The 57,671-nt window shown below is 47.8% G+C and carries 47 protein-coding genes and 1 pseudogene (1 of these 48 running past the window's edge); 15 read left to right on the forward strand and 33 right to left on the reverse strand.

The features are described from left to right. The 13 genes and pseudogenes from Q5076_RS00005 to Q5076_RS00065 all read right to left on the reverse strand — a co-directional run. Positions 1-283: pseudogene (locus Q5076_RS00005) on the reverse strand (hypothetical protein); the annotation flags it as partial. A 7-nt stretch (positions 284-290) separates the two neighbouring features. Next, positions 291-1,082 (reverse strand): cytochrome c biogenesis protein, encoded by a 792-nt coding sequence (ccsA, locus tag Q5076_RS00010; protein WP_303010126.1) that lies wholly within the window; start codon positions 1,080-1,082, stop codon positions 291-293. Then, on the reverse strand, positions 1,079-2,314 hold the full coding sequence (locus Q5076_RS00015; RefSeq protein WP_303010127.1) for a cytochrome c biogenesis protein ResB: 1,236 nt from the start codon (positions 2,312-2,314) through the stop codon (positions 1,079-1,081). Before Q5076_RS00015 ends, ccsA begins: the two co-directional genes overlap by 4 nt. 13 nt (positions 2,315-2,327) lie before the next feature. Further along, positions 2,328-3,809: an ammonia-forming cytochrome c nitrite reductase gene (gene nrfA / locus Q5076_RS00020; protein ID WP_303010128.1), complete on the reverse strand. Its 1,482-nt coding sequence runs from the start codon at positions 3,807-3,809 to the stop codon at positions 2,328-2,330. A 32-nt stretch (positions 3,810-3,841) separates the two neighbouring features. After that, a complete protein-coding gene (gene nrfH, locus Q5076_RS00025; RefSeq protein ID WP_303010129.1) occupies positions 3,842-4,450 on the reverse strand; it encodes a cytochrome c nitrite reductase small subunit in 609 nt (202 codons plus the stop codon). A gap of 269 nt (positions 4,451-4,719) precedes the next feature. Further along, positions 4,720-5,499 (reverse strand): class I SAM-dependent methyltransferase, encoded by a 780-nt coding sequence (locus Q5076_RS00030; protein ID WP_303010130.1) that lies wholly within the window; start codon positions 5,497-5,499, stop codon positions 4,720-4,722. 269 nt (positions 5,500-5,768) lie between these two features. Continuing rightward, a complete protein-coding gene (locus Q5076_RS00035) occupies positions 5,769-6,830 on the reverse strand; it encodes a M42 family metallopeptidase (RefSeq protein ID WP_303010131.1) in 1,062 nt (353 codons plus the stop codon). A 10-nt stretch (positions 6,831-6,840) separates the two neighbouring features. Then, positions 6,841-8,229: a radical SAM protein gene (locus Q5076_RS00040; RefSeq protein ID WP_303010132.1), complete on the reverse strand. Its 1,389-nt coding sequence runs from the start codon at positions 8,227-8,229 to the stop codon at positions 6,841-6,843. Continuing rightward, a complete protein-coding gene (locus tag Q5076_RS00045) occupies positions 8,226-9,935 on the reverse strand; it encodes a YcaO-like family protein (protein ID WP_303010133.1) in 1,710 nt (569 codons plus the stop codon). The genes Q5076_RS00040 and Q5076_RS00045 overlap by 4 nt, the downstream gene beginning before the upstream one ends. Further along, positions 9,916-11,277, reverse strand: a complete 1,362-nt coding sequence (locus Q5076_RS00050) for a radical SAM protein (protein ID WP_303010134.1) — start codon at positions 11,275-11,277, stop codon at positions 9,916-9,918. The genes Q5076_RS00045 and Q5076_RS00050 overlap by 20 nt, the downstream gene beginning before the upstream one ends. After that, a complete protein-coding gene (locus tag Q5076_RS00055; RefSeq protein ID WP_303010135.1) occupies positions 11,255-12,625 on the reverse strand; it encodes a radical SAM protein in 1,371 nt (456 codons plus the stop codon). The genes Q5076_RS00050 and Q5076_RS00055 overlap by 23 nt, the downstream gene beginning before the upstream one ends. Beyond that, positions 12,626-13,768, reverse strand: coding sequence for a radical SAM protein (locus Q5076_RS00060; protein ID WP_303010137.1), 1,143 nt, complete (start codon positions 13,766-13,768; stop codon positions 12,626-12,628). Positions 13,769-14,307: 539 nt separating this feature from the next. Further along, complete coding sequence (locus Q5076_RS00065) at positions 14,308-15,510, reverse strand: site-specific integrase (protein ID WP_303010139.1); 1,203 nt, start codon at positions 15,508-15,510, stop codon at positions 14,308-14,310. A 272-nt stretch (positions 15,511-15,782) separates the two neighbouring features. Between Q5076_RS00065 and Q5076_RS00070 the strand changes: the two genes are divergently transcribed. Beyond that, complete coding sequence (locus Q5076_RS00070) at positions 15,783-16,058, forward strand: putative quinol monooxygenase (protein ID WP_303010141.1); 276 nt, start codon at positions 15,783-15,785, stop codon at positions 16,056-16,058. A 139-nt stretch (positions 16,059-16,197) separates the two neighbouring features. Here Q5076_RS00070 and Q5076_RS00075 read toward each other — a convergent pair whose 3' ends face one another. Further along, complete coding sequence (locus Q5076_RS00075) at positions 16,198-16,614, reverse strand: pyridoxamine 5'-phosphate oxidase family protein (protein WP_303010142.1); 417 nt, start codon at positions 16,612-16,614, stop codon at positions 16,198-16,200. A 79-nt stretch (positions 16,615-16,693) separates the two neighbouring features. Here Q5076_RS00075 and Q5076_RS00080 point away from each other — a divergent pair, with 79 nt between their 5' ends. Beyond that, a complete protein-coding gene (locus Q5076_RS00080) occupies positions 16,694-17,281 on the forward strand; it encodes a 3'-5' exonuclease (protein WP_303010143.1) in 588 nt (195 codons plus the stop codon). Between the two features lie 65 nt (positions 17,282-17,346). Here Q5076_RS00080 and uxuA read toward each other — a convergent pair whose 3' ends face one another. From uxuA to Q5076_RS00105, 5 genes are all read right to left on the reverse strand, one after another. Next, entirely contained in the window at positions 17,347-18,516 is a 1,170-nt protein-coding gene (uxuA, locus tag Q5076_RS00085) for a mannonate dehydratase (RefSeq protein WP_303010145.1), read from the reverse strand. Positions 18,517-18,578: 62 nt separating this feature from the next. Continuing rightward, a complete protein-coding gene (locus tag Q5076_RS00090; RefSeq protein ID WP_303010147.1) occupies positions 18,579-19,391 on the reverse strand; it encodes an SDR family oxidoreductase in 813 nt (270 codons plus the stop codon). Between the two features lie 21 nt (positions 19,392-19,412). Further along, positions 19,413-20,483 (reverse strand): substrate-binding domain-containing protein, encoded by a 1,071-nt coding sequence (locus Q5076_RS00095; RefSeq protein WP_303010148.1) that lies wholly within the window; start codon positions 20,481-20,483, stop codon positions 19,413-19,415. Positions 20,484-20,859: 376 nt separating this feature from the next. Continuing rightward, the gene (locus Q5076_RS00100; protein ID WP_303010149.1) at positions 20,860-21,147 is read right to left on the reverse strand and encodes a YtxH domain-containing protein; all 288 of its coding nucleotides are present in this window, start codon (positions 21,145-21,147) and stop codon (positions 20,860-20,862) included. Positions 21,148-21,188: 41 nt separating this feature from the next. After that, on the reverse strand, positions 21,189-21,434 hold the full coding sequence (locus Q5076_RS00105; protein WP_303010151.1) for a GlsB/YeaQ/YmgE family stress response membrane protein: 246 nt from the start codon (positions 21,432-21,434) through the stop codon (positions 21,189-21,191). Positions 21,435-21,635: 201 nt separating this feature from the next. Between Q5076_RS00105 and Q5076_RS00110 the strand changes: the two genes are divergently transcribed. After that, a complete protein-coding gene (locus Q5076_RS00110; protein WP_303010152.1) occupies positions 21,636-22,841 on the forward strand; it encodes an MFS transporter in 1,206 nt (401 codons plus the stop codon). 80 nt (positions 22,842-22,921) lie between these two features. On the opposite strand, the gene Q5076_RS00115 is transcribed toward Q5076_RS00110, so the two are convergent. Then, positions 22,922-24,403 (reverse strand): RagB/SusD family nutrient uptake outer membrane protein, encoded by a 1,482-nt coding sequence (locus tag Q5076_RS00115; protein WP_303010352.1) that lies wholly within the window; start codon positions 24,401-24,403, stop codon positions 22,922-22,924. 14 nt (positions 24,404-24,417) lie between these two features. Beyond that, the gene (locus Q5076_RS00120) at positions 24,418-27,546 is read right to left on the reverse strand and encodes a TonB-dependent receptor (protein ID WP_303010154.1); all 3,129 of its coding nucleotides are present in this window, start codon (positions 27,544-27,546) and stop codon (positions 24,418-24,420) included. A 160-nt stretch (positions 27,547-27,706) separates the two neighbouring features. On the opposite strand from Q5076_RS00120, the gene Q5076_RS00125 reads away from it, so the two are divergent. The 9 genes from Q5076_RS00125 (at position 27,707) to Q5076_RS00165 (ending at position 37,643) form a co-directional block, all read left to right on the forward strand. Then, on the forward strand, positions 27,707-28,816 hold the full coding sequence (locus Q5076_RS00125) for a DUF4421 domain-containing protein (protein WP_303010156.1): 1,110 nt from the start codon (positions 27,707-27,709) through the stop codon (positions 28,814-28,816). 94 nt (positions 28,817-28,910) lie between these two features. After that, entirely contained in the window at positions 28,911-31,325 is a 2,415-nt protein-coding gene (gene bioA / locus Q5076_RS00130; protein ID WP_303010157.1) for an adenosylmethionine--8-amino-7-oxononanoate transaminase, read from the forward strand. 220 nt (positions 31,326-31,545) lie between these two features. Then, positions 31,546-32,697 (forward strand): 8-amino-7-oxononanoate synthase, encoded by a 1,152-nt coding sequence (locus tag Q5076_RS00135; RefSeq protein ID WP_303010158.1) that lies wholly within the window; start codon positions 31,546-31,548, stop codon positions 32,695-32,697. A 1-nt stretch (position 32,698) separates the two neighbouring features. Next, on the forward strand, positions 32,699-33,358 hold the full coding sequence (locus Q5076_RS00140) for a DUF452 family protein (RefSeq protein WP_303010159.1): 660 nt from the start codon (positions 32,699-32,701) through the stop codon (positions 33,356-33,358). Between the two features lie 10 nt (positions 33,359-33,368). Further along, entirely contained in the window at positions 33,369-34,121 is a 753-nt protein-coding gene (bioC, locus tag Q5076_RS00145; RefSeq protein ID WP_303010160.1) for a malonyl-ACP O-methyltransferase BioC, read from the forward strand. Continuing rightward, a complete protein-coding gene (gene bioD, locus Q5076_RS00150) occupies positions 34,118-34,765 on the forward strand; it encodes a dethiobiotin synthase (RefSeq protein WP_303010162.1) in 648 nt (215 codons plus the stop codon). Before bioC ends, bioD begins: the two co-directional genes overlap by 4 nt. A 300-nt stretch (positions 34,766-35,065) precedes the next feature. Continuing rightward, positions 35,066-35,656 carry a DUF3575 domain-containing protein gene (locus Q5076_RS00155; protein ID WP_303010163.1) on the forward strand — a complete coding sequence of 197 codons (591 nt, stop codon included), beginning with the start codon at positions 35,066-35,068 and terminating at the stop codon, positions 35,654-35,656. A 23-nt stretch (positions 35,657-35,679) separates the two neighbouring features. After that, positions 35,680-37,134, forward strand: a complete 1,455-nt coding sequence (locus Q5076_RS00160) for a DUF3868 domain-containing protein (RefSeq protein WP_303010164.1) — start codon at positions 35,680-35,682, stop codon at positions 37,132-37,134. 137 nt (positions 37,135-37,271) lie between these two features. Beyond that, a complete protein-coding gene (locus tag Q5076_RS00165) occupies positions 37,272-37,643 on the forward strand; it encodes an MmcQ/YjbR family DNA-binding protein (RefSeq protein ID WP_303010166.1) in 372 nt (123 codons plus the stop codon). Between the two features lie 46 nt (positions 37,644-37,689). On the opposite strand, the gene Q5076_RS00170 is transcribed toward Q5076_RS00165, so the two are convergent. The 4 genes from Q5076_RS00170 to Q5076_RS00185 all read right to left on the reverse strand — a co-directional run bounded on the left by Q5076_RS00170 (position 37,690) and on the right by Q5076_RS00185 (position 43,115). Next, positions 37,690-38,406, reverse strand: a complete 717-nt coding sequence (locus tag Q5076_RS00170; protein ID WP_303010167.1) for a LytTR family DNA-binding domain-containing protein — start codon at positions 38,404-38,406, stop codon at positions 37,690-37,692. Beyond that, the gene (locus Q5076_RS00175; protein ID WP_303010354.1) at positions 38,403-39,473 is read right to left on the reverse strand and encodes a sensor histidine kinase; all 1,071 of its coding nucleotides are present in this window, start codon (positions 39,471-39,473) and stop codon (positions 38,403-38,405) included. Before Q5076_RS00175 ends, Q5076_RS00170 begins: the two co-directional genes overlap by 4 nt. A 35-nt stretch (positions 39,474-39,508) precedes the next feature. Continuing rightward, positions 39,509-40,588, reverse strand: a complete 1,080-nt coding sequence (locus tag Q5076_RS00180; RefSeq protein ID WP_303010169.1) for a sensor histidine kinase — start codon at positions 40,586-40,588, stop codon at positions 39,509-39,511. A gap of 130 nt (positions 40,589-40,718) precedes the next feature. Continuing rightward, positions 40,719-43,115 (reverse strand): carboxypeptidase-like regulatory domain-containing protein, encoded by a 2,397-nt coding sequence (locus tag Q5076_RS00185; RefSeq protein ID WP_303010170.1) that lies wholly within the window; start codon positions 43,113-43,115, stop codon positions 40,719-40,721. A 454-nt stretch (positions 43,116-43,569) separates the two neighbouring features. On the opposite strand from Q5076_RS00185, the gene Q5076_RS00190 reads away from it, so the two are divergent. Beyond that, entirely contained in the window at positions 43,570-44,595 is a 1,026-nt protein-coding gene (locus Q5076_RS00190; RefSeq protein ID WP_303010171.1) for an AI-2E family transporter, read from the forward strand. Between the two features lie 56 nt (positions 44,596-44,651). Beyond that, positions 44,652-45,824, forward strand: a complete 1,173-nt coding sequence (locus Q5076_RS00195) for a glycosyltransferase (protein ID WP_303010172.1) — start codon at positions 44,652-44,654, stop codon at positions 45,822-45,824. Between the two features lie 36 nt (positions 45,825-45,860). Here the strand turns inward: Q5076_RS00195 and Q5076_RS00200 are convergent, their stop codons facing one another. After that, positions 45,861-47,105 (reverse strand): ABC transporter permease, encoded by a 1,245-nt coding sequence (locus Q5076_RS00200; protein WP_303010174.1) that lies wholly within the window; start codon positions 47,103-47,105, stop codon positions 45,861-45,863. Positions 47,106-47,123: 18 nt separating this feature from the next. Further along, a complete protein-coding gene (locus Q5076_RS00205; RefSeq protein ID WP_303010175.1) occupies positions 47,124-48,323 on the reverse strand; it encodes a pyridoxal phosphate-dependent aminotransferase in 1,200 nt (399 codons plus the stop codon). Positions 48,324-48,504: 181 nt separating this feature from the next. On the opposite strand from Q5076_RS00205, the gene Q5076_RS00210 reads away from it, so the two are divergent. Then, positions 48,505-49,740, forward strand: a complete 1,236-nt coding sequence (locus Q5076_RS00210) for a fucose isomerase (RefSeq protein WP_303010176.1) — start codon at positions 48,505-48,507, stop codon at positions 49,738-49,740. A gap of 136 nt (positions 49,741-49,876) precedes the next feature. Here the strand turns inward: Q5076_RS00210 and Q5076_RS00215 are convergent, their stop codons facing one another. The 6 genes in view from Q5076_RS00215 to Q5076_RS00240 are tightly spaced (at most 28 nt apart) and all read right to left on the reverse strand, a layout consistent with a single transcriptional unit that may run on beyond the window. Next, complete coding sequence (locus tag Q5076_RS00215) at positions 49,877-50,698, reverse strand: fimbrillin family protein (protein WP_303010177.1); 822 nt, start codon at positions 50,696-50,698, stop codon at positions 49,877-49,879. Positions 50,699-50,726: 28 nt separating this feature from the next. After that, positions 50,727-52,241 (reverse strand): fimbrillin family protein, encoded by a 1,515-nt coding sequence (locus Q5076_RS00220; protein ID WP_303010178.1) that lies wholly within the window; start codon positions 52,239-52,241, stop codon positions 50,727-50,729. 27 nt (positions 52,242-52,268) lie between these two features. After that, positions 52,269-54,713, reverse strand: a complete 2,445-nt coding sequence (locus Q5076_RS00225; RefSeq protein WP_303010179.1) for a polysaccharide lyase family 8 super-sandwich domain-containing protein — start codon at positions 54,711-54,713, stop codon at positions 52,269-52,271. After that, complete coding sequence (locus tag Q5076_RS00230; protein WP_303010180.1) at positions 54,710-55,660, reverse strand: DUF5017 domain-containing protein; 951 nt, start codon at positions 55,658-55,660, stop codon at positions 54,710-54,712. Before Q5076_RS00230 ends, Q5076_RS00225 begins: the two co-directional genes overlap by 4 nt. Before the next feature lie 26 nt (positions 55,661-55,686). After that, positions 55,687-57,312 carry a RagB/SusD family nutrient uptake outer membrane protein gene (locus Q5076_RS00235; RefSeq protein WP_303010181.1) on the reverse strand — a complete coding sequence of 542 codons (1,626 nt, stop codon included), beginning with the start codon at positions 57,310-57,312 and terminating at the stop codon, positions 55,687-55,689. Between the two features lie 26 nt (positions 57,313-57,338). Further along, a protein-coding gene (locus Q5076_RS00240) for a TonB-dependent receptor (protein ID WP_303010182.1) crosses the window boundary here: on the reverse strand, positions 57,339-57,671 show its 3' portion. The gene runs 2,832 nt beyond the window's last position; 333 of the gene's 3,165 nt are visible here — the last part of the coding sequence; its start codon lies off the right edge, out of view — the gene reads right to left on this strand; its stop codon occupies positions 57,339-57,341.

The following is a 57,671-nucleotide window of genomic DNA, read 5'->3' on the forward strand; positions in this document are numbered from 1 at the left end:
TCTTCTCAATCTGCGGGTCTTGTCCCCAAACACCGACATGCTGTGCCGACATCTTCAGTTCCAAATCCGAACGTTTATAATCCATCGAAAGGCGTGCACGGTTATTGATGAAAGATGTAGGAACAACTCCTTCATCCCTGGGAGTCAGCGCGCCGTTCCGATACTCCGCACGAGGTCTGATTTGCATCGACATCGTAAATTCATTCTCTTTCTCCGTGTTTTGTGTATATGCCATGCCAGGCAACAGCATCATTACCACTAACGACCCATAAATTTTTCTCATTTATATTTCAATTTAAGTTATAAGTATGTACACTGATTCCTTGGGCGGAGGGAAGATAATTGATTCCGTACCAGCACATTTGCAACAAGACAAACGATACCAATAGGATAACCAATGCCGGCCGCGCTTTCAACGGTTTTCCCAACCTGAAATGAACATAGGCCAGATAAGCGAACCAAGTGGCCGCCGCCCACGTTTCTTTCGGGTCCCAAGCCCAATAATGCCCCCAGGCTTCCTTTGCCCAGACAGCTCCCGTAAGCATTCCCAATGTCATGAATGCCAAACCGACATAAGTAAGATTGTCGCACAAATCCATCTCTTTCCGTTCAATTTCTTTCTTCTTGAACCAAAGCAGATAGACAGCCGTCACTGCCGCCGCGCCCAACATGGCATAAGCAAACATATACACAATGACATGAGGAGCAAACCACGGGCTTTGCAGAGCCGGCATCAAGGTTTTATTGTGAATCTCCGGCTTGAAAACATTGATGCAGACAAACACCAGCGAAAGGATACAACTGAAACTAAGAATCCATTTGTACTTCCACCGCACATAGGTTATCAGCCCAGCCAACGGAAGAAAGAAAGAATACCACAGGCGGGTCTCTCCCATCGTCCGCATCGGAGGCCGTTCCAACGAAACCCACATACCTGCAATGAAACTGAAAAAGACAGCCAGCCCCAGAACGGTAAATCCGCAAGCCCATCCCGGTTTTGCACCTTTCCAGGCGGCAAAAGCCCCTAAAGCCCAGCATACCAGCGCAACTATAGCAAATAGTATAAAAGATTCCCAACTCATACCCCGTTTTCTCCTTTCCTCTTCTGTGCACTTATGAACAGGCAGAGCGCACCTGCCATCATCATGGCAATTCCCGTATAGACAACCGGCAGCCACGGATCACGTACCAATTCAAAGACACTGATATCGCTCCATCGTCCTTTCGCCTCGTCATAACTGAGCTGATAGATTTTCCATCCCTCCACTTCCAGCGGACGGTTCACTTCAACCGTACCTTCCTCAATCATTCCTCCTTGCGTGTAAACCTTCACTTCCGATGCAAACCGTTGCGGTTCCCGCTCCGGCATCACAAGACTAGTCAGAGAATCCAGACGGATTGCCTTGTAAGGAAAGAGAAAACTACCGCAGCTTACCCATCCCTCTCTTGTTTTCCGGTTTTTCCGATTGACCGCTTTCAGGTAAACGGCATAGGTCGCTCCTATCGAATGAAATTCGGTAAACCTCAAGGTATCTTCGGAAGCTACGGAAGCAGCCATCGGAATGGATTGCCCGATAGTTAGCTGCCAGTCTTGCAAGTTGCCGCCCGACACGCCTTCCTCAAGCAATAAATGTGCCGGAGATTTTTCGGGAAGCGTCCTGCCGGTCTCATTGTCAACCAGCATCAGCTTCGGAGGATACTCGTCGATAGTGAAATCCTCCAATTCGATAGCCAACGGAAGTTCCACCAACTGCCCTTTATCGTCGACAGCCCGCCATTCTGCATTTCCCATCCGGACAGTCATCTTCACCCTTTGCATATCGGCATTTCCTAAAGTGGCCGCTACCAATGCGACAAACAAGCCGGTATGATTAAGAAGAAAAGAAAGCCTGCCCGTTTTCAAGGAAAAACCGGTACGAAAGATTGTCAGCCCCAATACGGTAACCATCCAAAAGTAAAGTAAGACGAAAGGCCAGGAAGAGACCATCTGCGAAAATCCCAACCAGTCAGCCGGAACATGGCCGGAAGGAACCTGCCGGACAAGTCCCATCACCACAGTCACGCCGACTACCCATAAAAGAGAAGAGACGGCAGCGGAACAATGGCTCAACCATCCGAACAAATAGATGCGCTTGCGAAAGAAGTGCATGACCGCCAATGCAATCACATACACCGCCAGCGCAATCACATTGACCGGCCGGGCAACCAGGCTCCAATTGACAGCCCCTACCGTTATTTGCAGCAACAGCCCTATTGCCAATAATCCCGCACCAATCGCCAGTCCTTCTTTATACCCCCACGGTTTGCTCCACATATACGCCAATCCCTTATTTTTGTGCAAGACGGCCGTTTGCTTTCGCTTTCTCCAACCATGCCGGAACAGTGGTTTTCAGGAATTTATCCTTCGCCGCTCTTTCAGCATCCATATCCAGACCGATATATTCCTGCGCTTTGGCTTTCGTTGAAATGTCCGGCATCGGAACTTCTCCCGTGTACCCGTTTTTCGCCAATACTTTGGACACAGCCAAACGCGCCTGCATAGCGCGGTCGAGTCCATGGGAGAGAATCCTCTGGATTTCCTGCGGCGCATGGAAAGAGCCTCCGTGAGAAGCTACTCCGAAATCCCAACGCCACTGTGCCTGACGAATCAGTGCGAGCACCTCCTTCATCTGCACTTCCGTAGCTCCTTTGTCCCAGGCAAATTTAGCTTCAATATGCGCTTTTGCCAGTTCCTGTTCCAGACGGTTACGGATTTCATTCGCTTTGTGCTGGCGCTCATACACGTTATTACGCAACGTTTCTTCACTCTCGCGATGGCAAACCTGACAGGTACGGTCAATCATGGCTAACGGGCTCTGGACATGGTGGTCGCTGAACTTCACCCCGCCCTCGCTCTTATACGGCATGTGGCAATCGGCACAAGAGACGCCTCTTTGTCCGTGGATACCCATCCGGCAAATCTCATAATAGGGATGCTGCGCTTTCAGAATCGGCGCGCGGCTCAGTTTATGAATATAATCGTAGAAACCAGCCTCATCATAATAAGCTTCCATGTCTTCCACCGTGAAACCTTTGTCCCAAGGAAAAGTCAGGTATTTGCCGTCTCCTTTGAAATAATACTCGACATGGCATTGCGCGCACACCAAAGAACGCATTTCCTGCGGAGTAGCTTTGGTGATGTCCTTGCCTTGGCGTTGGAAAGCCTCTATCAAAGCGGGACGGCTGATATGAAGATTCATCGTCTCCGAATCATGACAATCGGAACATCCGATAGGATTCACGATTTCGGCCCCCATGGCGCCCCATTTATTGTTATAGAAAGAATCTACCCCCAACGCTTCCATCATACGGGGAACATCCGGGCTCTTGCAAGTCCAGCAAGTAGATGGTTGAGGGCCGTCAGACGGGTTTGCAGGCGCTCCGGTACGCAGAGACGCCGTAATGTCCTCAATGGCATGCATGTGTCCGCGCGGAGTGGAATAATCTTTAGCGAATGCATATCCCGCCCATAAAATCACCATTTCAGGACGTTTCTCCAAGGCATCGACCGCTATATTTCCATTAAGTTCACTTTCGAAGTCGGTCTTCGCTGTCTCCGTCCAAGTCTGGTATTCACGGGGAAAGTCATCCTTGAACAATTCATTTCGCGCTTCGATTCCTTTGATGGCGTTTTTACGGTTATTGAAAATGCTGGCAACTTCCGCTCTCCGTTCCATCAACGCAGAAACGCATAGTCCCAAAACAAACACAACGACCATTGAGCCTCCGAACAACAGCCATCCTTGCCACGATTTTAATTTCTTTTCCATTGTATATCGGTTTTATTATTTTATTACGTACTTCATTGCCTGTCTTTATCTTTCCGATTCACCATCTTCCGCAACCATTCGGGAACAGGAGATTCCGGAAGAGGAACGGCAGCCCCCGGAGTACCGGAGAGAGAATTCTTTCCGCCGTGGGGAATATCCCGATGGCAATCCCAACATGCCTTCCCCTCTCCTACCTGTGACATCATATAACCAATCTTCCCCGTCTTCACAAACTCCGTATTGAGTTGCGTATGACAGCGAATGCAATTATTCATAATCACTTCGGAACTGGTTTCGTGAGCTTGAATCACCTGAGGTTCGCTCCCGGCAAGGAATGCACCCACATGTTTCATACCGTCCACACCTTTAAAAGTCCATTTCTTCACGGCATTTTCATGCGGCACATGACAATCGTTGCAGGTGGCATTCCGAGCATGCGAACTATGAAACCAAGTTGCATAATAAGGAGTCATAATGTGGCAATTCACGCATGCTGCCGGGTCATCCCCCAAATAAGTATGCGCCCGGAGCATGTACATAAACAATGCTCCCCCGCCCATAATAACGCCGCCAATGACGACAGCCGCTACCTTCCGTTTATAAGAAGGAAAGAGTCGATTTATTATCGGAAACTTCATCATACGAAAAAGTATTTTTTACAAAAGTAAAGGGTTGGAAACAAAAAAGGTGTAATAGATATTACACCTTCGGAAAGAAAAAACACTCATTGCGTAAAAAAACACATCTACCGTTCCGCGAATGAATGAAAACGGCAGGTTACGTGTCCGGCGGATAACCCTCGACGGGCATATTCAAATCATCCGCCGCTTTCAGCCGGAAATCACACTTACGAATCTTCCCGGCTCGGATATTCAAGAACCAATATTTTCACTGCAAATATATAAATCCATCATTTTCCTGTCTTTTTAGCTATGAAGAATACATAGCCGTAGAACTCTTTATACTTATTGTACAGTTCTTCTTCGTAATGCTGGAACTTTATCAGTTCCTCAACGTTTTTATCCCCTGCATGCCGACGGATAAAAATCTCTCTGGCTTTAGCCAAAGGAATGTAATAATTTTCCGTCCAGCAAGTCTCCGGCAGGACAAAAGTAGCCACAGGAATATAGCCGGCTTTCTGCACCTGGGCGACTTTATTCGGAATCGTATCCATCTCCGGATAAACCTCCATCCAGAAATCCGAAATCTCCGCCGGGCGTTCCCCGGTCAACCACGCATTTTCAGAAACAGCGAGATATCCCCCTTTTTTCAAATAGCGGCGCCATTCGTTCAGCCCTCGTTCAAAACCGATATTATAAATGGCTCCCTCGCACCAAATCAAATCCAGTTCTTCTTCCTGAAAATGCAGGTCATCCATCGAACCGACAACCCCTTTCACCCTGTCCTGAAGATTCAGCTTCCCGGCATTCTCATTGAACCGGTCGATAAACCCCGGAAAGAAATCAACGCCTGTGATATGTCCCGGTGCATGTTGCGCCAACACCATCGTCTGACCACCCGTTCCGCAACCCAGGTCGGCAATCTGGGAGCGGTCGGTGAGATTATCGACAAAACTTAACGCTTTAAGGGTTGTTTCGGGACTTCCCGGCCCCTGGCGTTCCGTATTCAAAAAGAGATTACAGATTAAATTTACATCAATTTCGCGAATCGTATTATTATCGTTATTCATTATCGTAATGCGTATGTCAGCTCACACATCGGAAACTGCATTTCCCGACATTGTGCGCCGGTTAAAATTAAAATTATAAAGACACGAAGAATACTCCCGGAAAGAATCATCCGAGAGCGAAAGAAAGGACGGCCCGCATCACAGATACAGGCTGTTTACTCCACCGAATCCGATTTACCATTTCTTGTCATGCGGCAAAGATAGGTCTTTTTTATTTAACGGCAAAAAGGACGGTCAGAATCCGAAGATGAAACACGTATTTTCCGATATCAGTTTTCCTGCAAGCAAAAATGAGCGAGAAGCCGTACAGCCGCATTTACATCCCTCATATCGCACATCTCCACAGGAGTATGCATATACCGGCAAGGAATACCTAACGAAACCGTCCGCACCCCTTCCCTCACAAGCTGCAAGCGCGAGATATTGGTCCCTCCCGTAGCATACTGTTTCGCCGACATCTGATAGGCAATTCCTTCGCTTTGTGCAATCTTCTCCATTTGCAGACTCAGTTCAACATCACAATCCACATGAAGCGGAATGACAACGCCACCTCCCAATTCAACTTTTCCATATTTGTTCGGAGGGCAATCAGGCACATCCGTAGCAAAATCAAGGTCAATGGTAACGGCGATATCCGGCCTGACGTTGTAGCCTGCCACGACCGCCCCCCGGCTCCCCACTTCTTCCTGCACCGTAGCCACACCTGTGACAGAATTGTAAACGGGTCTTTTTCCAGCCAGTAACCTCATCACTTTTACAAGGACAAACACCCCCAATTTATTATCAAGAGATTTGCCGGAAATCCGGTTCCCGCCCAGCCATTGCCAGTCAGGCTTCACTGCGGCAACGTCACCTACGGAAATTCTTGACTTCACTTCGTCAGCTTCAAGCCCCGTATCTACCCACAATTGGCTGAGTTCCAACGTACGTTTCCGGTCATCCGCCGTCATTAAATGAACGGGCTTCTTGCCGATTACCCCCGGAATGTGTTCTCCATTACGTGTAACGACTACAACCTGCGAACCGGGGATACACTGCTCGTCAATCCCGCCGTTACGCCTTAGATACAAATAGCCATTCTCTCCGATGTGCAATATCTGGAATCCTATTTCATCCGCATGCGCTTCAATCATTATGTTATGCCCTTTCTCCGCACCGGAAATAACTCCGTAGGCATTTCCCATGACATCAAAGAAATGCCTGTCCACATATCCCGTTACCTTTTCAAGATAATATGCGCACACCTCTTTTTCAAAACCCGAAACTCCCAATGCCTGAGACAGGGAGTCCAGCAATGCCATATCATCTGCCGATTCTTTATCTAAACCCATATTCAAATAATTAATGCAGTTCATTGTATTTTTCAATCACACACTCTTTCAGCATTCCCGCCATTTCACAGAAACGGGGACAAATGTTATATAAATCTCCGTTTTCATTATAATTATAGACAGCGCACATATCGCAGAAATTGTGCAGGTCGCATCCTCTACATTTTGCAAAGCCATCCATACTTACTCCACGCAAATTGTCCGCAGCCTCACTTTGCCATATCCCGGACAACGTGTCCGATTCCATATTTCCCAATTTAAGGTCATTCCATCCCGGACACGGATAAACAGTCCCGTCAGAATCGATACAGAGCGATGCGGAAAGAATGCTGCACATCGTTCGTCTTCGCGCATACTTTTTCGATAAAGCTTCCTCTAAAGACCGGGATGCAGAAATAGCTTCCACAAACATGGGATTCACGTCTATATGGAATTTCAGCATCTCCCTTGTCTGCTCCGCACTAAGCCGGGCATCGAGATTTTCACTACAGCCATTGCATTCCGCCATCATCATGAAGTCGAAATAGATATCCACCCCCAGCTCCTTGGCATAACGGTGCAGGCCGCGTACTGTGGAGAAATTCAAATCCATGACCGGACATGAAATCATAACGGGAATATCGTGTTTTACCAGAAGTTCAAGATTACGCTTCGTTTTGGCGAACGAACCTTTACGCTGCGTTATCCTTTCATGGATATGCCCGTCTGTGGAATACAATGACACTTGCACGTTAAACACATCCAGCTCCTTTATCCTTTGAAGGTCCGTTTCTGTCAACGACAATAAGTTACTTTGAAGCAATATCATTAGATTTAACCGTTTACATTCTTCAAGGATACGGAACAAATGAGGATGCAACAGTATTTCTCCTCCCGAAAAGACAACTTTCAATCCCTCCATTTCCCGGTATTGATGAAGAATATCAATGACCTGCTCCGTTGAAAGCGCCTTGCATCTATCTTTTTTAGCATCGGGCAAATAACAATGTATGCAACGTTCATTACAGGCATCCGTCAATTCAAACTGCAAATTGCGCAGATAAGATTTACTGTCCGGATTTGCAACTCCTATCACAGGAAAGTCTGCAAAACGACGTTCTATCTCATTTTTATGGACATAAGAGAATTTCCGTTCCAGCCATACAGGCTCCTCTTCGATATCTATGAGCCATGCCTCGTGCAATTGCCGCAACAACCTTGTCTTCTCTTGCCAGTCCGAAACACCGCCGCATAATTGCTCCAGTCTGTAAACCGGACCATGACCGATGTGGGAAAGCCATTTAAATTCATCTGCCGGCAATATTGCCCGCACATGGCTCACTTGATTTTCCAGATAAAAATATCCGGAATATTCCCGTACAAACGTGTACGGATTCAGTCGAAAGCTGAAATCACTCATAGTCCAAGGAATATTTCATTTAACGAATCCTGCACGGGCATATTCTCTTTCATCGCTTTCTGGCTGATGCGTTCGATTTCTTTCAACAGCGGATATCGGCATCCGACAGACAGAGGACATTGCCGGCAATTGAAACATACAGGCGTGTCGATAGCTTTCAAAGCCTTTTCCGGATGATCAAGGAATGAACGCGCAATCATATAATCACGCGCATCCGTATCCGTAACGGTCCTACCCTGCAAAATCTCAAGTATCTGCCCATAATAGGAATGCATGGCCCGTTGTTGAGAACGGCAATATTCCGCATACCCCTCCAGACACCTGGCAGCCTCCTCCTTCTGTCCCAGCCTGACATGGAGCAGCATTAACAGAAGATGGCGGTTTACCGTATTCTTCGGATTGGAGTTGCGGGTAAACAGCTCGATTGCCTCTTTATCCAACTGATTGAGATACTCTATCGTTTCAAGACATTCCGCCTCGTCAAGAGCAGCAAACCGGAACAACGGATTTATCCGGTTTTCTGTCAACTGCATGTGATACACCCGCCTGTTGAGATTGCAGAAAGCATGGTCGATTTCGGAAAGTCCCGGAACAACGATATGGAGAGCGGGAAATCCGAGAAAAGAATTATCGCGGATATAGATGTCATACCCTTTTGCCATTATCCACCGGCAGATATGATGCAAATCTTCCCGGAAATTTCCGCCAATCGGAATCGTAGTATGCCCCGAATAAGAATAGGAAGGCGAAGCAGTAAAGAAATTCCCGTGTTGCCTCCCTCGCCCGTACATTAAACTCCGTTTGAACTCATTGAACATATCGAGCCGTTCGCAAGCGTTCACATCATTCTCAAAAACCAATGTCTCGGCAGTATAGCCTTGGAATATTTCCGTATAGCAACGTTCCAACGCAATTTCCGGATTGAGGTCAGCTCCCAAATGCAGAATATATTTCGTCCTGTCTCCATTGAACAAAAGAAGTCCGATAACAGGGAATCCTTCTCCCAACGAATAGTCCTTAACATAATAATCCATATTGTACTTGTCGCGAAGCTCATTCAAACGTTCCAATACTTCCGTACCTTCAAATACGGAAAGCGGCACATCGGGCGGCACGATTTCCCTGCGGTACATCTCTTGTATGCAATATCGCTCGAATATCTCACAAAAACCCTGTACTAGCGCTTCTTCACGGATATTTCCCGCACACATCCCGTTGGAGCCATTAATCCAACGAATGAGCGAATACGGAATGTCCTTCACCTTTCCGCTATTGACATGATAAAAAGGAAGGGAAACGCCCTCTACCGTACCGGCTTTCAGCCCGTCGGGCGGTAACACACGCGGCACAAACCGTTTTATCTCCTCCAACGCCTCCTCATGATTCCACCTGTAAGGCGTCTCGTCAGGATAAAAACGACAGGGCTCGTCGATGCATGCCGGATTGGGATATACAATCACCCGATTCTGAAAACGTTCCATAAATTCGGCATAACCGCTGGCAAGCGCGTATTCCCTGTTCATACCCTTACCGTTTGTCCCTATGGACGTATCCTCGTCACGGGACAGGTAGATTCGGCAGGAACAAAACATGTAACCGTCGCCAAGCGGCATTTCCATGACAGGAAGCTTATGCGCTGCTATAATATTCTTAATACGGCAGACGGTTCCTGCCGGCGTATCGGCCTTATATGATTTCGCTATCATAATTTTCTGCTATCAATGATTTGATTTGTCTTTGATAATTGGCTTTCCAATCAGGACAGCCGGATTGAGTACCATGCTTTTTATCGGCAAACAAGGCATTATGAGGACACCCGCCATTGCAAAGAGGAACAAGCACGCACTCTTTACAAACGGCATCTTTCAGCGGGCTCCATTTGTTCCATAAGCCGTACCATTCAGGAATAGGCTCTGCTGCATCATCCTGCACGCCGATATGTCCCGTTATCCACCGCATATTACCTACAGTGTCCAAACATTTATAAATTTCCCCACCGACACCGATTACGATATCCCCCTTACGCAAGCATCCGCCAGACGGTGCAGCAGACGGGAACCGATATTTCCATAACCCCAACCGGTGGGCATACCGGATAAGCCGCCATTCCACATCGGCAAATTCCGTTTCGGAATAAAGGGATTCGGATATTCCGTCGGGAGCATAGTTATAATCAACGGTTCTGCAAAACGCCAACCCGATGCGCCTGTTCAACTTGCTTTCGGCTATCCGGTCAAGTAATGCCGGGATATGCGATACGTTATTTTTATCGATTGTCATACGCATCGTCACCCACGCCCCCATTTCCGTCAACATTTCGATATTGCGCCAAATAACAGGGAAAGAGGGTTTCCGTGAAACCAACGGGCGCCGTTGTTCATGAATATCTTCCGGACCGTCGACCGTGATGATGTATCTTCTCACATTCAGGCAGGATATCAACTCGTCACACCGCCGCCTATTCAATGCAAAGCCGTTGGTCGTGATATCTGCCGAATATTCTATACAGTGGTCTTCACAGAAATTCATCATGACAACCGACAGTTCTTTAAGTCTGTCATAGGCAAGTAACGGTTCTCCGCCAAACCACGTCACACGGAGTCTTTTGCATGTAACGGCCCGGCTTTCCAAAAAAAGCAAAATGTCATTCATTGTCGAACGGCTGATTCTGCTTTTACCCTTCGCTCCTTCAAAACAATAAACACATTGCATTTGGCAATTCTGAGTCAGAAGAATAGTCAAGTCAATGTACGACAAGTCCTCTTTGCCTTTCAGGAACTGCGTTTCCCATTCCTTTTTTTCATCCTTGTCGGAAGCGACCAAAATACCCAATTGGAACAGGGTATTCAAACGGGACTCATCAAGTTTGCCCGGTTCTTTGATTTCCGAGACATCCATCAATACGGCATTGCGCAAAAAGGTATTAAAGACGACTGTCTTCTTCTCATCTACGTCAATCCGGTCATTCCAGACCGACCATTTCAATTCATTTGCATTTATCCCCGACGAACCGATTCGGTTTTTATCATTTTGCAGTAACAGTTTCATGCGTATTGATGTATTTTTTTAAAGATTGCAAACGGCTGTGCCAATATTCAAAACGCTCATGAGGCATATCTCCGAACAACATCGGGAAATTCAGCATGCCCAACATCGTCCAGTCACGAGTGTCCTTAATATACGGCTCTATGACCGGTTTATTATTGTCATAATCTACAGAACCCGGAACAGGAGAAAATTTATTGACGGCAAGCGAAGTCGGCCGTGTCTCGACAATAAGTCGTTCTGTCAGTTCCAAATCGTCTTCCCTTTCTCCAAAATAATTAATTATGTAACTTGTATAGAACGGAATTCCTATCTTATGGCATAACCGGGCAGCCCTACGGCACTGTTCTACAGTGATACGTTTGTTCATCCTGTCAAGAATACGCTGGCTGCCGGATTCAAAACCGAAAAACAGCTTGATACATCCCGCCTTTTTCAATAATATCAAGAAGTCTTCATCTACTTGATTGACCCGTAAATTCGCCCACCACCGATAAGGCGTTCCCTGACTAATCAACCGGCGGCATACATCTTCCCATATACGCCGGAAATTCCCGATAGAGCTGTCTTGTATAATAAAGGTATCGACAGCACACTGTTGCGAAACCCACTTCATTTTTTCAACAAAATATCCGGCTGAATGACAACGCGCATGCAAAAAACAATTATGAGCGCAGAAATTACACCTGTACATACATCCTCGTCCAAAAGTTATGGGGATTACCCTGTGAACAACCGCGTTGGAAATCTGATGAGAGGGTTGTGTATAAAAATCTTTATCGATAAGATTCCAATCCGGAAAAGGAATCTCATCAAGGTCAGATATGACATCGGCTTTTTCCATATTTTTATTTCCGGGTAAAAAAAAGCCTTTAATAAGTTCCATCCGTTCACCCCGTAATAAACGGAGAAGAGGAAGTTCTCCCTCTCCGATTACCACGGCATCGAAAGGAATGTACGAAAGGGTGTTTTGAGGCAATAAGGTCGGGTGTACGCCTCCTGCAATCAAAAGAGGCCGTCTTTGATTTCCCTCACGAAACCTTTCCGCCAAATCGTTAAATATGTGCAGCGCATACTGAAAACGTGCCGTAAAAAAGGAAAAACCTATCACGTCAGGCTCGAAAGACCGGCACATAGCCCACAATTCATCCAATGTTTTATTATCGTCCCCTTTGTTACACCGCAACATCTGTTGCATATCGGCTATTTTTACCGATGCGCCATGTACTTTCAGATAAGTAGCCAATCCAACGACTCCTTCGGGAGCTCTTTCCGGCTCATCCGTAAAGTTACAATCCGTATTTCCGATATAAAATCCAGACCAAGGAATTATGAATAGGATTCGTCTCATTCATTTCGTATTTAATATTTTATCAATAACCGACCTTTTCTCTCCGATGGTCTTTCCTTTTAGAATATAAAGTCCGCCTCCTTTCGATTCTATCCAGTCTACCACACGATTCCAATACATCATATTGCTTTTACACCTGTATGGATATCCAAGCATAAAACGCTCTCTGAAACATCCTCCGTGACAAGTAGGTTCAAATCTGCATTGACGGCATTTTTCCGGGACCGGAGCCATCGCTGCAATTTTTTCCCTCGCATTAGATTTTATAAACTCCTCAGGGGCCTGTTCCAGAAAATTTCCTATAACAGATTCCGGCACATCAAATTCCGCACATGAAAAAATATCGCCTCCCGGACTAAATGCCATATAACGTTTGTGGCAATCAGCTTCCCGAAGGCAGAGGGAAGGCACGCCTAAAAGCAGGTCTGCAATCAATTTCACGATGTCGGTATTAGGCGCAGGTTCAGGGTCGCCGGCCCACCTGTCAAAGAAACGTATCATGGCTTCGGCATATTCCTCATCGCTTATATACATAGGTGACGATAACACATCCGAATTACTGATAGGAAAGACACGGGACAGGCGCACATTCATTTTTCTTTTTTTATAAAAATCGTAAATATCGTCAATCCTGTCTAAATTATCCCTTGTTATGAGGTTAATCGCCCCACATCTGATGCCGGAAGATAAAGCGTTGTCAATGTTCCTTACGGCAATTTCCGTTGAGTCTTTTCCAGACGGGAATGTACGGTAACTGCTGAACAGGTCAATGCTGACACCGACGAAACCGGCAAAGCAAGTATTAATCAAATCGTATGTATCCGGCCCAAGCAAGGTTGCGTTAGTCTGTGTGCCGTGAGAAACCCTTATTCCGTTTTCTGCAAATAAATCATTGGCATACTTTATGATGGCCGGCAATTTTCTAGCGAGCAAAAAAGGTTCACCGCCATGCCAACAAATCGTGATGCTTTCGGCTCCCACAATAGAAGCATATTTGCATACGAACCGAAGCCCCCTTTGAATTTCATCATCCGACATTTCTGTTCCTTGGGCATAATTATCACGCCCATAACAATACCGACACGCCAGATTACATTTCAATGTGACCTTAAACGTTACATATATGTTCTTAAATGTTGACATAGCGATAAACTTGTTGATTTTTTAATCAAGCGGAGCGGGATGACCTTGATTGCAATGGTCACACCATTCGGCTTGAACTTCACTTGCATCGAGACGTACTTCGAGTTCAGCGAAAAGAATTTCATTCTGTGCCATAGTGGTATAAATTTTTCATGATTCCTACTCTATTAAGGCTTTTCGGATTCCGCCTTTCGATATCTAATTATCAGCTAATAATATCCAAGAATATATTACGTTACACTCCTTATTAAGACCAACAATCCGACAATTCCCTTGTTTCCCCTTTTAAATGACATTTCAGTCTTTCCTGTAGATGTTCCATTTCCTTGTAAGAAACGGATTATTTAGTTAATTCGCTGATAAACAGAAGAGATAAGTATCTTATGAGATTTATTGGGTTAACAAAAAATATGTTATTGAACATGAACTATAAATATTATAACATTCCAATGCCTTATGATTCAAAATTATTGTTACTTTCGCACCGGACATCCGTTTCTTACAAGGAAACGGACATATTTACGTCACAGGAAGCTTTCTTATAATCCGTTAACAATCAATTCATTTACCCTATCGATAGTAGCCATATCAATTGAAGCGAGATATATCTGCGTAGTTGAAATAGACTCATGACCGAGCGCATCGGAAATGACGCTGACCGGTACATTTTTTGACTTAGCAATAGTAGCCCAGGCATGACGGCTCACATACGTCGTAAGCGGAACCGGCAACTTTATCATATCAGCTATGATTTTCAGTGAATTGTTTATGCGGCGCAATGCCGTTTCATACTGTTTACGCTCATCATTACCGGGACGGGTGATAACAGGGAGCAAATACGGTGAATATCCGGTCGGATAACGGCGGAGCAGTTCGTTGATTTGATTTATAATTTTGATGTGAAGCAACTGGCCGGTCTTGTGACGGCGGTAAGTCAGCACTCCGTTCCGAATATCCGTCTTTTTCAGGAAAGCAGCATCTATGAATGACATTCCCCTGCAGAAGAAAAGAAAAAGAAATACGTCACGGGCAAATTCAAGATTCGGTCTGAATGAAAGGTCGAGGTTCCGGATGCGTCTGACATCGTGAAGGGAAATCGCCCGCTTGGGCGTCTTTTCCATGCCCGTAAATACCGTACGGAAAGGTTTCCGGTCTTCGGTCAGTTCCTGTTCTACGGCACGGTTGTAGACCGCCCGGAGGATACGCATATAAAAGGAAACGGAATTGGGCATAAGTCCGGAGGCAAGCAGGTAGGCCTGATAATCTTCTATTACGATAGGGTCGATTGCCTCAACCGCAATATCCTCACCGGTCCGAAACCGTTTGAAGCTCCTCAATGCCGCACGGTAATTTCCGGCAGTACCAACGTGCTTTAACCGCAAGAGCCGGGCGATGACATTCTCCATGAAATTGAAAAAGCTGTTTTCTTCCCGGATACGCCGGAATTCCGTAACTATCTCCTCCGACGAATAGTCACGGTACAGATGGTCGAACTTACCGATGATTCCTCCCAGCCTTTCCATATCCCGGCGCAACCTTTGGATTATCGACCGGACGACTGCCGTCCGCCCGCCTACGGAAACGGGTACAGGTTCCGAACGCTTTTCATCCCACTCATAAGGGAACACTTTATAATCGGTCGTAATCTGCCGGACAATCCGGTGGCAAGTTACGAGATAAACGATACTGCCCGGACGGTCTGGGACCGTTGACGGGCGAAATTTCACTTTTACTGTAGTCATACTTTCATCGTTATAATTGGTTACTGTCTCAACTCATTACAAAAATGGACAATGTAATACAAATCTACAGTCTGTGGAACGGAAAAGCAGTTTGAGAAACTCATTCATCGTCCTCCCGTTGTGGGCGATGCCATGATTTACGATTGCATGAAGATGATATGAAATTTTAAAAATATCCCGTCGGGAAATACGGAAAAATAGTATCTTTGCCTTCGGCTTTCCACCGGTTACCGTGGGAAAGCGATTCTTTTAATCATATAAATAAAAAGACTATGCTCAGATTAAATGTATTTGTCCGTGTAAACGAAACAAACCGCGAAGAAGCGATTAAAGCAGCTAAAGAACTGACAGCTTGTTCTTTGAAAGAAGAAGGATGCATTGCTTACGACACTTTTGAAAGCAGCACCCGTCCCGATGTTTTCATGATTTGCGAAACCTGGCAGAATGCCGAAGTATTGGCAGCCCATGAAAAATCCCCTCATTTCGCCCAATACGTAGGTATCATTCAGAAATTGGCTGAAATGAAACTGGAAAAATTCGAATTTTAAATGAACTTCAAAGCTTCCCGGAAACCTTGAAGTTCATCAGGTTCCCCTAGTTACAACAACCTGTAACAAGGGGAATTTTCATTTCAGAGGTTTCTTAAACCGCCTCTTCAAACCCGATTTCCTATCTTTTCGATGAAAATCAGTCCAGTTTCTTATGGATAAATTTACCTTCAATCCAATAAGTCGCACAACTCGATTTAAATTTCAGCAGTACATAACCCGGGTCGGCAGGACCTCCCGGAAAATGTCTGATAAACCAGTCCTGCCAAAGCTCCTGCTTCATCTTCCCGTCGGTTATCACTTCCACTTGTCCCGTCAACGCTACACTGTCTTCCTTATCCTGAAAACACAACCCTGCTTTCGGGTTTGATAAAAAATCAATTGTTTTCAGTGAATTCGCCCCGGTAGCCATCCAGATGGTGGAAATGCCTTCTGCCGAAATTTTACTCATCGGCACAGGACGGGGATAACCTTCTTCATTTACGGAAGCAAGGGTAACGATTTCACATCTCTGCAACAACTCTGCCGCCTTCTCTTTCATTGTTTTCGTAGTCATAATCTGATTTTTATTTACGGGCAAATATAGAGAGAATAAATTCTAATTCATACATTTGCATCCAAAAAAGACGGGACGGATGAAAAACTTTGCAGCGATTGATTTTGAAACAGCCAACGGCAAACGTACCAGCGTGTGCAGCGTGGGCGTCGTCATTGTGAGAGGAGGAAAGATTGTCAATAAAATATATCGCCTGATTCGTCCTGCTCCCAACTATTATACCCGGTGGACGACAGCCATTCACGGGCTGGCTTATGAAGACACGGCGGAAGCGGATGATTTTCCCGAAGTATGGGCGGAAATCAAACCGTTGATAGACGGCCTTCCGCTCGTCGCCCACAACAGCCCTTTTGACGAAGGTTGCCTTCGTGCGGTTCACGAACTGTACGGAATGGCTTACCCCTCCTACAAATTCTACTGTACCTGCCGCACTTCAAGGAAAGTATTCGGAAAAGAACTGCCCAATCATCAACTGCACACGGTAGCCGCCCGGTGCGGATACGAGTTGGCCCGCCACCACCACGCACTCGCTGATGCGGAAGCCTGCGCCAGCATAGCCTTACGGATTATTCCCGAACCAAAGAAAGCGAAAAAGAGCGATGCCGACACTCACGCCGGAGACTTATTCGACCCGCCCGCTTCCCGGCAACTTGCCCCGAACCAATAAAAAACACTGCGGCCACCCTTGTAACCGCAGTGTTTCCAATAGAACGATACCGCTATGTATTCCGGTTAGAGAATGGACTTGGCAATACCCATTTCCAGCCCGCGGAGTTCCGCCAACCCGCGGAGACGTCCCAGACAGGAGTAACCCGGATTCGTTTTCTTCTTCAAATCGTCAATCATCTGATGGCCGTGGTCCGGACGCATCGCGATGGAACATTTACGACGTTGTTGCAGAAGAACCAGGCTCTTCATTACATTATACATGTCCACATCCCCTTCCAGATGGTTAGCCTCATAAAAATTCCCTTCCGCATCACGTTTCGTACTGCGCAGATGCACAAAATTGACACGGTCGCCGAAACGTTCCATCATGCCTGCAAGGTCATTGTCGGCACGTACGCCGAAAGAACCGGTACACAGGCAAAGACCGTTGGATTCATTAGGCACGGCTTCAATCAGTTTTCTGAAATCCTCTTCCGTACTCAAAATACGGGGCAAGCCCAAAATGGTATAAGGAGGGTCATCCGGATGAATCACCAACTTCACCCCCACTTCATCTGCCACAGGAGCTATCTCCTTCAAGAAGAAAATCAAGTTGGAACGAAGTTTCTCGGCATCGATATCCTTGTAACGGTCCAACGCCTCCTGGAATTGCTCCACGGTGAAGCTCTCTTCCGAACCGGGAAGCCCGGCAATCATGTTACGTACCAGGAGCTTCTTGTCATCTTCATTCATCTGTTCGAAACGTGCCTTCGCCTTAGCTATCTCTTCCGGAGCATATTCTTTTTCCGCTCCCGGACGTTTCAGGATGAAAAGATCGAAAGCCACGAAAGCCGCTTTCTCGAAACGGAGCGCCTTGGAACCGTCGGGCATGGTATAAGCAAGGTCGGTGCGCGTCCAGTCCAATACAGGCATGAAGTTGTAAGTAACCACCATAATGCCGCACTTAGCCAGATTGCGGATACTTTCCTTATAATTCTCGATATACTTCATGAAATCGCCTGTCTGCGTCTTGATATGTTCGTGTACAGGCACACTCTCCACTACAGACCACTTCAAACCTACCTCTTCAATCATTTGCTTGCGCTTCATGATTTCCTCCACGGTCCACACTTCACCGTTCGGAATATGATGGAGCGCATTCACTATACCGGTAGCACCCGCCTGTTTAATATCCCACAAGCTGACAGGGTCATCAGGCCCATACCAGCGCCAAGTCTGTTCACATAAATACATAGTTATAATTACAGTTTACAAATTACTAATTACGATTGAAATAATACGGGCTCATCCCGGAATCAGATGGAGAAAGCATCGAAACCGCCGTCAATGACCGCAACCGTACCCGTCACGAAGTTGGAAGCGTCACTAATCAGGTAATGGATGGTTCCATAAAGGTCTTCCGGCTCACCGAAACGGTTGAACGGAGTATGAGCGAGGATTGTCTTCGAACGGTCGGTCAGGGAACCGTCCGGATTCGTCAGCAACGTACGGTTCTGTTCGGTCAGGAAGAATCCCGGAGCAATGGCGTTTACACGCAGGCCGTTACCGAATTTCAATGCCAGTTCACCTGCCATATACTTGGTAAAGTTCGCAATCGCCGCTTTCGCCGCACCGTAACCCACCACGCGAGTCAACGGACGGAGCGCGGATTCGGAACAGAAGTTAACAATAGCCCCTTTTTTCTGTCCCACCATCACCTCTGCAAATACCATTGTAGGCAATACCGTACCGAACAGGTTAAGGTCTACCACCTTTTTGAAAGCATCAACCTGCAAATCGAAGAAAGTCTTATCCGGCGCGATTGTAGCACCCGCCATATTACCGCCGGCAGCATTCAGCAAGACATCAATACGGCCGTACGCTTTCAGGATTTCCGCTTTATTGCCTTCCAGGATTTCCTTGTCCATGACATCCGTGTACAGGAACATCGCCTCATTGCCTGCCGCCTTGATACTCTCAGCCAACGCTTTTCCCGTTTCCTCGCTTCTGTCGAGTATAACGACTTTCGCGCCTTCTTTTGCCAGATAGGCAGCAATACCCTTACCCAAGATTCCGGCTCCACCGGTGATAACAACTACTTTGTCCTTTACATTAAATAATTCATTCATCGTTTCCAAAAATTTATGTGTTTACAATTTATTATTCAGATAATATTTCAAGTTCTCTTTAAGAAGGATATCTATCGGCATCAGGTTCGCCTGTTCCGGATTCTGCCTGAAAAGCAAATAGTTGCATAAAGACCGGACACCTTCATATCCTTGCCGTTCAGGACGCTGGGCAATCAAAGCCGTTATTATGCCTTCCGAAAGCAACCGGGTGTTTCTCCCGATAAGGTCATACCCCACGAGCTTTACCGGACGCATTGTCCTTGCTTTCAGATAATTCCCCAGAATGTAACAAGCGGAATTGAAAATGACAGCCCCTTCGATACCCGGATTTGCTTCAAAGATTTCATCCAGCCTGGCGAAATTATATACCGAATCATTGATTTTCAATTCCACTTCATGCAGGTTGCCGGCAAATCCCGTCTCCCTCAAATAATGGCAAAACCCTTCCCTGCGATTCTTCCCTTGATTGGAATCATTTTTCCCGTTGTGGATAATCCGCGCCGTCAGGATATCGGAAACCGGAGAAATCCTGTCCGTCAGCAACCTTGCGGCAATGACTCCGGCATCATAGGATTCCGTTCCGAAATACGCCAACTGGCGTTGTCCCTCAATATTGGAATCGACATAAACATAAGGTATTCCATGCCGGTCGAGCTCCTGCGAAAGCCGGATAACGGAATCCGTGAACAAGGTAGCTATCAACACCCCATCCGCCTTTTCATCCGGCAAATTGCGGACTATATCGTCAAACGTTTTATTGTTATACTGGTCAAAGAAAAGTTTCGTAATCGTTATATTGTAAGATTCCATCTCGGCAGCCGCCTTATCGATACCTTCCGAAATAGCTTCCCAATATTCCCCTTGCACGAAAGACGGAGTGACGGCAAAAAGATGATACTGTTTTTTAGACGCCAATGAACGCGCCATGAGATTCGGTTGGTAATGAACCATATCCAGAATTGCCCGCACCTTTTTCCTGTTCTCCTCAGATACCCGCCCGCGGTCATGAATCACCCGGTCCACCGTGCCGACAGAGACACCCGCCATCTTAGCGATATCTACAATACGGATATTTGAAGATTCCTTGTCCATTCTCAAGAAGCACTTTGTTTTTCGCGGACAAAAGTAAAATGAATTATTGAATTAAACAATAGTGTGTGCGCACACACCTCTAAATAATACAAAGGTTATCCGATTAATTATCAACGAATTATCACATATTAAAGATTCCGGCACATGTTGTTAAACATAAGAAAAACAGGAAAAAACAACAAGAAAGGTTTCGGAAAACCGGCATGAATGAGAGAAAAAGACTGTTTATCATACAGAAAAAGGGAACGGAAGAAGGGAAAAACAGAAAAATGTGCGCGGACACACACCGGTATGTCCATTCAGGGAAAACGGGTGTAAACCTAAAAAAATAATTGGTAATCAATCATATACAAATCGATTACCAATTACAAGTCCATTATTTTTCCCACTTATCTTTTGCTTTTCCCGCTACCTTATCGGCTTCCTCCGCCACTTTATCCGCAATATCCGCTCCGGCCTCCACAGCTTTAAGCCCCAGATTCATTGCTTTTTGTTCAGCATGAGCCGCCGTAACCTTAGCGTCGTGGCCGATACGATGGATAGCGTCATAAATATTGCTTTCCAACTGCCTGGCTTTCGCAGTGCGTGAAAGACGATAAGCGACCGCGCCAAAGATTGAACCGATTCCAAGTCCAATCCAGAAACTACCATGTCTACATTCCATAATTAAGTTCAGTTTTTTAGATTAAAAATTATATAAACTACCTATTCGGATTTCGAAAATAAAGAAGCAATCCACAGCACCAGAATAGCTCCTATCGTAGAAGTGATTAAACTTCCTATCAATCCTGAAGCCGCCAGTCCGAAAAGGGCGAACACCCATCCGCCCAACACTCCTCCGAGAATACCCAACAACAAATTTATGATAAGCCCGAAACCTCCGCCGCGCATAATCTTGCCTGCGAGGAATCCGGCTATGATACCAATGATGATATACCAAATAAAACCCATATTCTACTCCTTTTTTATTTAAACAACAGCAGTTGCGAAGAATGGTTCAGTCTGCCGAAACCGAATTAACGACAATTGACAATCGCCGGCACAACTTTCATATCCATCCCTAATTAATTGCGGCAAACCTATCGAGAAACAAGAAGTTTACGTACCTTTGCAGCCGATTTTTCAGGAACATTTCAAAAAGATACAGGCATCATGGTACAAAATCAGGAACAACCCGCAGGAAAAATTACATTTTCCATCTTAATCGCATTAAGCCTCTCACACTGTCTCAACGACCTTTTACAATCCGTCCTTTCAGCCGCCTATCCGCTGTTCAAGGACGATTTAGGGTTGACTTTCGCCCAAATCGGCCTTATCACGTTAGTTTACCAGCTTTCGGCTTCCGTTTTCCAACCGATTACCGGAATCATCTTCGACAAGTATCCCGTCGCATGGTCACTGCCTATCGGGATGAGTTTCACAATGACCGGTCTAATCAATCTGGCATTCTCTGAAAACCTCTGTTGGATATTGCTGTCCGTATTCCTAATCGGAATCGGCTCTTCCGTATTGCATCCGGAAGCTTCCCGCATCACCTTCCTGGCATCGGGCGGAAAACGCGGACTGGCACAGTCGCTTTTCCAAGTAGGCGGCAACTTCGGAGGCTCGTTAGGCCCCCTGCTGGTCGCCCTGTTAGTAGCGCCGTACGGGAGACGCCACCTTCTCATTTTCGCATTTGTGGCCTTAGCCGCTATCGGAGTGATGTACCCGATTTGCAAATGGTATAAATCCTACCTCAACCGGATGAAGGTGCAGGCCGCCAGCGACAGGAAACCGGCCCGTCTTCCCCTGCCGATGGACAAGACAGCCTTCTCCATCGCAATACTACTGATATTGATTTTCTCCAAATACATCTACATGGCGAGCCTCACCAGTTATTATACTTTCTACCTGATTCATAAATTCAACGTCAGCGTACAAGAATCGCAATTATACCTGTTCATCTTCCTGGTAGCCACTGCCATCGGAACGCTGATTGGCGGTCCCGTCGGCGACCGTATCGGCCGGAAATACGTCATCTGGGCTTCCATCCTGGGAACCGCCCCATTCAGCTTGCTGATGCCGCACGCCACCCTGGTATGGACCGTAATCCTCAGCTTCTGCGTAGGATTGATGCTGTCTTCCGCTTTTCCCGCCATCCTGCTCTATGCCCAGGAACTGCTCCCTACCAAACTCGGCCTGATATCGGGACTGTTCTTCGGATTCGCTTTCGGAGTCGCAGGCGTCGCATCGGCCGTACTCGGCAACCTGGCGGACAAAACGAGTATCGAATACGTATATAACATGTGTGCCTATATGCCGTTATTGGGATTAGTCACGTTCTTTTTGCCTAATCTGAAAAAACAAAAGGTAAGCTGAAACCCAAAAGCCGGCGCGCGTCGTCACGACGCACGCCGGCCTGCCAATTAAGGTCAAAGTCAAAAAATTAAGAGAGCTATTTATAAATTAGGGTTAGCGTTTATTTCTTTCTGCGGAACAGCGTACAGGTAATAAGTGCTGTTCGCCGTAAACGGTTTGCCGTTCGGGAACCTCAGGAACCAATGCCCCAAAGGATTCCGTCTGGCGAAACTTCCATCCTCCTGCCAACAGTCTACCTCTGTCTTCTGCATCTCTTCAGACAAAGCGGTGCGCTCCACAGCCTTCTGGGTACGAAGCAGGTCGGTAATGCCGAACCCTTCTCCCCAAAGCTCGCGACGGCGTTCCATCAGAATCTCGTCGATAACCTCCTCCCGCGACTTCCCCGTCACGTCATAATCCGCCACTCCGCGGGCATTGCGCAAACCGTTCAACGGAACGACAGCCTGCTCCAGCGCCACCCCGTCGCGAACTTTCGCCTCCGCCTCTATCAGGTACATTTCCGCCGCGCGCATCAAAACCAAATCAGCCGTATCGTCCGCACGCATGTGGAATTTCTTATATCCCAGATACCCTTCACGCATCCACTGAAACAGAGGCAGACGGATATCGCCTTCCACAAAGGTGTCTTTCAAATGAGGGTCGGCCATAAAACTACTGTAAGCTCCTACATATGTCGCATCCAGATAATAGAAATTATAACTGGCATCCGACTGGGAAGGAATCTGTGGAAATCCCCATATCCATTCTTTATTGGAAACAGTATTGAATCCCTCGTATTCGGCAGTAGTCGTCATCAGGGAATAGCCTTCGCGCGCATCTTCGGCAGCTTTCGCCGCCTTTCCCCACTCGCCGGTCAACAGGTAAGCACGCGCCAAAAGCCCGTTGACGACTGCCGTATTCGGTTTAAACTTCTGGTTATCGCCGCTCCGGACATAATCTTTCAAATAGGCTTTCGCCGAATTCAAATCGTCAAAGATACGCTGGTAAACCTGCGCTACCGTCGATTTGCCCTTCGGAACCGTCGAACCGGTATTCGGCTCGGTATATACGGGAACGCACGGCGCATCCTTATCTTTCAAATAAGTAAACTGGTAATGCTGTACCAGATGCAGGTAACAAAAAGCGCGCAAAGCCAATGCTTGTCCCCAGGCCTGCCGGAGTTCTTTCGAATCCCCTTGAATGGAAACGGCGGCGTTGCAATTATCTATCGTCTTGTACATCAGATACCAGGCAAACTCCGTCCTGTTGTTCGAAGGTATGGCTACATCGTTAAACTGATACGAAGAATTAAAACCGTATTTCGGACGGGAAACCACATCGTCCGCCATCATATCGTCCTGGCATTGGAGTGCACGGTAGCCGATATTGGCATACGTACTTGAATAACCGAAGAGATTATACCAGGCGCCGTTCACAAGCGCTTCCGCATTTTCGGGTACAGGCACTTTCCCAGAACTTACCGCATCCGTCGGGTCCGTATCCAAAAAGCCGCTGCCGCAACCGGTTGCCAGAAAGAGAGCGGCAACCGCCGCCAGAATAGATTGTATTTTTATTTTTCCCATCATTTAGCCTGAATTTAGAAAGTGACGTTAATGCCTCCGGAAATGGTGCGCATGGCCGGATAGCGGTAATAAGTAATTCCCGTAATCCCCTGTTCCGGGTCTAACCCCTGGTTCCGGTGAATGGTAAACAGGTTATCCCCCTGCACATATACCTGCACGCTGTTCAACGCCAATTTGCCAATCCATTGTCCGGGCAAGTTGTAAGAGAGAGTCAGGTTTTTCAACCGCATATAAGAATTATTCTGCAAGAAGCGCGTGGAAGCCGAGTTCCAGTTATTGGAAGTTGTGCTTAAAGCAGGCACATCGGTGTACCGGTTTTCCGGCGTCCAGCGTCTCAGGATTTCCGTAGACCAGTCACGGCCTTCCAAACTGCCGTTGTGCAAAATCATAGTTATATCGCGGTTGTAGATATATCCGCCGGCGCTGTAAGCAAAAACGGCGGAAAGGTCGAACCCTTTCCAGGAAAGGGAGGTATTGAATCCGCCGTACACCTTCGGAAGCGACGACTTGTTGACGTAATAATAATCCGCCGAAGCATAATCATTCGTCGTGATACGTTTTCCCGTCGGGTTATGGTCGGCATCCTCCTCGTCCATATACCATAACGGGTCTCCGTTCTCCGGGTCTACCCCCGCCCACTCCTTCATATAGAAATCATAGACCGAACGGCCGACCTGAAGCTTGTTCACACCGCTCTGCGGCATGTCTTTCAACGGAAGGTCCGTCACCTTGTTCTTATAGTGAGTGAGATTCATACCCAGTTTCCACACCCAACCGTTCCGGTTGATTACCGTTCCCTCAAGCACCAGTTCGATACCCGTATTTTTCAAAGCCCCCACATTCTCGTCGATAGAGCTGTAACCCAGCGAAGGAGCTATCGGACGCGAATAGAGCAAATCTTTCGAACGGCGCGTAAAGAAGTCGAACGAGCCGGAAAAACGGTTGTTAAACAAGGAAAAATCCACGCCGGCGTTAAAATTCAGGTTTGTTTCCCATTTCAAATCTGGAGTCGCCATGCGCTCGGACACCAATGCGTTTTCTCCCAGATTGGAGACAATGGCATACAAGCCCTTGCTTGCATAATAAGTCCCCAGATTGTCGTTCCCCTGCGCACCATAGCTCATTTTCAGAGTCAAAGCCGACAGCCAGCCGGAAGCAGGCGCCATAAACTCCTCACGGTCGATACGCCATGAAGTCCCCAACGACCAGAAATTGCCCCAGCGGGTTCCCGGCGCAAAACGCGAAGAACCGTCACGGCGATAAGAAGCCGAAAAGAAATACTTGTTCCGGTAATCATACAACGCCTGAGTCAGATAGCCGACCAGCGCATAGTCGATGCGATATCCCGACCCTCCGGTCAATTGCGAGCCGACCACCAATTCCGGCATATCGGGTTGCGCCATCTTGGAACGCGACGCTGTGAGTTCGTCATAACGGTAAGAATACGCCTCCATACCGGCAAGCACATTGAAATGATGTTCGCCCACCGTTTTATCATACGTAGCGATGTTATTCCATGTCCAAGAGAAAGTACGGGTATTCATACGGCTTGTTCCACCCCCGTTCTCTTTGGCAGGACCCAATTTCGGATTCGTATAATCCAGCGTATTGTAGTTTATCAAATCAAAATTAAAACTCGTCTTAAACTTCAATCCCTCGATAATCCCGGCTTCCAGAAACGTACGTCCGGAAACTTCATCTTTCATCCGTTCCGATTTGTCCGAAGGCAGAGTCGCGGGCAAATTCCAGTTCGCCATCGAGCCGGAAGGACGGTAAGAGCCGAAGTCATAAATACGGTCGCCGTTCTCGTCCAGTTTATAGCTGCCGTCGGCATTCATTTCATAAATCGGGTAAAACCCCGGCATGGTACGTCCCGCAGTAATCACGTTGCTGGTCTTCGAATCGGAAGAAACGGGATAATTCTGCATGGAATGGGCAAAACTCAGATTGATGCCGCCTTTCAGCCAGGAAGTCATTTCACTGGTGATATTGGAACGGAGATTGAAACGCCGGTAACCGGATTCGAGCGCAATGCCCTTATCATTCAGGTAGCCGGCTGAAAAAAAGTACTGATTGGCCTTTCCTCCTCCGGAGACACTCAGGTTCAGTTCCGTGCGAAGCGCCTGTTGCTCCATCGCGCCGCTCCAGTCCGAATCCCATAACGGACGGGCGCCCGCTACCAGTTTCCCGTCCGTACCGACCGGTTGCGGATACTGCGCCCCGTAAGGATTAGGGCCGCCTCCCATCAGCTTCGTTACCAAATCCCTGGAAGCCTGCGCGGCGGCAGAGGCCGGAGTATAATCCGCACTTTTGGCATACTGGTTACGGAGCGCTTCCCAGTACAGTTCAAAATACTGGCCGGTACTGACCCGGTCATAATCACGGACTGCCCTGCCGGAACCTCCGAACGAAACCTTCACCTTCACTGCCGCCTTGGTATTCCGCTCTCCCTGTTTAGTCGTGATGATGATTACGCCATTCGCGCCGCGGGAACCGTACAAGGCGGCAGAAGCCGCATCTTTCAATACGGTCATCGAAGAAATGTCGTCAGGATTGATGGAATTTACGCTGCCGTCAAAAGGAACACCGTCCACCACATAAAGCGGAGCGCTGGAAGCATTGATAGACCCGATGCCGCGGATACGGATTTCAGCATCCGTGCCCGGCTGGCCGCTTGCCGCGCTTGCCTGCACTCCGGACACCGTCCCCTCCAATACGCGCGATATGCTGGAAGTCTGCAACTTCTCGATTTCACCGGCCTTCATTGTCGAAGCCGCTCCGGTAAAACTGTATTTTTTCGCGGTGGCATACGCCACCACCATCACCTCCTCCAGTTCCTTGCTCTCCGGTTCCAGAGTAACATCAATCACGCTCCGGCCGTTTACCGGCTGCTCTACCGTCCGCATCCCGACAAAACGGAATATCATGATGCCGTCTGCAGGCGCTTCCAAAGAATATTTGCCGTCAATATCGGTGATAGTCCCTGAAGAAGCCCCTTTCAATTGTACCGATACGCCGGGCAAAGGTTCCCCTTCGGAAACCACCGTACCCGTAACGCGCTTTTCCTGTTGCGCCTCCGCATACCGTATGTTCCCCGTGGAAAACAAAAGAGACACGAACAATACATGCAGATAGATTCTCATAATTTTGTGGCTTAAGATTTATTTGCTTGGCATAACCAACATATACAAAAAGTCATTTGTTCAAGAAGAGCCATATTTTTTAGAGAATCGTTAGTATAAATCAACGAAAGGCAGTACTTTCGTACAATAAACAATGTTTATCGGAATAACAAAAAACCACATGAGGAAACAGGCTGTCCTATATTTTTTCCTATTCTTGTCATTCTCTTTACAAGCCCGGATTGAAAAGAGCGGCAACTTTACGGACAACCATCCGGAAACGGATTCCGTTACAGCCGTTCCGGCAGGCGGCTTCAAGAAAGCAATCAGGAAATTTCTGAATTTCAGTGATTTCGACACACTTTACATCAGCCCCAACCGGTATAATTACGCACTGATGGTTACCCATTTCAGTAATTTCGAATATTATTCCGTCACCAGCGATTTGCCCCAACCGCAGAAGCTGAGCTTTTCTCCCAATCCCCACCACAAAATAGGAGTATATTTCGGCTGGAGATGGATTTTTCTGGGATGGTCCGTAGACATCGACGATATCTGCCGGAAAACCAGCCGCAAGAACAAAGGAACCGAATTCGATTTAAGCCTCTACAGCTCCAAACTGGGAGTAGACATTTTCTACCGCCGCACGGGTGACAATTACAAGATACACAAAATCAGGGGATTTTATGACGGGATGCCTTCCGGCTACTCGGAAAATTTCAACGGGCTGAAAGTAGACATCAAAGGGCTGAACCTGTACTACATATTCAACAACCGGAAATTTTCCTACCCCGCCGCTTTCAGCCAGTCTACCAACCAACGCCGCAACGCCGGCACATTCATCGGCGGTTTCTCCGTCTCCAGGCACAAGCTGGATTTCGATTATACGGAACTGCCCGCATACATCTTGGAAAAAATGAATCCCGGCATGAAAGTCAACAGAATAAAATACACAAACGCCAATATCAGTTTCGGTTACGCCTACAACTGGGTGTTCGCGCGCAATTGCCTGGCGTGCCTGTCACTCACTCCCGCCATCGCCTATAAAGCCTCCGATGTAGATGCGGAAACTCAGGAAGGCAAACAATGGTACAGCAAATTCAACCTGGACTTCCTGATTCGTGCAGGCATTGTCTACAACAACGGTAAATACTTCATCGGCACTTCATTCGTAGGAAAAAACTATAACTACCGCCGGAACAATTTTTCCCTGGACAACGGATTCGGCACTCTCCAGGTATATGCGGGATTCAACTTTCATTTACGTAAGGAATACAGAAAAAAGAAATAGGGACATAAAACGACGGAAAACGGAAACCCGCTTGCTTATCCGAAGAATCTTCGTACATTTGCCCCGCATTTTTATCGGATAAAAACGAAAAACAATGAAGAGACAACGCCGCATACATATCACGCACAGCCTTCCTTCCCGCTTCCGGTACTGGGGCAGGAAGAGTTACGCCGCTTTCGCAAGTATGGGACGCGAATCTCAAATCGGTCATCTGCACACCAATGTAATAGACATTGCCCTTCGCAAGCAGAATGCAAGAATTACTATCCCTTATCATACATTTATGACACTTCAAGAAATCAAAGACCAGGTACTGGCCGGCGTCGGCATATCGCCCGACCAGGCAGCTTGGCTGGCCGATACGGCCGACAACGAGGCACTTTACGCTGCCGCCCATGAAATTACCGTCGCATGCGCTTCCCGCGAATTCGACATGTGTTCCATCATCAACGCCAAGTCCGGCAAATGTCCGGAAAACTGCAAATGGTGTGCACAATCCGCCCACTACAAGACCCAGGCCGAAACCTATGATTTGCTCCCTCCCGAAGAATGCCTGAGGCAAGCCCGATACAATGAAAGCCAGGACATCAACCGCTTCTCTCTCGTCACCAGCGGACGAAAACCCTCTCCCCGGCAAATTGCCCGGATTTGCGATACCGTCCGCCACATCCGGCGACACTCCTCCATCCAACTTTGCGCGTCATTAGGACTGCTTGACGAAGACGAACTACGTGCGTTACACGATGCCGGAATTACCCGCTACCACTGTAACCTCGAAACAGCCCCCTCTTATTTTCCCGCACTCTGTTCCACCCATACGCAAGAACAGAAACTGGCAACCCTCAATGCCGTACGCCGTGCAGGAATGGACATTTGTTGCGGAGGCATCATCGGCATGGGAGAAACGATGGAACAACGCATCGAATTTGCATTCACCCTGAAAAAACTGAATGTCCAATCCATCCCTGTCAACCTGTTAAGCCCGATTCCCGGAACTCCCCTGGAAAATGAGAAACCGCTAAGCGAGGAAGAAATACTGAGAACCGTCGCCCTGTTCCGTTTCATCAACCCGACCGCCTTCCTGCGTTTTGCCGGAGGACGCTCGCAACTGTCTTCCGCAGCCATGCACAAATCCTTGTTTATCGGAATCAATTCCGCCATCGTAGGCGACCTGCTTACCACACTCGGTTCCAAAGTCTCGGAAGACAAACAAATGATTCTGCAAGAAGGCTACTGTTTCGCCAGCTCGCAGTTCGACCGGGAACATCTTTGGCATCCGTACACTTCCACCACCGACCCGTTGCCCGTGTACAAGGTAAAACGGGCGGACGGAGCCACGATTACGCTTGAAGACGGGCGTATCCTGCTCGAAGGCATGTCTTCATGGTGGTGTGCGGTACACGGATACAATCACCCGGTACTGAACCGGGCGGCCCAAGAACAACTGGAAAAAATGTCCCATGTGATGTTCGGCGGGCTCACCCACGACCCCGCCATCGAACTGGGAAAATTGCTGTTGCCTTTAGTTCCGCCGTCCATGCAGAAAATATTCTATGCCGACTCCGGTTCGGTGGCCGTAGAAGTAGCATTGAAAATGGCGGTCCAATACTGGTATGCCGCCGGAAAACCGGAAAAAAACAACTTCGTGACTATCCGTTCGGGATATCACGGAGACACATGGAACGCAATGTCCGTATGCGACCCGGTGACGGGAATGCACAGCCTTTTCGGACCGTCGCTTCCCATACGTTACTTTGTCCCGTCTCCCTCGTCACGCTTCAACGGCGAATGGAATCCTCAAGACATCGAACCGTTGCGGGAAATACTGGAAAAACACTCGGAAGAACTGGCGGCCCTTATTCTCGAACCAATCGTCCAGGGTGCGGGAGGAATGCGTTTTTATCATCCCCAGTATTTACGTGAAGCGGAAAAACTGTGCCGGCAACACCATGTTCTTCTGATTTTCGACGAAATAGCGACCGGTTTCGGACGGACAGGCAAACTATTCGCCTGGGAACATGCCGGAACAGAACCGGATATCATGTGCATCGGCAAAGCATTGACCGGAGGTTACATGACACTGTCCGCCGTACTGACCGGCAACCGGATAGCAGATACCATCTCCAACCATGCTCCCGGCACATTCATGCACGGCCCCACCTTTATGGGCAACCCGCTTGCCTGCGCGGTAGCCTGCGCTTCCGTCCGCCTGTTGCTCGAATCGGGCTGGCAAGAGAAAGTAAAACGAATCGAAGCCCAATTGCAGGAAGAACTGGCTCCCGCACGGGAATTTCCGGAAGTAGCCGACGTGCGTGTATTGGGGGCAATCGGAGTAATCGAGATGAAGCACCCGGTCGATATGGCACGCATGCAACAACAGTTCGTGGAGGAAGGAATCTGGATACGTCCGTTCGGCAAGCTGGTATATCTGATGCCGCCTTTCATCATCACCCCGCAACAACTGAACAAGCTGACTTCCGGAATACTCCACGTTATCCAAAAAAGATGACACCTGACAGAGGCATCGGCCCGTTTTCACCCATGAATCTCTTTCCCGGTGAGAAAAGAGTCGTTCCTCGGTGAGGAAACCAGTGTTTCTCACCGAGAAACACTAGTTTCGTCGGTGAGAAACTCCGGGCTGTTTTATCATTATGATAAACATTTAATAAACAAACAGTTACGTTTTCAACGGACATACACTGAACATTTATCGCTTAAATTCATAATTCATGACATTAAACCCTATAAACCAAGAACTCCTGGTTCTGAAAGAAAAAGAGAATTACCGTTCGCTCCCTCCGCTCGTCCATCAGGGACGGGAGGTAGTCCTTCACGGACAGCGGATGCTGAACCTCTCTTCCAACGATTATCTCGGTCTGGCGGGCTCCCTGTATCTAAGAGAGGAATTCCTAAAAACAATCACCCCCGAAACATTTTTGCCCTCCTCCTCTTCCTCCCGGCTGCTGACCGGCAATTTTTCCGTCTACCGGAAAACGGAACGACAACTGGCTGACATGTTCGGAACGGAAAGCGCCCTTATTTTCAACAGCGGCTATCACGCCAATACAGGCATCCTCCCGGCAGTCTGCAACGACCGGACGCTGATTCTCGCAGACAAACTGGTACATGCAAGCCTGATAGACGGAATCAGGCTGTCGTCTGCCAAATACATCCGATACCGCCACAACGACCTGTCGCAACTCGGACGGTTAGTGGACGAAAACCACGGCAAGTACGAGAAAACAATCATCGTCACCGAAAGTATTTTCAGCATGGACGGAGACCAAGCCGACCTTCGGGCGCTTGTCCGGTTGAAACGGGATTATCCCGACGTTCTCCTTTACGTAGACGAAGCCCACGCTTTCGGAGTACGGGGAGACAAAGGGCTGGGATGTGCCGAAGAACAAGGCTGCATCCACGACATCGACTTCCTGGTGGGAACTTTCGGAAAAGCATGCGCGTCGACAGGCGCATATATCGTATGCCCGCAAACCGTCAGAGAATATCTGGTCAATAAAATGCGCACATTCATCTTCACGACAGCCCTTCCCCCGATAAATATCCAATGGACTTCATGGATATTGGAAAACCTGCCCGCCTTCCGGGACAAACGGAATCATCTGGCAAAAATCAGCCTGAAACTGAAAGAAGCCCTCATAGCCAAAGGATATGCCTGTCCGTCTGCCAGCCATATCGTTCCCATGATTGCCGGGACAAGCAGGAATGCGGTACGGAAAGCGGAAGAACTGCAGCGCAAAGGATTCTATGCGTTGCCCGTACGCCCGCCTACCGTGCCGGAAGGCACTTCCCGCATCCGCTTCTCGTTAACGGCGGATATTACAGAAAATGAAATCGACGAACTTATAAAAGCAATCGACTGAGATGAAACAACATTTTATCATTAAAGACAACCGAAAGCACCTGCTGTTGTTTTTTGCAGGTTGGGGAATGGACGAAAAACCTTTCCTGCAACTGCAACCCGCCGCCTGCGACTGGATGATTTGCTACGACTACCGTTCTTTGGAATTTGACGTTACCCTGATACAAGGGTATTCCGATATCACGCTGGCCGGATGGTCGATGGGAGTATGGGCCGCCTCGCAGATTATCAACCGGTATCCCTTCCTGCCTGTCCGCCAAAGTATTGCCGTCAACGGCACTCTTTACCCCATCCATGAAACCAAAGGGATTCCGCCCGCAATTTTCGAAGGAACCCTGCAAGGGCTGGACGAACACACTTTACAGAAGTTCCAAAGGAGAATGTGCGGTTCGGCAGCCGGCTACCGGGAATTCCGGACCACGGCGCCCGAACGCCCGGCCGGAGAACTCAAAGAGGAGCTTTCCGCCATCCGGGAACACTACTTTTCATCGCCTCTTCCGGATTTCACATGGCAAAAAGCCATCATAGGAAAAGAAGACCGTATTTTTCTTCCGGACAACCAACTGCTGGCATGGAAGGACAAAGCCGGCGTCATCGAGCAGGTAGAAGCAGCCCACTACCGGAAAGAACTTTTCAATGACGTAATCATGCAAATCAAATAAACGCCCTGTCATGGATAAACGACTCATAGCGAAACGTTTCTCAAAAGCTATCGCTACCTATCCCCACGAGGCAAACGTGCAACGGCAGATAGCGGACAAAATGATTCGCCTGCTCAAAAAACATCTTTCCGCTCCTTGCCCCAGAGTGATTGAATTCGGATGCGGCACGGGCGCCTATTCACGCATGTTATTCCGTGCCCTCCGTCCCGGAGAGTTGTTCCTGAACGACCTTTGCCCGGAAATGAGACTCTGCGTCGAAGACTTATTAATGGAAAAACAGGTGTTTTTCCTTCCCGGAGATGCCGAAACCGCTTCTTTTCCGGAAGAAAACGCATTAATCACCTCCTGTTCGGCCTTGCAATGGTTCGAGTCGCCCGAAAATTTCTTCGGAAAGTGCGGCACGCTGCTCGGCGACCAGGGTTATCTCGCTTTCAGCACTTTCGGAAAAGACAATATGAAAGAAATACGGGAACTTACCGGACAAGGGCTCTCTTACCGTTCGCGGGAAGAACTCGAAACCGCCCTTTCGCCCCGCTTCGACATCGTGCATTCGGAAGAAGAACTTATACCGCTCTTTTTCGAAGGGCCGGTGAAAGTGCTTTATCATCTGAAACAAACGGGAGTAAACAGCTTATCGAAAGCCTGGACCCGCCGGGATTTGCTGCATTTTTGCGAACGTTACGTGCAGGAATTCGCACAAGGCGCTTCCGTACCTTTGACTTATCACCCCATTTATATCATTGCAAAAAAGAAAAAAGTATGAAACAGAATGTGTATTTTGTAAGCGGCATCGATACCGATGCCGGAAAAAGTTACGCTACCGGCTTCCTGGCCCGCGAATGGAACCGGAGCGGCAAACGTACCATCACCCAGAAGTTCATCCAGACAGGGAACACCGGCCACTCCGAAGACATAGACCTTCACCGGCGCATCATGGGAATCCCTTACACCGAAGAAGACCGGGAAGGGCTGACTATGCCGGAGATATTCTCTTATCCCGCCTCTCCGCATCTGGCTTCCCGGCTGGACAACCGTCCCATTGATTTTCATAAAATCAAACAAGCCGCCGAAATACTGAGCGACCGGTATGACCGCGTCCTAATCGAAGGAGCCGGCGGGCTCATGGTTCCTCTGACCGACGAACTCCTGACAATCGACTACATCGCACAAGAGAGATACCCGCTCCTGTTCGTCACTTCCGGCAAATTGGGCAGCATCAACCACACCCTGCTCAGCCTCGAAGCCATACAAAGGAGGGGTATCGTACTGGACACCGTACTTTATAACCTTTACCCGGTTGCAGAAGACGACACAATCCGGAAGGATACCATGAATTTCCTGAAAAACTGGCTGAAGAAATATTTTCCGGAAACGAAATTCGTGCCAGTGCCGGAAATAAAAGAATAACCGGCAAGAGTCCCGGACTTTCCGCCACTTTCCGGCCCAATGCCGGCTTTCCTCCCCCGTTTGTCTCTTCTCCCCGCCCTTTCATGGCCGGAACGCGGACCTTTCCGCAAGTATAGGAGATAAACGGGGGAAAGCTTTATCAAGGCGCTTTTTCCGCTCCCGGCGGGCAACGGCAACAGAAAACCGGCAATAATGAACCGCATCGCCCGACCAGCATCTTTTTCCCGGCCACGCCAACAATTCCGCCCGTTCATTTGTTTAGCACTCATCATTTTTTAATAAAACCTAGACCCTGACAGAATGAGAACAATTAAATTTTTACTGGCAGCCGGTTTCCTGCTCGCACTCGGCACAGGCATTCATGCCCAGATACAGCGAAACGAAACCTACCTACCCCGATTTGCCGTCAAGACCAATGCCCTTTACTGGGCTACCACCACCCCCAACCTCGGTTTCGAAGCGGGATTGGCAAAGAAACTCACCCTTGACATATCCGGCAATTACAATCCGTGGAAATTCGGAGACGACCGACGGCTTAAACACTGGCTTGTCCAACCGGAACTGCGCTATTGGCTCTGCGAACGGTTCAACGGAAGTTTTATCGGCCTGCACGGGCATTACGGTGAAATGAATGTCAGCAACCTGAGTTTCCTCGGACTGGGACACGACCGTTACGACGGGAACTTTTACGGAGCCGGCATCTCTTACGGTTACCAATGGCTGATAAGCAACCGGTGGAGCATGGAAGCTACGATTGGTGTCGGATACGCCCGTCTGAAATACGATAAATATGCCGCCCGAAGCGACGGTGGCGGGAAGTTGAAACATGACAGCCGCAATTACTTCGGCCCGACCAGAATCGGACTCAACTTTATCTACATCATCAAATAACAGACCTCCTAAAACTTGCAAAGATGAAAAGAAAACTTATTTACCTGTTCATATCCTTCGCCGCTGTGATACTGCCGGCAAATGCACAAAAGTTCCTGAACGACGCGCTTACCCTTTCCAACGTATCGTTATGGCAACAAGGCAAGTCACTGTACATCGGAATGACTTTCGACATGAGCAAACTTACAGTGGGCCCGGCACGAAGCCTGAGCCTCATTCCCCTATTGACAGACGGGCAGCATAACGTCCCTTTGCAGGAAATCATCGTCAACGGGAAAAGACGGGAAAAGGCATACATACGCGGACTGGCCATAACCAAGCAACAACCGGATGCCATCATCGTCCCTTACGACAAACGGGAGACTTTCAACTACACCCAGGTGATTCCCTACAAGCCCTGGATGGCAAACGCCTCCCTTCAACTCGTGGAACACCTGTGCGGATGCGGTAATTACCAGGAGATGAATGCCAGGGAACTCATTGCCAATGACGTATCGACCGAAGCAAAACGGTTAAGCGCCATGTCGCCTTTCGTCGCTTACATCCGGCCCACAGTGGAAGTCGTGAAAAACCGGAGCGAACAATATGAAGCGCATCTCGATTTTCCGGTCAACAAGTCTGCGATTCTCACCGGTTTTATGAATAACCATACCGAACTGGCGAATATCCATTCCATGTTCGCCAAGATTCAGAATGACAAGAACCTGACGATTAAAGGCGTCGGAATCGAAGGTTTCGCCTCTCCCGAAGGGCCGTCGGCCTTTAACAGGCAACTTTCCCAAAAACGTGCGGAAGCCCTGAAAGATTACCTGGCTAAAAATGAAAAGATACCTTCCGGGCTTTATAAAGTCACTTTCGGCGGCGAGAACTGGGACGGGCTGGTGAAAGCGTTGGAATCTTCCTCCATAAAAGACAAAGAGACTTTCCTGAACATCATCGAGAATACTGCCGACGACGCCAAACGCAAACAGGCAATCATGCACGTAGGCGGCGGAGCTCCTTACCGTACCCTGCTTAAAGAAATTTATCCCGGACTGCGCAAAGTAAATTGCAGGATTGACTATACCGTCGCCAGTTTCAATGTGGAACAAGGACGCATCATCATCCGGGAAAATCCGAAATATCTAAGCCTGGACGAGATGTACCAGGTAGCCAACAGCTACCCGAAAGGAAGCGATGATTTTGTGAACGTATTCGACATTGCGGTGCGCCTTTATCCGAACGACCCGGTAGCCAACCTGAACGCGGCAGCCGTCGCCTTATCCCGGAAAGCGTTGGACAAGTCGCTGGGATATATGGAGAAAGCGGACCATACAACCGCCGAATTCATGAACAACACCGGAGTCTACAATTTTCTGAACGGAGACATTCCGCGTGCAATGGCCGCATTCGAACAGGCCGCCAAACTGGGCAATGAGGTTGCTCTGGCAAACTTCAAACAGTTACAGCAGATAATAAACATGAAAATAAAGAAATGAGAAAGGGATTCGCCCGATACGAAAAAGTACCGTTTGCCATTCGTTGCAAGCGGTACTTTTTCGTATATTTGCGATATCGGACAGTATGACAGATAAAACAATTCAGAAAATAGAATACGAAATTTGAATCCGGAATTATGAATATAGAAGATTTCAGGACATATTGCCTATCATTCAAGGGGGTACACGATAAAATGCCATTTGAAAAGGCGGCTTCCGAATATGACAGGAATTTACTTGTATTTTACATCTTCGACAAATGGTTCTGTTTTGTGAATATAGATGCGTTTGATTTTTGCAATATAAAATGCGATACAGGACAAATCGAAGAATTGCAGGAACGGTATGAAGGGATAAAACCCGGCTACCACATGAATAAAAAACATTGGATTAGTGTTTACTTCCATCAGGACGTACCGGACCGAACAATTAAAGAGCTTGTAAAACGGTCTTACGATATTGTGGTTTCTTCTCTGCCGAAAAAAGAAAAAGAGGCATTGGAAAGGTGATAGAATCAAACGATGGCGAGAGCGCGAACCGGAATACGGTAAAAACTCATTTTTGCTGTTTCATTACGAATCCTTCAAAGAAATCATCCCGGTAACTGTTGCCGATAGCTATTTCATGCGATTTGATGAATATATCGTTATTGTCGAAAGAATCGATATGCCGGGTATTGATAATATAGGATTTGCCCACCCGCAAGAAAAGCTGTTCGGGCAACAGGCCGGATATGGCTTTCAGGCTCATACGGGTGATAATGCGCCGGCCGTCCAATTGAATGATAACGTAATCTTTCAATCCTTCGATAAAGAGGATGTCGAGAAAGTTGACTTTGAAATACCGGCGTTCCGCCTTTACAAAAAAATATTCAGCGGCAACGACACCTTCGATGGCCTCTTTCTCTTCCTTCAACAGCAGGGAATGGTAGGCTGCCGCCTTATCCACCGCCTTCCGAAAACGTCCCGCTTCAACCGGTTTAATCAAATAATCCATTGCATCCACTTCATAGCTGTCCAGTGCATACTCCGTATAAGCGGTTGTGAAAATAACCAATGTCCGTTTTGGAATGGTACGCGCAAACTCGATTCCCGTAATACCGGGCATCTGAATGTCCAGAAATACCAAATCGGTCACATGCTGTTCCATAAACCCGGAAGCAGCGGATGCGCTATTGAAACTTCCCGCCAACCGGAGACTGTCCGATTCCTCAACCAACAGCCTCATGGCCTCACGCGCCAACGGCTCATCATCCACAATGATGCAATTCATAACGTTATGTTTAAAATGACTGTATATTTACCTTCCGCCTCTATCTTTTCCAGCTCATACCTGCCGGGATACAGCAAACCCAACCTACGCCGGATATTGGCGAGCCCTATCCCGCCGACCGCCGTTCTGCCGGCAGGGGTTTCCGGAACGGAGTTCTCGCAACGAAACTCCAGCTTTCCATCATCTACCTTAAAGGAAAGACGTACGTACGAAGGATGTTCGCTGTCAAAACTGTGTTTTACCGCATTCTCCACAAAAGGGATGAACAGCAACGGCGGAATCCGAATCTCTTCCGTTTCCCCTTCCTTTTTCATCATGAACCGGAAGTTATCGCGACGTATCTTCTCCAGATTCAGATAATCATTCAAAAAACGAATATCCGAAGCCAACGGAACTTCTTCATGCGAACTGCCGTTAATCTGGTAACGCAGCAAATCTTCCAGTTTAAAAAGAACCCGTGCCGCCTCCTCCGGACTTCTTTTTATCAAGACATTGGCATTATTCAGCATATTAAACAGGAAATGCGGGTTTATCTGACTTTTAAGGAATTTCAACTCCGACTGCAAGGTAGTCGATTTCAATTCATCGATACGCCGGTTATGCCGCAACCAGTGAGTGAACAACAAGATAGCCGCCGAACCTGCCGTAACAAACCCGATAGTCAGCATCCCGGAAAAGATGTTGATAAAGACAGCGAAACTATCGGGATTCTTCAAAGGCAGAATCACGTCAAAAAGCAATCCCTGGACAACCGAAAGAAAAACGATAACCGCCAGATTCATAACGGCGGCTGCCGTCACATAACTTCCCAAACGGTTTTTCAACAGAAAACGGGGAACCAGCAGATACAGGTTGGCATATATCACCGCATTGATAGAAAGAAAATAGACCAGGCATCCTCCCAGCCGCTTCCAGAAGGAGACGGCCTGTAAAGGTTCGTACCAAAGGACATTGACCGTAATCAGGACAACGACAGACTGCAACAGCAGATGCCTGTATATCCGATAATCGGGACTCAATAGAAATACGGTGGCCTTTTTATTATCCATATTCCGGCCGTCCGCCATTTTGCCGAATCCGTTGCCACCTCCCGCATCTTTATTCACGACCCACCTCCTTCCAGCCTTAACCATATGCTATGCACGGTCAACGACAATACGTAACGGTTGCCATACAATATGTCCAGTCTTTGCAGGATTCTCTCCAGGCCTTCATTCGTCGGAAAGCCCGCCTCCGGACAGGTGCAGCTAAATACAATCGCCTCCTGTTCCGCTTTCAAACGAACGTCCAATGAAACAGGGCTTTGTATCCGCCGCCTATTTACCGCCTTTATCACGTGCTGTACAAAAGGAATAAACAGCAAAGGCGGAACCAGTATCCTGCTCACTTCCCCTTCGGAAACAAATTCGTAGGAGAACTGCGGCCGGCTGATTTTTTCCAATGCCAGATAATTGTCAAGGAAGGTTATTTCACTGCCGAGCAAAACTTTCGCCCTGTTACAGTCATATAACTGATAACGGAGAAGCTGGCTCAATTCCATCAATATTTTCGAGGCTTTCTCCGGTTCGTCCAACGCCAGTTCTCCCGAATAATGCAACGTATTGAAAAGAAGTTCAGGGCTAATCTGCTCTTTCAACCGTTCAACTTCGGATGCGACATGCATTTTCTCCATTTGCGCGACACGCCGGTTGTTGACCATCCACTCTTTCAAAAGAACGGTCATCGTGACTCCTATCATGCAAAGCAGCGACAACATAAATGAAGAGATGTAGTCCATCACCGTCTGCACCGACCAGCAAGGCCCGTGCGCATGCCACTCCGCCCCATAGGAATATACCGTGCATTCCGCCGCCATCTGTACCGACAGGGCTGCGAGCATGGCGGCAGAAAGCAATGACAAATAAACCAGGTAATGTCCTTTCAACAGGTATTTCGGGAACAGCCTGAAAAGATTCAGGTAAATGACCGCCGCATAAGTGGATAAATGCAATAAGACCAATGCATGAATCCACCCTCCCAACAGCTCCCTATAATCCAGGAAGATGATAAAAACCTGATTGAACGAGATAGCGCCCAACGCCAGGACAAGCGTCGAATACCGCATCCATCGGAATCCCGGACTGACAAGAAATCTATATAGGAGGGTAGATTCGCTACCCGTTGCAACTGTTTCTGTAACCATACGTTCAATCGGAAGATTTCTTTATAATCAGGATATATTATTTCTTGGGCAGGATATACTATTTCCGGAATGTTTTATCTCCGGGGACGAAGATAGAACATTTTTCCGGTCGGGCCTCTATATAAAGCCTTTAAAATTCAAGTTTATAACTTACATTCGTCAATATCGTAGCATTGGAGCTGGCATCTATTTTTCCGGTCCTCACATTATACTCATGCCCGTAATGTTCTTTGGCTCCCATGAAATTAAGCCCTTTCACGGCAAACTCATGCGACACGTTTCTCTTGTTGATGCGGTAACTGACCGTATAGTTGCCAATCAGCATGGGAGAGTATTGTTTGGAAAACGCTTTCGTTTCATCGTATTGCACCTCCTTGTCCGGATGGCTCATCGTCGCCGCCACGTCAACCGGAGAATAGCGGTCACCTCCCTGCAGGGTCAGTTTCAGGTTCACGCTGAAGATGTTCTGCCTGTTTCTTCCCAGCATCCACTCTTTACCGGCAAGCCCGTTTATCACATAATTACGATTGAATTTCGTGTTGCGCCATACGCCGTCCCCGCCCCGATAACGGGAATCGAACCAAGAACCCGAAACCAGGAAATAAAATCCTTTCTCCAAAAAACGCTCGAAGGTAATGTCTACTCCCACATTGCGGCCTCTTCCTTTATTTACCAACGCATCTTCCACATAGAAACCGGAACGGTTGAGCACGGAGTAAGAGCTGTCCGCTATCACGGGGACATCGTGCAACAACTGGACATAAGGCTCTATTTTCAGATTCATACGGTCGGAAATTTTATAGCCGAACGACAACATAATGTGTTGCGCCTTCGTAAAACCGAGGTCTTTATTGACTAATCCGCCATCCGCCTCTTTTGCTTTGACAAAGTACACATCCGTCTTTTCCATGCGGCTGTATATCCCATAGGCTAAGGCAAGGGTTGTTTTCGGACTTACTTGCCATTTCAACCCGATACGCGGTTCTATGGACCATTTATTGTTCAAAGTGAGAAACTGCCCATAGATTCCGGCATTAAGAGTCCAGTGTTCCGCCAATCCTACCGAAGAGCTATTATAGGCTGAGACCAGGCTCGTATTGCCTTTTCCCAGAGATATGGTTTCCAACAGCCCGGCTTCATAAGGGGCGACGGCAAAATTCATCCGATAGAACATATTGACATAGGTAAGTCCTGTCTTATTGGTGAACCGGCTACTGAATTTACGGTTGAAAACGGTAGAGAGTATCAGGTTGGCATATCGGGAACCGATGTCCATATAAGGAGTGCTCTTCATGGAGCCGTCGAACAGGGCGGCCTCTCCGTCGAGCTGTGAATAGGTGGCGGCAACCGTTGTTTTCAAAGATGCCTCATTCGTAAAGAAATAACGGTGGCTGACGCCTCCGGCAGCCATATACTGCTTGTCTTTCGATTCGCTGCGGTCACTCCAGTACTTCCACTTTTCCACGTTCTTTTCAAAATCATTGGCAAACTTATCAATCAGGCTCGTCCCCCAGACAGAAAACGTGCCGGCTTTCCGTGTCGGGAAGTTCAGCTTGAAATTTAAATCCTGATAATCCATCTTTCCCCCTTTCAGGTTCAGAAGCCCGGTCGTGGAATACCGGTAATTGAAAAGATAAGAGGCCCGGTGTTTTTTGCTCAAAGGTCCTTCGGAAGCGATATCTATCCCCATAATCCCCACTTGAAAAGTGTTTTCGTTCTTCCGGTTATTCCCGTTACGCAACTTCATGTCAAACACTCCCGATATGGCATTCCCGTATTCTGCCGGAAACGCCCCGGTAAAAAAGTCCGAATTTCCAAGTACTTGGGAACTGAGAGAGGAAAGGATTCCTCCGCCCAACGTAGCGATGTCCGCAAAATGGTTCGGATTCGGAATCTCTACGTCTTCCAGCCGCCATTGCAACAGATGAGGGGCATTGCCGTGAATGGAAATCCCGTTGGAAGAAACGCCCGGAGCCACTCCGGCAAAAGACGACACCAAACGTGCCGGGTCGTCAAACCCTCCCGCATAACGGCTCGCCTCTTCCACACTCAGCATACGGGCCCCGACAGTAGCCATCTTATTCATCGCCTCTTCTTTGTTCGTTCCGGCACGGATAACGACTTCATTCAACTCGTTCACGCTTTCTTTCAAAGGAATCTCCAGATACACCTCCTTGGCGGATGTCACGAGCACTTCCCTGAAAATGCCCGGCTCGTATCCCATAAAGGCAGCTTCCACCGTATAACGGCCGACAGGGACTTGCGATATGCCGAAACACCCAAGGCTATCCGTTACCGTTCCCATCCCGCCACCGGACAGCCTGACCGTGGCATACGATATCGGGGCTCCCGAACTTCCGTCTATGACAACTCCGCGTACAGTCTGTGCCGGACGCCCTTTTTCCGTCGCCACCTGCCCCCAGGCGGTGACGGATACGAACAAGACCGCCGACATCAACATCCGTCCGCTACAACAATACATTTTTCGGAATATTCTTTCCGATAACCCGGTTCTACTCATCTTCATGGCTTTATTTCATTTTTTGATTTCACCACGAAGATAAGGGACAGGACATCACCTGTTTCTTTAATGAGACGAACAGAACTCTTTTGTAGACCAAACACGGAACCGGAGCGATGAGAATCTTTCGGAAAGCGGCATAAAAAAAGGCTATCTATCCCAGACAGCCAATCTTTTTTGTTAACCTTAAATCTAATACTATGAAAAACACATTGCAAAGATACGGACTTTGGACAACATTCCAAATTTATCGGGCAAAACGGGGTATCTTATAACATGGTTTAATAGAAACGGCAAGTTCGTTAACATTTAACATAAATTCTTCCGGCATTAACTTATATCCCGGTCAATCTCCCCCTCAAGCCAGACCCAAACGATTTTCCCGCCGCCGTATCGCATAAAAAACAAACCTTTTGAATCCTTTCCGTGTTTATACCATAAAAACGAATTCGTACACAATATGAACGCTAAAGAGAAATACTGGAAATATTCCCTCATTGTCATCATCCTTTTCATGGGAGTCATCATCTTCCGCCAAATAACCCCTTTCTTGGGAGGATTGCTGGGAGCGCTTACCATATATATACTTGTGCGTACGCAGATGAGCCACCTGACGGAAAAACGGCAAATGAAACGCAGCATCGCCGCGCTGTTCATCATCGCAGAAACCGTCATGGTATTTCTCGTTCCTCTCGGACTGACCGTCTGGCTAGCGGTAAACAAACTTCAGGATATCAATCTGGCCCCGCAGACCATTATCGAACCTATCCAGCAAGTGGCGGGATTCATCAAGGAAAAGACGGGTTATGACGTATTGGGCAAGGATACGCTTTCATTCATCGTTTCCATTCTCCCGCGTATCGGGCAGATTATCATGGAAAGTGTCAGCAGCCTCGCGGTCAACCTGTTCGTCATGGTGTTCGTACTCTATTTTATGCTGATAGGAGGAAAAAAGATGGAAGCGTATGTCAACGATATCCTTCCGTTCAACGAAACAAACACACAGGAGGTAATCCATGAGATTAACATGATTGTACGTTCCAACGCCATCGGCATTCCTCTACTGGCTATCATCCAAGGAGGGGTCGCCACGATAGGCTACCTCATCTTCGGAGCTCCCAACATCCTGTTGCTGGGATTCCTCACCTGCTTCGCCACCATCATCCCGATGGTGGGCACGGCGTTGGTATGGTTCCCGACGGCCGCTTACCTCGCCATCACCGGAGACTGGTTCAACGCTATCGGGCTTTTCGCCTACGGTTCCATCGTCGTCTCGCAGTCCGACAACCTGATTCGTTTCATCCTGCAAAAGAAAATGGCGGACACGCATCCGCTCATCACCATTTTCGGAGTTGTCATCGGCCTGCCGATATTCGGATTTATGGGCATCATCTTCGGCCCGCTGCTGCTTTCGTTATTCTTTCTTTTTGTAGACATGTTCAAAAAAGAATATCTCGATTCACGAAATAACCTTCCTTCCGGATAAAGGAGCTATCGAAAAAATGCGTACTTTTGCAGGCGTAAAAACGACACTTTAATTCAATGGAAGCATTTACATTCAATACTGCCGAGCTGGTTCTTTTATCGGCGGCAGGCATTCTTCTTATCATTCAGCTCATTTACTATTTCGGGTTATACAACCGGATACACGTACATAACAAAGCGGCACGCAAGGAAGAAATCCGTTTTTCACAAGAGCTGCCTCCTCTTTCGGTAATCATCTGCGCGCGCAATGAAGCCGACAACCTGCGCAAGTTCCTGCCGGCTATCCTGGAACAGGACTATCCGGAATTTGAGGTCATCGTCATAAATGACGCCTCCACAGATGAAACGGAAGATGTGCTGGGACGTATGGAAGAGAAATATCCTCACCTCTATCATAGTTTCACACCGGACAGCGCACGCTACATCAGCCATAAAAAGCTTGCACTGACATTGGGAATCAAAGCCAGCAAGCATGACTGGCTCGTGTTCACGGAAACGAACTGCATGCCTGCCGGCAATCAATGGTTGAGGCTTATGGCACGCAACTTCACTCCTCAAACCCAGATTGTACTGGGATACAGCGGATATGACCGCACCAAAGGCTGGCTGCATAAACGTGTCGCATTCGACACCCTATTCCAGTCATTGCGTTATCTGGGATTCGCTTTGGCCGGAAAACCGTATATGGGCGTCGGACGCAACATGGCTTACCGGAAAGAACTGTTTTTCAAACAAAAAGGATATTCCAGCCACCTGAACCTGCAACGCGGGGAAGACGACCTGTTCGTCAATCAACTGGCAACCCGGACAAACACACGGGTAGAGACAGACTTCAACGCTACAATGCGCATACAGCCCGTCTACCGCTATAAAGACTGGAAAGAGGAAAAAATCAGTTATATGGTTACAGCCCGGTTTTATCGCGGCATCCAACGTTACCTGGCAGGTTTCGAGACATTTTCACGGCTGTTGTTTTACGTTGCCTGCATTACCGGACTGTGCCTGGGCATTCTCAACCTCCACTGGCCGGTTGCCGGACTCTCCTTATCTGCCTGGCTGCTCCGCTACGCCGCACAAGCCGTTGTTGTCAATCGCACGGCCCAGGAAATGGGAGGAGGCAGGAAGTATTATTTCTCACTGCCCGTATTCGATATCCTCCAACCGCTGCAATCGCTTAACTTCAAGTTATGCCGCCTTTTCCGGGGTAAAAGCGATTTCATGAGAAGATGACGGTTCCGCGCCCCCTGCCGGCAGGAAAGGGGGGAGCTACTCGTACCGCATGGAACTTGCCGGATTAATTTTGGTAATCAGAAAAGAAGGGCCGACAAGCATCAGGACAGAGGCAAGCAGCGTACCGATATTTATCAGAAGAAAAAACAGCATATTAAAAGAAACGGGAACCGTATCCACATAATAAGTCACCGGATCAAGCTTGAAAATCCCGAACTGGGACTGAAGAATGCAAAACGCCACTCCGATGACATTTCCCCAAAGCATTCCTTTGCCAATCAGGAATACGGCAAACCAGAGGAAAGTCTTACGAATCGTAAAGTTATCGGCTCCCAAGGCTTTCAGGATACCAATCATATTGGTACGTTCGATGATAATAATCAGCAGCCCGGAAATCATCGTGAATCCGGCAACCCCTATCATCAGGAACAGAATCACCCACACATTCAAATCCAGTAAATCAAGCCATGCAAATATCTGCGGATTCAGTTGTTCTATATTCCGCACATAATACACACCGCCCCATTTGTCTTTCCGGTTATCCGTATCGGCGGCAATCCGATACGTCGCATCTTCCAGCCGGTCATAGTCACGGACCTGCAATTCCACTCCGCTCACCTGCTCCGGCTGCCAGCCGTTCAGGCGGTTCACCAGGCAAAGGTCGGTCAATAAAAAAAGATTATCGTATTCCGAGAAATCGGTCCGGTAAATTCCCGCAATTGTCAGACGGCGGGCGCGAATATCATCCTGGATATAATAAGTATATATCTTATCTCCCAGTTTCAATTTCATCTTAGTAGCCAGCGCCTCGGAAATAAGAACCCGGTTGGAAGAGACCGAATCGCTGAAAACGGGAATCTCCCCTTCCACCAGATACTCTTTCATAAAACGGGGGTCAAACTCAGGCCCGACACCTTTCAGCACCATTCCCTGGAAAGCGTCGTCGGTCTTTATCATCCCCGGCTTGGTGGAATAACGCTGCACGTGGCTCACTTCAGGATAGCCGGAAAGGGCGGCAACCAGGCTGTCGTCCGCAACAACCGGATGTGTCTCGTAAGAATTGACCGCATCCAGATTCGTAATCTGGATATGCGAGCCGAACCCTATGACTTTATTCCGTACCTCACTTTTAAAACCGATAACCACCGCTACCGCAATAATCATGACCGCCAGCCCGAGGGCAATACCCGTCATGGCAATGAGGACTGCAGGCCGCGAGACCTGCTTTCCGCCATCGCTCTCACGATAGATACGCCGGGCTATGAAAAGTGACAAAGACAAACCGCTGCTTATTTAATCTTATTCCGTTCTTCCCGGATATGCCTCCAACGCTTTCTGCAAGACAAAAAGCGCACGGGTCAAATCCTCTTTCTTCAACACGTAGGCAATACGCACCTCATTGATACCGGAACCCGGAGTCGTATAAAAACCGGAAGCCGGAGCCATAAACACCGTTTGCCCTTCATACTCGAAGTCGGAAAGACACCAGGCGCAGAACTTGTCGGAATCATCCACCGGAAGTTTCGCCACCGTGTAGAAAGCGCCCATCGGGATGGGCGAATAAACTCCCGGAATACGGTTCAGGCCGTCAATCAGGCATTTACGGCGTTCCACATACTCGTCATACGTCTCCCGCGAATATTCTTCCGGAGCAGCCAGTGAAGCCTCCGCCGCAATCTGGCCTATCAGGGGAGGACTCAGGCGGGCCTGGCAGAACTTCATGACGGCATCGCGTATCTCTTTGTTCTTGGTAATCAGCGCGCCGATACGGATTCCGCATTCCGAATACCGCTTGGACACGGAATCAATCAACACGACATTATTCTCAATGCCTTCCAGATGGCAGGCGGATATGTAAGGGGAACCGGTATAAATAAATTCACGGTACACCTCGTCGGAGAACAGGAACAAATCATATTTCTTTACCAGGTCGCGAATCTGGTTCATTTCACGACGGGTGTACAGATAGCCCGTCGGATTATTCGGGTTGCAAATCAGAATCGCCTTGGTACGCTCGTTAATCAATTCTTCGAATTTCTCCACCTTCGGAAGCGAGAACCCCTCTTCGATAGTGGTAGCAATCGTACGGATTTTCGCTCCGGCGGAAATGGCAAACGCCATATAGTTGGCATAAGCCGGCTCCGGAACGATGATTTCATCTCCGGGATTCAGGCAGGAAAGAAAAGAGAAAAGCACGGCTTCCGAACCTCCGGAAGTGATGATTATATCATCTGCCGTAAGATGGATATTGAACTTGGCATAATACCCGACTAATTTCTCGCGATAGCTTCGGTAACCGGCACTGGGACTGTATTCCAGCACCTTACGGTCAATATTGCGTATCGCGTCAATCGCGGCCTGAGGGGTGGGCAGGTCAGGCTGTCCGATATTCAGGTGAAACACATGGATTCCCCGTTGTTTGGCGGCATCTGCCAAAGGAGCCAGTTTTCTGATAGGAGATGCGGGCATCTCAGTTCCGCGAATGGATATGGTTGGCATAATTTTAACTACAAATTACTTAATTACTATTTACTTTTTACACTTGGAACTGCAAATGTACGCAATAATTTGAATACAGAGACATAAAAACTTTAAAAACCTTAGTAAGGTTAAAATCGTTATGGTTTTATGAAAAGAAAGCTATACATTTGTCATACCGAAAACTTAAAACAATATCATAATGACTATACACCTTGTTTCATTCGCATCAATCCTTCACAAACAAGCCACGCTACGCAGTTCGCACGAAGCCATCCTGAGCGAACTTGAAAAATATTATACCATAAAGCTCGTCGATTATCAAGATATGGATAAATTGTCGGGGGATGATTTCAAAATCATTTTCATTGCCACCGGCGGAGTGGAAAGGCTGGTGATTCAACATTTCGAATGCCTTCCGCGCCCTGCCATCTTACTGGCCGACGGCATGCAGAATTCGCTTGCCGCCGCATTGGAAATATCCACCTGGCTAAGGGGAAGGGGAATGAAAAGCGAGATTCTCCACGGCGAGCTTCCGTCAATCGTCCAACGTGTACATATACTTTACAATAATTTCCGGGCGCAGCGTTTCTTATCCGGCAGGCGCATCGGAGTCATCGGAAGCCCGTCTTCCTGGTTAGTAGCCAGCAATGTGGACTATCTCCTCGCCAAACGCCGTTGGGGCATCGAATACATAGATATTCCCCTGGAACGTGTTTATGAACATTTTCAACAAATCACAGACGACGAGGTAGGCGCCTCATGCGCGGCGGTCGCTTCCCAGGCCCTTGCCTGCCGGGAAGGGACTCCCGAAGATTTAATCAGGGCAATGAAGCTGTACCGGGCTGTCAAAAAAATATGCGGGGAAGAGAAACTGGAGGCGTTGACATTGAGTTGTTTCAAACTGATTGAGCAGATTGACACCACCGGTTGCCTGGCATTGTCATTACTGAATGACGACGGCATTATGGCCGGTTGCGAAGGCGACCTCCAATCCATCTTTACCCTGCTCGCCGTAAAAGCGCTTACCGGCAAAAACGGATTCATGGCTAACCCTTCCATGATTAACACCCGCACCAATGAGCTTATCCTGGCACATTGCGCCATAGGGTTGAAACAGACGGAAAGATATATCATCCGCAACCATTTCGAAACGGAAAAAGGGATAGCCATCCAAGGGCTGCTTCCCACAGGAGACGTCACCCTGGTAAAATGCGGCGGCGAATGCCTGGACGAATACTACCTGTCTACAGGAACCCTGACCGAAAATACCAATTACATCAACATGTGCCGGACGCAAGTCCGCATCCGGATGAATACCCCGGCGGAATATTTCTTGAAAAACCCGCTAGGCAACCATCACATTATGATTCAAGGCAATCATGAAGATACGCTGAACGAATTTTTCCAGGCAAACGCCTGCAAGCGGACGGAATAAACGTTTTTCCGGATAAAATCCAAAACCATATTGCAACCAAAGGCTGCCTGAACTTGTGAAGCGAACCCTGTAAAAGCCGGATAAAACGTTTTCCGGGTTCACTTCACTCTGCCGGACAGCCTCTATTCACGCCTCATCAGAACGACGGATTCGTACAATCGATAGAAAATACAGTTATTTCATTCTCCGGCAATGTTATATTTTCAACCGTTTTATACCAGTAAGTCGCTCCGGATTCAGTCGTAATCCGGAAAAGTTTTCCTTTGCCGGTATCCTGGGCAGGTATTACGGCGCGAAACCGTTCTCCGGCAGGCTGCATGGTTATATATTCCGCCGCTTCATCCGGCTTTACAGTAACAGACTGTTTTGCCAAATCTATAACAGCGGTCTTTTTTGCACAAATATCCACACTTTTGATAACTTCTCCCTGCGGTACGGTGATTTCCGCTTCCACTCTTGCAAACTGATGTACAAACGATAAGGTTATCGATTCGTCATCTACCTGCGACGTCTCATTCTTCGCCGACAAAAAATCACTCCGGCTGTAACCATCTTCCTCCGACTGGTCCTGAGCTACGGCAAATTCAAAATTCACTCCGCGGATACCGGCCACATAGGGATAATAAGCATAAAAATTCAAGTCACTGCCATCAATGGGGAACGTAATGGACGACTCGGCCGTCCATGTCTTGCTGTTTGCAAGATAGTGATAATCCAGATTATCATGCAAGACCTCTTCCGTTCCCCGTTTCAGCCCGAAAATACCCACCTGGTCGCCGTCGCTGAAAAACGTCTTCTTGCCTTCCGTTACCGTACGGGTCCGGGATATTTCAAAATCAAACACAATCTCTTTTGCCGGCTGAGGGAAAGATTCATCCGTCACATCTTCCTGGCTGCAGGAGATGAACAAGGAAGCAAACAACGTCGTTACTCCCGCCAATATATATTGTCTTTTCATTTTCATATTGTCATTACGTATCTACAAATCAGTTTTTCCTTTTTAAAACGACATCGTCCAGATAGAACTCAACTCCCGCCGCTGTCGGGAAAAAGGCGACGAAGAAATCGGCCAAAGCTTCCGGAGTCGCTTCACGGATGCCGTCTTCCGCATAAGAATAAGGGTCTTTCAGCATCTTTGAGAAATCAAAGTCTAACGAATAAGACCGGTAAGTATCCGAAAGAGTAAACTGGACATACCCCGTATAAGGTTTGGCGCCGCTGATTTTATCATTCGCCATAAATACGTTGGTAGAACTCTTCCCCGACTCGGCTCCGGTAGTGCTGTCATTCGTTTTTATATAACATTTCATATTTTTCCCATTCGTGCCTTTCGCCTTAAACTCCAAAGAATACACCTGCGGTTTTGCATTTTTCATACGACAGGCTATGACCTGCCCATACCAGCTCCCCGCACCTTCGCCAAAACTTCCGTGAATCACATTCCGTCCGATTTCGTCATCCGATTCCACTCCGACAGACACAGTTCCTTTTTGCTGGAAACACCAGGTTCCTTCCGTTGTTTTCATCGGATCGGCAACAGGCTCCCACAGTCCCGCCGGCAAATCCTCAACGGCAGTCTGTATCCAGTTTTCCGACGCATATCCTCCTTCCGTGCCGCCCGGCTCCCAGTCTTTTATCGGCTCTTCTTCCGTCACGACTTCTATTTTATCCAAATCGACCCTTACCGTACAGACGTATCTCATCCCCCGCTCCAAGCGGTCCGTACCTTCCGGGATTTTCCAATGATACATACGGTTCATGCCGGGCAATTTGATTTCCGCTTCGTATCCTTCGGTAGAACTTGAAGGAAGTACCCGGCCGGAAGCGCCGTTTCCGTCGGTTAATGCGACAAATTCCATTGTTTTCACTTCCGACACCGACTCAAACTTGCCAGACAACAGATTAAAGTCCGCTTTCGTATTCATTCCGGACACTTTTATGACGGATTCGGTCAGATATTCATCTTTCACTCCGTCGCCCGCCTTTAATTGAAATATGATTTGCGACAATACCGGACGAAGCTGCAACACCGCTTTATTGTTATTCCGGCTCAATCCTTTGCCATTGTCCGCATAAAGAAAATCAAAATCGGAGTTCGACTCCTGTACGGCTACATTTATCGGATAAAGGGCATCCGCCAAAGTTTCTTTCCACGGATAATAAACCGCAATATCCACTTTACTGCCGTCTTCCGGATAATAGATTACATCGTCCGCAACGGCCGGAGTAAAATACCCTTTCGGCGCCACCGTTGTCTGATATTTCACGTTGCGATAAGGTTCGATGCATTCGGGCGTATTCTCTTTCAACAGATAGACACCGACCGTCTTTCCCGATTTCCATTGTTCTCCGGTATCCTCCGGGTCAAAAGAATACGCTTTCCCCGTCAATACGAGGGGCGTTTGCAGTGCTTGGCCGTTTCCCGGATTATCATCGTCACACGCACCGGACCCGAACACCGCCATTACAAGCATTACAGTGTTAAATAAATAATTCTTCATATCTTATTTTCATTTATCATCATTGATTTATAAATTCACAGTCACCGTTTTACCGCAAAAAGCTCCTTGAGGCATAGGGACACGGATACGTCTTTCTTTGTATGCCACAATGATTTCTTTCAAGGCCGGATTCATGGTAGCGTCGGTCACGGATATCTTTTCCCTGTCTCCCTCCTTTTCAATCAATACGGTACACGGAGAAGACACTGCCAGTTCCGTACCGTTCGCTTCCAACTTCCCGCCGGCCTGATAAAATACCGCTCCTAAAATATGGCCGTCCTTCGTTCCGGCGGCTTGAATCAAAGTATCGTTACGAAGTACCTCAAACGGCAATTCCGCGGCCGGCAGACCGTCTCCGGCATATACGGCATATCCGTACGTATCATCAACCGGGGTCTGAGAATGGTCTATCCACAAACGAAGGATATCCACCTGTCCGGGTAAGTCTTTTTTATTCCTGTTCGAACGGTTGCGTTTCACCCATTCCGTCTTCTTCGTTTCATACGCGAAAGATGCGTTCTTCGTATATTCCGGCAACACCGTATAAGCAAACTTGCCTTCTTGTATCACCCATACCGGCTTGCCTTCAACAAAAAAAGACCACTCCCCTTTACCGACCGGGACCTGTTTGCCGTTCTGCATCGCCACTATCCGGCTTTCATGCAAAGTCTGGTCAATCGCGGTACGGATATTTCCTTCCAATAGCGGATTCAGGTTGGTAATGCCGGCTCCCAACGCCAACATATAATCGCCGAACATAAAGTAGGATTTATAAGCTCTGACGCCATAAAGCACTTCATTCTTTGCAGCGCTCCCTTTATCATTCACACCTTCTTTTTCCGCCGCATTCATCTTTTCAAAAAGATATCCCGCCACTGCATTCTCCCCACCGCCGGCAGCCGCACCGGCAAAGTTATGTTTACTGCAATACCCGCGCCAGTTAGTCGTCGGGACAAGCTTGTCCATCCCTTCGCGCGCCGTCACTCCGGGGGTGGCTGTCACATCCCACGCACCTATTACTTTCATGTATTCATCTCCTCTTTTCTGGAACAAAGTCATACCGTCCGTCGGATAGAAATTGTATTCATCCGCAAAATCGACCGCACTTTCCAAACCGTCGCAACGCGCGGATGCCATATTTACCAGAATATGGTAACGGGCATTCTTCTTTATCAACTTGTCATTATTGAAAAACCACCGGGTACCGTTGTACAAGCCTTCTTCATACCCGTCCATCTTCAAAAGGCGCCTCTCCGCATCTTTTTGAAAATCACGCAGTTCTTCACGCTGCTTACTGTCAAAAGAATCAAGCCAGTCTTTCAATAGTTTACGGACCATCGGCAAAGTGCGTATGTCTTTCTGCTGCGGGTTATACTGTGCCGTAGCGCGGTCCAGATAAGGCAACGTATATCCTTTATAATAGAACCAACTGCTTCCCCGGAAAAAATTCAATAATGTCTCCACATTCTGTTTACTCAACTTACGTTCCCAAGGAGTATTCTTCAAGGCGGTGAGCAGGTCTAAAGCATAGATATTCCCATCAATCGGATACCCCCAGACAAGGCATTGCATCCCGTGTCCCCATCCGGCGCCGTCCGCCGTGCACCCTTCCGTCCAGAAGGCATCGTTATAAGTATTCTGCGACGTATAGCCAATCCCCCTCTGCGCCACTTCACTCAGGACATCAATCATCGGAATAGATTGATACATGACCGCTACAGGCAGTAAAGAACGATAGGCCAACGCATTTCCGCCGACCCACCACACATGGTTCCGGAAACGTTCCACCTGCACCACATTCTCATCCGTTTTATCATTCCGAAGCGGCTGGGTCCATGCCTGCAACCCCAGGACTTTTAACATATCGCAGGCTGCCGCCACTTCCCGGTCTTTATTTTTCCCCTTTTCCACCGCATCCATTTGTTTTAAAAAACAAAAGTAAATATTGACAGCCGCGGTAGGAATGGCGAAACAAGAGGCATGAAAACGGTGTACGCGATTGCTGCGGCTTATTTCCAGATTTCCGTAATACACGATGGCTTTCCGGCATTTCTCATAGACTCCCTTATCCAAAGAGATTCCCATACGATCGGCACGGAACTCTTCCGCAATCTTCCATATCCGGTTGAAAGCTTCCGTCAAAAAAAGCCCGATTTTCTCCTGGTTTTTACTTTCCCAGACCTGTTTCTCTTTTTCCGCCAAATCCGCAAACTGCCCATCTTCCCTCCAGTTGTCCAGAATCTCGGTTACAGACAGCTTAGGCAGCGTATATACCCTGTATCCGTGCCCGGCATAATAATCGCGGTATTTTTTTATCGCTTTCTCCTTTTCGCTGTCTTTGACCCGCTTTCCATCATCATAGTAACGATGATAATTATCAAAAGCCCACTTCTTTCCGGTCTCCTGTGCAGAAACGCACAGGGAGACCATCCCAAGGAACACAATGACATATAAATACTTCATCACCATCATTCAGCTCTTTCTTTGACTATTATTTTCATTTCCCTTACCACACTCTGCGAATTCCACCTATTGGTATTTAAAGCTACGAACGTAACCGTATATTCACCGGGAGCCGCATACGTATAACTGTAAGAAGGAGACTTCATATCCAGCGATTTGACAGGTTCCCCCTGGTCCGGCGCCACAGACGCCGCATCCATCTGCTGACTGACAGCCCAGACGTCAATTGCCGAGTTTTGCGTTTCTTTCGGCTGAAACAATAATTTCGAATCATCCGCGCCATAGTTTTTCTGTGATTTGCCTTTCAGATAAATATAAGTAAACCCGAATTCTTTAGAAGGGTTGGTCTGTGTGACAACGCTTCCTTCCACCTCCTTTGTCAAAGTCAAAGGCTGGACATCCACCCGCGGCTGGTCTTTATCCAAGCCCGGAGCTTCCGGAGTTTCATAACGGAAAGCCAGAAAGAATTTCTTATCTTTATAAGCGGAAAAATCAGCCTCATCCGAAACGCTTTCGGCACGTACGTTGTTTCCGGTACATGTAGGAACTTTCAGTTTCCCGTCTTCCGTACCCGAAAGTTCTATCCAGGTCGCTTCGTTTATTCCCTCTTCCGTATAAGCGCCGTTGAAATCTTCCGAAATGTAAATATGCATATTGGCCCTGTTCTGATAAGGCGCTTCGGTATATTGCTGCTTTATCGTATAAGAAAGTTTCATGGATTCCACTTCCACTTTAAGACGGTTCCTGTTGGCATACTTCTTTCCGTCCTCACCCGAATAGAAAACGATATAATCCGGATTTCCGCTGAAATCGAAAGTGATTTCATCTCCCGCATATATTTCCTGCATGTCATTGCGGAGAGCCACATCAAATTCGACGTCTTCCACCTTGTCCTGGTTACAGGAAACCAAAAGGGCGCCCGCCAATAACAATGAATATAAAAATCTCTTATTCATAATTTCATGTTGTTACAAAGTTGATACTACCAGTTTTCATTCTGCCCGCAAGTAGGGTTCGTGTTCAATTCCGCTTGCGGTATAGGAAGATACAAATGTTTCTCTGCGATATTAATGCCCGGCACAGCCTTTACACTGGACAGACTGTATCCGATTGTACTGCCGTCTTCATCTACGGACTGTTCTTTCAGCATCCGGATGCGGTCGAAATAATATTGCTTGCCCCAACGCCGCAACTCCATGTGCCGCGGCACTTCAAAACAAAGTTCCCTGGTACGTTCTTCACGAATAAATTCACGGAATTCTTCCTGGCTTGAAAAATCATCCAGCCCGACTTTATCCGCCCCGGCGCGTTCACGCACCTCATTCACCGCATCAACAGCTTCCTGTGTGGGATGTCCTTCAAGTTCATTGGCACATTCGGCAATCATCAGCAGGACATCGGCATAACGCATCACAGGGAAATTGATTGAAGAACAGTTGCGCGCCCACGGACGTACCGGGTCATATTCCGCTCTCCATTTTCCCGGATTTCCATCCGTTTTTTTCTCTTTCTCTTCATCGGTGTATATCACTTTCCGTACTTTCCCGTTTACCGACTCATATTTATAATCACCGAAATTCCACCATTTACGCGCATCTCCTTCTTCATACATCTTGAAAAGTATCCGCGTGCCGTCATACCAGGCATAAGCAAAAGGATAATCGGGGTCAGTCTGGTTGCCCTGGCTAATCCCCAGATACAACCCCACACGTCCGCTTTCATTTGTCTTATCCAGCCCGTTTCCGTAAAATTCCACTTCAAACATGCTTTCCCGATAAGTCAAATCGTATTTATTCGAACACATATTAATAAACATGGCCTGATAGCCGTTCACCCCGTCAACCTCCTGATAGAGCCGGTGCAGATTGCTGTTCTTCACTTCACGCGCCCATTTCAGAGCTTCTCCCCACGTATCCGCTTCTACCGGATAACCTGCCTGCCACATATAAGCGCGTGCCAGCAAAGCCTGCACGGTCGTCCGGGAAATCCGTCCGGGAGCATTCAGTTCGTCGGCAGAAAGACAGACCGGTTCCGCATCCAGCAAATCCCGGATAATCTGCTTATAGATTTCCGTCTGGGGAGATTTTTTCAATTGCTGGTGGGATAAGTCACGCACCACTTCCAGCCGCAAGGGGACCTCTCCCCAGAAAGCCACCAGATTCATATAAAAAAGAGCCCTCAAGGCTTTCGCCTCTCCAATAAACATTTCTTTCATCCTCTCGCCGCCGCACTCTTCACCCGTACGCCCGGACAAGGCGGTTATATAATCATTGGCGCGATTGATTCCTTCATACAAATCCTGCCATGTACGTTCGATTTTGGAGTCGGTATTATTAAAGTTATAATTGGACACTTGGATATAATCTTTTCCGTAGTCGCGGTTATAGACCAATATGTCTGTTCCCGCATCCAAATCTCCCCAAAGGAAACAGCCGTATGTTCCTTCCGCTCCAAGTTTATCGTAGATTCCCACAAGCCCTGCCATGCAGCTCGTCTCGTCATGGTAAAGGTTATTCTCGTCCAGGCTGCCGTAGACCTCCGTTTCCAAAAAGCTACAAGAGGAAAAAGACAACATCACCAAACCTGCCATACAAATTATATTTCTCATAATATTCATTTTTATACAAATCGTTTTTATAAACCGAGTTTAATACCAAAAGTGTAAGATGTGGTTTTCGGATAAGCCGAATAGTCAAAGCCACGTGTCAAAGCCGAATTCCGCGTAGAGACTTCGGGGTCGTAACCTGTATATTTGGTCCATGTCCACAAGTTCTGCCCGCTGACATACAACCGCAACGAACTAATGCCCAGACGTTTGATTAGCTTCACCGGGAAATTATACCCTAACTGTACATTTTTCAAACGGAGGAAAGAGGCATCCTCCACTACCCTGCTGGTATTCAAGTTAGTCAGATTACGATTGACGGCACATAAATAATTTGTATAATTGCCTTCCGTATAAGTCCC

Origin of the sequence: uncultured Bacteroides sp. (assembly GCF_958445495.1) — a bacterium.
GTDB lineage: Bacteria > Bacteroidota > Bacteroidia > Bacteroidales > Bacteroidaceae > Bacteroides.

What these genes read in the sequence shown, in the direction of transcription:
- Q5076_RS00080 (WP_303010143.1), top strand. Translation starts at nt 16,694, where the DNA reads ATGAAAAACTTTGCAGCGATTGATTTTGAAACAGCCAACGGCAAACGT.
- Q5076_RS00070 (WP_303010141.1), top strand. Translation starts at nt 15,783, where the DNA reads ATGCTCAGATTAAATGTATTTGTCCGTGTAAACGAAACAAACCGCGAA.
- Q5076_RS00180 (WP_303010169.1), bottom strand. Translation starts at nt 40,588, where the DNA reads ATGGTTACAGAAACAGTTGCAACGGGTAGCGAATCTACCCTCCTATAT.
- Q5076_RS00185 (WP_303010170.1), bottom strand. Translation starts at nt 43,115, where the DNA reads ATGAAGATGAGTAGAACCGGGTTATCGGAAAGAATATTCCGAAAAATG.
- Q5076_RS00160 (WP_303010164.1), top strand. Translation starts at nt 35,680, where the DNA reads ATGAAAAGAAAACTTATTTACCTGTTCATATCCTTCGCCGCTGTGATA.
- Q5076_RS00030 (WP_303010130.1), bottom strand. Translation starts at nt 5,499, where the DNA reads ATGAATAACGATAATAATACGATTCGCGAAATTGATGTAAATTTAATC.
- nrfA (WP_303010128.1), bottom strand. Translation starts at nt 3,809, where the DNA reads ATGGAAAAGAAATTAAAATCGTGGCAAGGATGGCTGTTGTTCGGAGGC.
- Q5076_RS00125 (WP_303010156.1), top strand. Translation starts at nt 27,707, where the DNA reads ATGAGGAAACAGGCTGTCCTATATTTTTTCCTATTCTTGTCATTCTCT.
- Q5076_RS00165 (WP_303010166.1), top strand. Translation starts at nt 37,272, where the DNA reads ATGAATATAGAAGATTTCAGGACATATTGCCTATCATTCAAGGGGGTA.
- Q5076_RS00045 (WP_303010133.1), bottom strand. Translation starts at nt 9,935, where the DNA reads ATGATAGCGAAATCATATAAGGCCGATACGCCGGCAGGAACCGTCTGC.
- Q5076_RS00140 (WP_303010159.1), top strand. Translation starts at nt 32,699, where the DNA reads ATGAAACAACATTTTATCATTAAAGACAACCGAAAGCACCTGCTGTTG.
- Q5076_RS00235 (WP_303010181.1), bottom strand. Translation starts at nt 57,312, where the DNA reads ATGAGAAATATAATTTGTATGGCAGGTTTGGTGATGTTGTCTTTTTCC.
- Q5076_RS00090 (WP_303010147.1), bottom strand. Translation starts at nt 19,391, where the DNA reads ATGAATGAATTATTTAATGTAAAGGACAAAGTAGTTGTTATCACCGGT.
- Q5076_RS00215 (WP_303010177.1), bottom strand. Translation starts at nt 50,698, where the DNA reads ATGAAAAGACAATATATATTGGCGGGAGTAACGACGTTGTTTGCTTCC.
- Q5076_RS00050 (WP_303010134.1), bottom strand. Translation starts at nt 11,277, where the DNA reads ATGAAACTGTTACTGCAAAATGATAAAAACCGAATCGGTTCGTCGGGG.
- Q5076_RS00195 (WP_303010172.1), top strand. Translation starts at nt 44,652, where the DNA reads ATGGAAGCATTTACATTCAATACTGCCGAGCTGGTTCTTTTATCGGCG.
- Q5076_RS00225 (WP_303010179.1), bottom strand. Translation starts at nt 54,713, where the DNA reads ATGATGGTGATGAAGTATTTATATGTCATTGTGTTCCTTGGGATGGTC.
- bioA (WP_303010157.1), top strand. Translation starts at nt 28,911, where the DNA reads ATGAAGAGACAACGCCGCATACATATCACGCACAGCCTTCCTTCCCGC.
- Q5076_RS00015 (WP_303010127.1), bottom strand. Translation starts at nt 2,314, where the DNA reads ATGTGGAGCAAACCGTGGGGGTATAAAGAAGGACTGGCGATTGGTGCG.
- Q5076_RS00210 (WP_303010176.1), top strand. Translation starts at nt 48,505, where the DNA reads ATGACTATACACCTTGTTTCATTCGCATCAATCCTTCACAAACAAGCC.
- Q5076_RS00190 (WP_303010171.1), top strand. Translation starts at nt 43,570, where the DNA reads ATGAACGCTAAAGAGAAATACTGGAAATATTCCCTCATTGTCATCATC.
- Q5076_RS00205 (WP_303010175.1), bottom strand. Translation starts at nt 48,323, where the DNA reads ATGCCAACCATATCCATTCGCGGAACTGAGATGCCCGCATCTCCTATC.
- Q5076_RS00055 (WP_303010135.1), bottom strand. Translation starts at nt 12,625, where the DNA reads ATGAGACGAATCCTATTCATAATTCCTTGGTCTGGATTTTATATCGGA.
- Q5076_RS00075 (WP_303010142.1), bottom strand. Translation starts at nt 16,614, where the DNA reads ATGACTACGAAAACAATGAAAGAGAAGGCGGCAGAGTTGTTGCAGAGA.
- Q5076_RS00040 (WP_303010132.1), bottom strand. Translation starts at nt 8,229, where the DNA reads ATGAGTGATTTCAGCTTTCGACTGAATCCGTACACGTTTGTACGGGAA.
- Q5076_RS00155 (WP_303010163.1), top strand. Translation starts at nt 35,066, where the DNA reads ATGAGAACAATTAAATTTTTACTGGCAGCCGGTTTCCTGCTCGCACTC.
- Q5076_RS00220 (WP_303010178.1), bottom strand. Translation starts at nt 52,241, where the DNA reads ATGAAGAATTATTTATTTAACACTGTAATGCTTGTAATGGCGGTGTTC.
- Q5076_RS00135 (WP_303010158.1), top strand. Translation starts at nt 31,546, where the DNA reads ATGACATTAAACCCTATAAACCAAGAACTCCTGGTTCTGAAAGAAAAA.
- nrfH (WP_303010129.1), bottom strand. Translation starts at nt 4,450, where the DNA reads ATGATGAAGTTTCCGATAATAAATCGACTCTTTCCTTCTTATAAACGG.
- Q5076_RS00110 (WP_303010152.1), top strand. Translation starts at nt 21,636, where the DNA reads ATGGTACAAAATCAGGAACAACCCGCAGGAAAAATTACATTTTCCATC.
- Q5076_RS00100 (WP_303010149.1), bottom strand. Translation starts at nt 21,147, where the DNA reads ATGGAATGTAGACATGGTAGTTTCTGGATTGGACTTGGAATCGGTTCA.
- Q5076_RS00105 (WP_303010151.1), bottom strand. Translation starts at nt 21,434, where the DNA reads ATGGGTTTTATTTGGTATATCATCATTGGTATCATAGCCGGATTCCTC.
- bioC (WP_303010160.1), top strand. Translation starts at nt 33,369, where the DNA reads ATGGATAAACGACTCATAGCGAAACGTTTCTCAAAAGCTATCGCTACC.
- ccsA (WP_303010126.1), bottom strand. Translation starts at nt 1,082, where the DNA reads ATGAGTTGGGAATCTTTTATACTATTTGCTATAGTTGCGCTGGTATGC.
- Q5076_RS00175 (WP_303010354.1), bottom strand. Translation starts at nt 39,473, where the DNA reads ATGGCGGACGGCCGGAATATGGATAATAAAAAGGCCACCGTATTTCTA.
- Q5076_RS00230 (WP_303010180.1), bottom strand. Translation starts at nt 55,660, where the DNA reads ATGAATAAGAGATTTTTATATTCATTGTTATTGGCGGGCGCCCTTTTG.
- Q5076_RS00065 (WP_303010139.1), bottom strand. Translation starts at nt 15,510, where the DNA reads ATGACTACAGTAAAAGTGAAATTTCGCCCGTCAACGGTCCCAGACCGT.
- Q5076_RS00035 (WP_303010131.1), bottom strand. Translation starts at nt 6,830, where the DNA reads ATGGGTTTAGATAAAGAATCGGCAGATGATATGGCATTGCTGGACTCC.
- Q5076_RS00120 (WP_303010154.1), bottom strand. Translation starts at nt 27,546, where the DNA reads ATGAGAATCTATCTGCATGTATTGTTCGTGTCTCTTTTGTTTTCCACG.
- uxuA (WP_303010145.1), bottom strand. Translation starts at nt 18,516, where the DNA reads ATGTATTTATGTGAACAGACTTGGCGCTGGTATGGGCCTGATGACCCT.
- bioD (WP_303010162.1), top strand. Translation starts at nt 34,118, where the DNA reads ATGAAACAGAATGTGTATTTTGTAAGCGGCATCGATACCGATGCCGGA.
- Q5076_RS00095 (WP_303010148.1), bottom strand. Translation starts at nt 20,483, where the DNA reads ATGGACAAGGAATCTTCAAATATCCGTATTGTAGATATCGCTAAGATG.
- Q5076_RS00170 (WP_303010167.1), bottom strand. Translation starts at nt 38,406, where the DNA reads ATGAATTGCATCATTGTGGATGATGAGCCGTTGGCGCGTGAGGCCATG.
- Q5076_RS00060 (WP_303010137.1), bottom strand. Translation starts at nt 13,768, where the DNA reads ATGTCAACATTTAAGAACATATATGTAACGTTTAAGGTCACATTGAAA.
- Q5076_RS00115 (WP_303010352.1), bottom strand. Translation starts at nt 24,403, where the DNA reads ATGGGAAAAATAAAAATACAATCTATTCTGGCGGCGGTTGCCGCTCTC.